The following is a 57,671-nucleotide window of genomic DNA, read 5'->3' as shown; positions in this document are numbered from 1 at the left end:
ACAGACGGCCAGCTCACCTTCTGGTCCGGCACCCAGATCCCTCACCTGGTCCGCAACATGCTGGCCGAACTCCTTGACATCCCGGAGTCCCGGGTGCGAGTCATCGCTGCCGACGTGGGCGGAGGCTTCGGCACCAAGGCCGTGCTCTATCCCGAAGACCTCGCGCTCTGCCTGATGGCCAGATCGTTGCCCGGTACGCCACTCAAGTGGGTCGAGGACCGCAGCGAACACCTCGCCTCGGCCACTGCTGCTCGCGACCACCGCTACGAACTCGAGGCGGGCTTCGACGCCGACGGTCGGCTTGTCGGTATCCGCGGCGACGCCTGGTGCAACGTCGGCGCGTACTCGGTGTATCCGTGGACCGCCGGCATCGAGGCACTGATGGCGGGCGGTCTGCTGTCGGGTCCCTACAAGCTCGAGCACTACCGCTGCACGGTGCGTGGCGTGGCCACCAACACTGCACCCTCGGGCCCGTACCGCGGGGTGGCACGACCGGCCACGGTCTACGCCATGGAGTGTCTGCTCGACTCCGGCGCACGAGCACTCGGGATCGACCCGATCGACATCCGACGCATCAACCTCATCGGCCCCGACGACGTGCCGTACCGCATGCCGACTCGCTTGATCGACGACACCGGGCACTATGCCGAGTGCCTCGACCAGTGCGTCGAACGGCTGGGGCTCGCCGACCTCCGGGCCGAGCAGCTTCGACGCCGGCTCCACGGTGGACGCCCGATCGGCATCGGGATCGCCTGCTACAACGAGCTCACCGGGCTGGGCCGCGCTGCCTCGGCCGGACCGCGCATGCCGTTCCGCACCGGGCACGAGGCCTGCACCGTGCGAGTCAATCCTGACGGCAAGGTCCTCGTGCTCTCCGGCGTCACGTCACAAGGTCAGGGGCTGGAGACCACCCTGGCGCAGGTCGTCGCCGACGCCGTCGGTGTCCCATACGAAGACGTCGAGGTGCGCTACGGCGACACCGACCAGTCGCTGTGGGGGTTCGGTGCCTTCTCGTCTCGCCAGGCCGTCATCGCCGGCGGGGCGGCGAGCCTGGCCGGTGAGGCGGTCAGGGATGCCTCGATCCGGCTTGCGGCCGAACTCTATGAGGCGTCGGTCACGGATCTGCGACTCGAGCGCGGCCAGTTCCACGTTGCCGGGTCGCCCGAACCGGTCGGCACGCTGGCCGATGTCGCCCGCGTCGCCTACCTCGAATCCAACCGGCTCCCCGCCGGGTTCGAACCCGGCCTCGATGCCACCCGCTTCTTCGACCCGGTGATGGGTGCGTTCGCCGCCGGGGTCCAGCTTGCTGCCGTCGAGATCGAGCCAGCGACCGGCGAGCTGACGATCCTTCGTTGGATCTGTGTCGAGGACGCCGGTCGTGCCGTGCATCCTCAGATCGTCGAGGGACAGATCGCCGGCTCGATCGCCCAAGGCATCGGTGGCGCCCAGTACGAGCACCTGGTCTACGACGACGACGGCAACCTCCGCACCGGCACCCTGCTCGACTACCTGATGCCGACCTCGGCCGAGATCCCCGAGCTCGAGATCGGCCACATCGAGCGACCCGCCGACAACCCGACCGGAGTGCGAGGCGTCGGCGAAGGCGGCACGCTCGGGCCAGCGGCCGTCCTCGCCAGCGCCGTGGCCGACGCCGTCGGCGTCGAGATCGATCACCTCCCGCTCACCCCGGAGCGACTCTGGAATGCGCTGCGAACGGTCCCGGCGACGACCGGAGGCCCGTCATGAAGCCGGCACCGTTCGACTACCACCGGGCCGCGTCGATCGACGACGCCGTCGCCGTCCTCGCTGCTTCCGACGGCGAGGGCAAGTTGCTCGCCGGGGGGCAGAGCCTCGTGCCGTTGCTGTCGATGCGCCTCGCCCAGCCCACGGTCCTCATCGACCTCAACGGGCTCGCCGATCTGCGGACGGCCGAGGCGCTCGACGACGGCCGACCCATCGCTCGGTTCGGCGCCATGACCCGTCATGCCCACCTGCAGCGGCAATCCCTTCACCCGATGGCGGCGCATCTGGCCGGGTGGGTCGGTCACACCGCCATCCGGACGCGGGGCACACTCGGCGGCAGCATTGCCCACGCCGACCCGAACGCCGAGTGTCCGGCGCTCGCGCTGGCCTCCGACGCCACGATCCACACCAGCGGGCCCGGTGGTACTCGGCGACTCGCCGTCGACGACTTCTTCGAAGGCATGCTCGAGACGGCCGTCGCCGACGACGAGGTGCTCACCCATGTCGACCTCGAGGTTCCCCATCGCTGGGGCTTCGGCGAGCTGGCCCGCCGCAGCGGCGACTTCGCGTTGGTGCTCGCCTGCGTCAGCGAGCTCAGCAGCGGCTGGCGCGTCGTGATCGGCGGCGTCGACTCGACACCGGTGCGGGTGACCGACGCCGAGCAGGCCCTGGCCGCCGGCGTCGATCCTGTCGAGGTTGCTGCGATCGTCGGCAGCAGGCTCACGGCGTACGACGACCTTCATGCCGGGGTCGACTATCGCATCGCCATGGCCGCGGAACTCACCCGACGAGCGGCCGAGCAGGCGCTCGCCGGTCTGAACGACGACGATCGGAGCGACGCATGATCGACAACGACCGCCCGACCGCCGTGCCGGTCACGATCGAGGTCAATGGCCGCCGGCGCACGACGCTCGTGGAGCCGAGGCACACCCTCGGCGACGTCCTGCGGGAGCAGCTTGGTCTCACCGGCACCCACCTGGGATGTGAACATGGCGTCTGCGGTGCCTGCACTGTGCTGCTCGACGGCGAGCCGGTTCGTTCCTGTCTCGTGTTCGCCATGCAACTCGACGGTGCTGCGATCACCACCATCGAGGGCCTCGCCGACTCCGACGGCACGCTGCACCCGGTGCAAGAAGCGTTCACCGCCTGCCACGGTCTACAGTGCGGCTTCTGCACGCCGGGGTTCGTCCTCACCGCCGTCCACCTCCTGCAGCAACGGCCCAACCCGGACCGCGCGACGATCCGTCACGAGCTGTCCGGCAATCTCTGCCGCTGCACCGGCTACATCGGCATCGTCGACGCCGTCGAGCTGGCAGCGAAGCACCTGGCCGGAGGCTCGCCGCCCGCAGGCACTGCTCAGTGATGCCACCCTACGCCCACACGGCTCCGCCGAGAAACCCAACCCGTAGCTCCGGGCCTGCGTCCAATTCCTGACAACCTCCGGGTTTCCGCGCCGCTGAGCGTACGCAGCCCCGGAGGTTTGGTGAGTTTGGACGGAGCCCCGGAGGTTGGTGGGTTGGTGCTCAGGCGGCGATCAACGACGCCACGTGGGCGAGGCCCTGCCGGATCTCGGCGAGGTCGGGTGTGGCGGTGCCGACGATCAGTTGATCGGCACCGGCGTCGGCCCACGCTTGCACCGACGCCCGATCGGGCACGTCGGTGGTGAGGATCCTGGGTGCCACCGTGATGTCGTCTCGGCTCCGGCCCTCCGCTTCGAGCGCCGCAACCAGTTTCGGCATCCGACGAGCCAGACCGGTGACCGAACACATCGGGTGCCAGCCGTGTCCATGACGAGCAGCTCGGCGACGAGCCGGTCCGCCCGCACCGCCGATCCAGATCGGCAGAGGCTGTTGCTGGGGCTTGGGTGACGCCTTGATCCCGTCGAGCGTGAAGTACTCACCGGGGAAGCTCGCTTCGCGTTGCGTCCACAACGCCGACATCACCTCGATGCTCTCGTCGGCGTATCGACCACGATCCTCGTAGATCACACCGAGCGCTTCGTTCTCCTCGGGCAAGCTGCCAACCCCGAGACCGGCGATCACCCGCCCGCCGCTGAGCTGGTCGATGGTGGCCAGCGTCTTCGCCAGCGCCATCGGGTGGAGATAGGGCAGCACCAACACCGAAGTGCCGAGCTTCACCCGCTCGGTGCGCACGGCGGCAGCGGCCAACACCGTGAGCGCATCGTGGTACGGCCGGTCGTCGAGGCGATCCTCGATGTAGCCGACGTTGAGGATGTGGTGGTTCACCCACACCGAGTCCAGCCCGAGCGCTTCCGCCTCGGCGGCGATGTCGACCACGTCGTTGACGTTGTCGAGCCCCCAGTTGTTGGGCAACACGAATCCGAACTTCATCACGCCTCCAACAATCGTGAAGCCGTCCGCATGAGGGCCGGAATGCTGTCGGCGATGGTGGCCATACGTTCGTCGGTCGAGTCGCCCACCTTCCATCGGTGATGGAGCTGCTGGACCACGACGGCGGTCTTCCACTGGGCGAAGGCCTCGTACCATCCGATGCCCGAGACATCGAGGCCCGTCTTCTCGCCGTAGCGTTGCGCCACCTCGGCTCGACTGGGCAGGCTCATTCGTGTCATGCCGTCGTGGCTCGATCGCCGGACGTCGTCGCTGTCGTCAGGGTCGGGCCAGTAGTTGAGGAGCGTGCCGATGTCGATCATCGGGTCGCCCAGGGTGGTCATGTCCCAATCGAAGAACGCGACCACCCGATCGGGGTTGCCGGTCTCGAACATGGCGTTGTCGAGCTTGAGATCGTTGTGGACGAACGACACCCGCTGGCTCGCCGGCATCGTGGCCTCGAGTCGGGCGTGGATGGCGGTCATCTCGGGATCGTGCACCGGATCGGCAACGAGGTCCCAGCGCTTCTTCCAACCGCCAACCTGGCGCTCGACGAATCCGTCGGGACGCCCCAGGTCGCCGAGCCCGCAGGTGTCGGGATCGAGCAGGTGGAACGCGGCGATGGCGTCGACCAGGGCGAGGCCCAAACGGTGCCCGACATCGGGAAGGTGACGCATCGACTCGGGCAGCACGCCACGAATGACCTCGCCACGACGCCGCTCCATCACGAAGAAGTCGGCGCCGGCGATGTCATGGTCATCGCAGAACACGTACGCCCGTGGAGCGGCGTCGAAGTGTTCCCACAGGCGCGAGAGCACCTTGTACTCGCGCTTCATGTCGTGGGCGCCGGGTGCCAGCGTGCCGAAGGGTGGACGGCGCAGCACCAGTTCAGTCGCACCGAAGCGGATCATGTAGGTGAGGTTGGCTGCGCCGTTGGGGAACTGGAGCACCTCGAACGGCCCGCTCAGATCGAGGTCGCGGGGCAGCTCTGCTCGGAGGTACGCCTCGATCCGACCCCAGTCGAGCCCCTCCCCCGGCCGCACGACGGCCGTCTCGGGCGGGGCCTCGTCGGCGAATGGGTCGACCGGTGGCACGTCCTGCGTCGTCATGTCCGGAACGTAGCAGCGTCGGTGTGATCGATGCCGCCTGCTCAGCCGCGCACTCGCTGCATGCGCAGCCATGGCCACGGGCTCGGCAGGTCGCCGGTCGAAAGCACGACCATCGACGGCCCGTCGTGAGCGACGGCCTGGGCAAGCGCGTCGCGCAACTCGTCGGCCGTCTCGACGCCCCGGCTCCGCACACCGAACGCCTCACCCATGGCCACGAAGTCCGGGTTCTCGAGGGTGGAGGCGATCAGGCGGTCCTCGCCGAAGCGACTCGTTTGGATGCCCTTGACGTTGCCGTACGACCGGTTGTCGTGCAGCAGGATCGTGACCGGGATGTCGAACTGCTTGGCGGTCGCCAGCTCGGTTGCACTGAACAAGAAGCCGCCGTCGCCCACGAGATTCAGGACTCGGCGATCACCAGCTGCCGACTGGACGCCGATGGCGTGGGCCACTCCCGCACCGAGGGTGCCCGCTGGCCCCGACGTGAGGAACGACTTCGGCGAGTGGAAGTCGTAGGCGATGTGGGCGGCGAACCCGAGCTGCGTGACGTCTTCGACGATGATTGCGTCGGTGGGCATGGCGTCGGCGATCGCCGCCAGGAACGCCCGCTGCGGCGCCAACACGGCTGAGTCGCTCTCGAAGCGACGACGCCGCACCGCCACCTCGTCCCGACGATCGGCGATCGAGCTGACTCGGCCATCGAGTGCCTCGATCAGCGAGCGGACCGTCGTTGCCGCGTCGCCGTGGAGTCCGATGGCGCCGAGCCCATGGCGATCGAGCTCGTCGGCGTCGAGGTTGATCTGCACGATGCTCATGGCGTCGTCGACGCCCCAGTGCATGATCGGGAACTCCATTCGGGTCCCGATGCCGACAACGACGTCGGCGTCCCGCCAGAACTCACGCCCGACCGGCATCGGCGCCCACAGCGGATGCTGAGCGTCGATCACCCCATGGCCCTGGCGGCGGGTCGTCACCGGTGCGTTCAACAACTCGGCGAGCTGCTGCACCTCGGCTGAAGCGCCGTGTGCGCCGCCGCCCACCACGATCAGCGGGCGCTCGGCCGCGCCAACGGCGGCAACGGCGGCGACCAGTGCGTCGGCATCGGGCGTCGGTGCCGGCTCGAGCTCGGGGAGTCGATCGATCAGCGTGTCGACCTCGTGGCTCCAGACGTCGACCGGCACCTCGACGCTGACCGGTCGGGGCTCACCGGACAGGAGGGCAACCAGCGCTCGGTTGACCTGCTCGACCGCCGTCTCGCCTGACTCGATGTACTCGTTGTGCTTGGTCACCTGCTCGAGCACCGCGCTCTGATTCGGCAGCTCGTGCAGGAGGCCGATGCCCTTGCCCTTGGCTCCGGCCGGGATGGCGCCCACGATGGCGAGGGTCCGGCCGCCGGCCCAATAGGCAGAGGTGAGGGCCGCTCCGGCGTTGAGGATGCCCGGGCCCGGCACGACGGCGAAGGCCGACGGCTTGTCGGTGAGCTGAGATGCGCCAAACGCCATGTAGCCGGCGCCCTGCTCGTGGCGAGTGACGATTGGGCGGATGTCGGGCGCGTCGACCAGCGCATCGAAGAAGTCGTCGTTCTGCACGCCGGGCAGGCAGAAGAAGTTCTCGATCTCGAGGGCGCGCAGCGCCGACACCATGAGTTGGGCAACAGTGGGCATCTGGTGGTCTCCGATCCGGCCCGGAGCCGAGCCGGGTGCCAACGTAGCAGTCACGGCCCAATCGACGAGTCTGCGTCCGATGCACGAACCCTCCGCCAAACGACCCAACACCGCACCGGTCGGCGAGTCGACGCCGACCCAGCGATCGTGGTGGCCGAGAGTGGTCACGCCGATCGTGATCGCTGCGCTGCTCTCGCCGGCCGTCCGCAATACCGACAGCCTCCCGCTGTCGACGTATCCGATGTACTCGGGCACTCGAAGCAACGTCAGTTCGTTCGTGACGGCGTCGGGCATCGACCGTGAAGGAAGCCGCCGAACGCTGTCGGCACTGGCCATCGCCGAGAGCCGCGATCGCCTGATTGCGCAGTCGTTTCTCAACGATGCGGTCCGCCGTGGCGACGCAGGACGGGTCTGTGAAGACATCGCGAATCGAGTGAACGCCGACCTGGCGGCCATCGAGATCGCCACCGAACGCCACGACACCATTGCCCGCCTGCGAGGCGAGGAATCGCTGCTCGAGCGTGACGTTCACGCCAGCTGCGAGACAGCGTCATGAGGTCCGTCGCTCGCCGCCTTCAGCCAGCGCAGTGGCCGCGCCGTCTTGACGACTGGCTCCAGGAACCGGCGCCACCCGAACGTCTGGCAACGCTTCGTCTCGCCATCGGTGGCTACGCCCTCGTCAACCTGTTCGTCAGCTTCGGCGAGTTCGACCGACTCGCCCGCCGCCCAGCCGACGAGTTCGAGCCGGTCGGACTGGCAAGTCTCCTCAGCGGACCGGTCGCACCCGAGTGGCTCTGGACCCTGTTCGCTCTCTCAGCGCTCAGCGGCGCCGGCTTCGTTGCGGGTGTCTGGTACCGGGTCTCGGGGCCGGTCTTCGCGCTGGGCACGCTCGCCTGGGCGACCTACCACGCCTCGTGGGGCCAGATGCTCCACTTCGAGCACCTCGTCACGCTGCACCTCCTGGTCCTTGGATGGTCGCCCGCGGCGGATGCCCTCTCGCTGCGATCGGGACGGCGCGCTTCGGTGGAAGGTCGGACGGCGCACCACGGCTGGCCTGTCCGACTGATGGCCATCATCACGGTGATCACCTACGCCCTGGCCGGCATCGCCAAGCTCCGCAACGGAGGTTTGGCCTGGGCCGATGGCACGACGCTTGCCAACCACATCGCCTATTCGGCGACTCGTCTCGACCTGCTCGGTGAACCTCGGCCGCCGCTCGCGACGTTCGTGATCGGCCGAGCGCAACTCCTCGGCCCGATGGCCCTCGCCGGCTTGGCCGTCGAACTCCTGGCGCCATTGGCCTTGTTCGGGGGCCGGTTCCGCCGGATCTGGGTACCGAGCATCGTCGCGTTCCATCTCGGCACCCTGCTCACGATGTTCGTCTTCTTCTCCTACAACGGGCTCGGCTTCGCCCTGCTCCCGCTCTATCGAGTGGAGCGCGTCGCGGCGTTTCTCGACCGGTCGGCACGTCGCATCGCTGGACGGTGATGCGCTGGTTGGCACTCGACTTCTCATGCGTTAGGGTAACTTAACATCTGAGAAAAGGACTGGTTTATGATCTGGCGAGTTGCCCGTTACCCCCTGTTGCTGCTGGCCGCAGCGCTGATCGCCGCCTCGTGCGGCAGCACCGACGCCGTCGACGAAACGGCCGCTCCTGCGGTCTCCACGACCGAGGCAGCGTCGGCATCGCCCGATGCGGATCATTCCGAGTCGCCGATCACCGAGGCATCCGACGACGCCACCACCGCCGGCGAAGCGGGCAGCTCCTTCCCCATCACCATCGAGCACGTCTATGGCGAGACCGTCATCGAGGCTGCGCCGAAGCGTGTGGCCACGGTCGCTTGGGCCAACCACGAGGTGCCCCTTGCCCTCGGCGTGGTGCCGGTCGGCATGGCCAAGGCCACCTGGGGTGATGATGACGGCGACGGCATCATGCCCTGGGTCGAGGCCCGGCTCGACGAGCTCGGCGCCGAGACACCCGTGCTGTTCGACGAGACCGACGGCATCGACTTCGAAGCCGTCGCCAACACCGGGCCGGATGTCATCTTGGCCTCGTACTCCGGGTTGACCCAGGAGGACTTCGACACCTTGAGCCAGATCGCTCCCACCATTCCGTACCCCGAGGTCGCTTGGGGCACGTCGGTACACGACATGATCGCGATCAACGCCGAGGCGATGGGGATGGCCGACGAGGGCGCAGCCTTGATCGCCGAGCTCGAGGCCATCGTGGCCGAGGCGTTCAGCGGCCACGCCGAGTTGGAAGGCAAGAAGGTCGTCTTCTCCTACATCGACCCGGCCGACACGAGCCAGATCGGCTTCTACACCACCCACGACACCCGCCCCGGGTTCCTGATGGAACTCGGCATCCAGACACCGGATGTCGTCGCCGAGCGCTCAGCCGGCACCGAAGCGTTCTACGACACGATCAGCGCCGAGCAGGCCGATCTGTTCGCCGACGCCGATGTGTTCGTCGCCTACGGCGACGAGTCCACCCTTGCTGCGCTCCAGGCCGACCCATTGATCGGATCGATCCCGGCGATCGCAAACGGCGCCGTCGCCGTCCTCGAGAACTCCACCCCACTCGCTGCGTCGGCCAACCCGTCACCGCTGTCCATTCCTTGGAACATCGACGACTACTTCTCGTTGCTCGCAGCCGCCGCGGCGAACGCCGGTTGATCGTCGCTGCGATGGCATCGACGATCACCTCCAACACCAGCAGGGACCGGTCAGCGAGCGAACGCACGGCGCCGGAACGACTCCGGCTCACATCGAGCCGGACGATCACCCTCGCCGCCTCCACGTTGGTCGTGCTGACGCTTGCGCTCTTCGCTTCGGTGGCGCTCGGGGCGCGGGTCGTCTCCCTCGACGACGTCGTGTCGGCGCTCGGTGGCAGCGAGGACAACCTCTCGCAGATCGCCGTCCGCCAGCGTCTCCCGCGAACGGTGCTCGCCGTCCTCGTTGGCGCCGCCAATGCGATCGGCGGAGCCGCCCTCCAGGGCGTCACCCGGAATCCGTTGGCCGACCCCGGCATCCTCGGGATCTCCTCGGGCGCGTCGCTTGCGGTCGTGATCGGCATCGCGTTCTTCGGTCTGTCGAGCCCCCTCGGGTATCTGTGGGTGGCCATCGCCGGTAGCGCCGGTGCCGCACTCTTCGTCTGGGTCCTCGGGTCGACCGGCTTCGGCGGACCCACCCCGATCAAGCTGGCGCTGGCCGGCGCCGCCACCTGGGCGGCCTTCAGCTCATTGATCAGCGCGATCCTTCTCCCGCGGGTCGACGTCATGGACCAGTTCCGCTTCTGGCAGATTGGCGGGGTCGGCGGAGCCGAATGGGACAGGATCGCTCTGGTCTCGCCGTTCTTCGCCGCCGGGGCCCTCGTCTGCCTCGGGTCGGCTCGCGGGATCAACGCGCTTGCGCTCGGTGACGACGTTGCCGCCGGACTGGGGGCGAGGGTTGCTCGAACCAGGCTGGTTGCCTCGCTCGGGGCGGTCACGCTGGTGGGGGCGGCCACGGCGGTGGCCGGACCCATCGCCTTCGTCGGTCTCGTCGTTCCTCATCTGATGCGAGCCGTCGTCGGGGTGGATCACCGGCACCTGCTTCCGTTCTGCGCACTTGGCGGGGCCGTTCTGCTCGTGTGCTCGGATGTGGTGGGTCGAGTGGTGACCCGACCGTCGGAGCTCGACGTGGGAATCGTCACTGCCTTTGTCGGTGCCCCCGTCTTCATCGGCGTCATCCGCAGTGATCGCGTGAGGTTGCGTTGACGACCACCACGACACTCATCGCGACGATCGAGTCCGGTCGCCGGCAGCGCGTTCGGCGTTGCGCCGTCGCAACGGGCGTGCTCGCGACGGTCGTCGTTGCGTTGTTCGCCGCGTCGTTGATGTACGGGCACACCACCTACTCCCCTCGCGAGGTGCTCGAGGTCATCGCGGGGCGAGACGTCGAGGGCGCCTCCTTCACCGTGGGCCAGCTTCGTCTACCCCGCGCCGTGCTGGCCGTCGTGGTCGGTGCGTGCTTCGGAATGGCCGGAGCAGCATTCCAGTCGATGCTGCGCAACCCGCTGGCGTCACCCGACATCATCGGCATCAGCGCCGGGGCGAGTGCGGCCGGCGTCGTCGGCATCGTGTGGCTGGGCTGGAACGAGTCTCGGGTCTCAGCCCTCGCGGTCACCGCCGCACTCACCGTCGCTGCCGTGATCGCGCTGTTGGCCTACGCCGACGGACTCGTCGGCACCCGCCTGATCCTGATCGGCATTGCGGTCTCGGCCATGCTCGACAGCGTGGTTGCCTACGTGATCGTTCGCTCGGCGTCGTGGGACATCCAGACGGCACTGCGGTGGCTGACCGGCAGCCTCAATGCCACCACGTGGGAGCAGGTCATTCCTGCCCTCGCCGCCCTCGTAGTGTTCGGTCCGGTGCTCTGGAGCACCCAACGAGGCCTCGACCTTCTTCGCCTCGGCGACGACGCTGCGGCTGCCCTCGGCGTAGCGGTCGAGCGCACGCGCCTGACCGTGATCCTCTCCGCCGTGGCACTGATCGCCTTCGCGACCGCAGCGTCGGGTCCCATTGCCTTCGTCGCCTTCCTCGCCGGGCCGATCGCCGCCCGCATCGTCGGCACCTCGCAATCGCTGCTGATCTCGGCGGCGCTCGTCGGCGCCGCCGTCGTGCTCGGGGCCGACCTCGTCGGCCAGTGGTCGTTCGGCACCCGCTACCCGGTCGGCGTGATCACCGGCGCCCTCGGCGCGCCGTACCTGGTGTACGTCCTCATCACCACCCAACGACGAGTCGGCTCATGAAGCGGGTGTCCCGGCCGGAGGAACAGATGAACTGCGACCACCAGTTGAGCGCCGAGAGCGTCACGCTCGCGTATGGCGACCGAACGGTCGTCGAGGCCCTCGACCTCGCTGTTCCGACCGGCAGGATCACGGCGATCGTGGGCGCCAATGCTTGCGGGAAGTCGACGTTGCTGCGAGCGCTGGTCCGCCTACTCGAGCCGAGCGAGGGACGGGTCGTTCTCGACGGGAAAGACCTTCGGCAGCGGGCGACGAAAGACGTCGCCCGGACGCTCGGATTGTTGCCACAGTCTCCACTCGCCCCCGAAGGCATCGCCGTAGCCGACCTCGTCGCCCGTGGGCGACATCCGCACCAGAACTGGATGGGTCGGTGGAGCACCGACGATGCCGAGGCTGTCACCGAGGCACTCGCCATGACCGGCACCGCCGATCTCGCCGACCGCCTCGTCGACGAACTCTCCGGCGGCCAGCGTCAGCGAGTGTGGATCGCCATGGCCTTGGCCCAACGCACCGACATCCTGCTGTTGGACGAACCCACCACCTATCTCGACGTCAGCCATCAGGTCGAGGTGTTGGATCTGCTCGTCGATCTCAACCGGCGCCGAGGGACGACGGTGGTGATGGTGCTCCATGAACTCAACCTCGCAGCCCGCTACGCCGACTTCTTGGTGGCCATGGCGAATGGCCGGATCGCAGCGCTCGGACCTCCCGAGCAGGTCGTGTCCGAGGCCCTCGTGGATGAGGTGTTCGGCCTGGCGTCGCACGTGATGACCGATCCGGTCGCCGGCCGACCGATGGTCGTCCCCATCGGTCGACACCATGTCGTCGCTCGACATCAGAGCCGAGCGGATCCTCGTCCGGTCCACCGTGATTGAACATGCGAATCAACCGACACCGGAGCCGTGACGACGCGGCGACTCAGTGGTGATGGTGATGGTGGTGCGGGTCGTCGAGGAGTAGCCGGTCGCCAACTCGCACGAAGTGTCCGCCGAACGCACGAGCCAGGTGGGCCTCGGTGAGCACTTCGGCCGGCGTTCCGTAGGCGACCGGCGTCGTCCGCAGGAGCAGCACGAACTGGCATCGACGCGCATCGTCGAGATCATGCGTCGTCATCAGCACGGTGCGGCCGGCGGCCCGTTCCTCACTCATGACGTCGAGGATGATGGCTCGCGACCCGATGTCGAGTGCGGTGATCGGCTCGTCGAGGAGCAGGATCGGACTCTCCTGGGCGAGGCCCTGCGCGACCAGCACCCGTTGCCGTTGGCCGCCCGACAGCTCGTGGATCTGACGGTCGGCCAGATCGGCGATGTCGAGACGTTCGAGGGCATCGGCCACCGCCTGGCGATCACGAGCGCCGAACCGACGCAGCAGACCCAGGCTCGGGTATCGAGCGAGACCGACGGTGTCGCGGACCGTGATCGGCAGACTTCGGTCGACCTCGGTCGACTGCAGCACGAAGGCGGGGGACACACCGAAGGTCGACACCGCACCCCGAGACGGCTTCGCGAGGCCGGCGATGGCGGCGAGGAGCGTGGACTTCCCCGACCCGTTGGGCCCGATGATCGCCAGCGACGATCCGGCATCGAGGGACATGGTGACATCGCCGAGGGCGACGCGATCGTCATAGCGAACTTCCAGCTTGTCGACCTCGATCGCCAACGACATCGCGACAGGCTAGCCAGCGAAACCGGGAATGGTTCTCGCTTTGGGTTGTGGGGCGACCAGGGCCGACCTTACGCTTCGGGAGTGATTCTCAATCCTGGAGGTGGCATCGTGGCCCGGCAGCGAACACGGTGGCTGGCCGCGCTCCTCGGGGCGACCGCACTCGTCGGCGCCTGTGGCCAGACCGACAGCTCGGGCGACGGAGCGCAGACGTCCGATGCGGACCGCCCGACCGTGGTGGTGACCACCAACATCCTCGGCGACGTGGTTGGCGAGCTGGTGGGCGCTACGGCCGAGGTCGTCACCATCATGCCGATCGGCGCCGATCCCCACGACTTCCAAGCATCTGCGCAGGAGGTCAACCAGATCCAGAGTGCCGACGTGCTGATCGTGAACGGCGCCGACTTCGAAGAGACCCTGCTCGACGTGATCGAGAGCGCCGAGGCCGATGGCATTCCGACCTTCGAGGCGATCGCTGCCGTCGAGAAGCTCGAGTTCACCGAGCAGGGCCACGACGAAGACCATGCCGACGAAGAAGACCATGCCGACGACGAGCATGATCACGAGGGTGCGGATCCCCACTTCTTCACCGACGTCGCTCGCATGGCGCAGGCCGCCGACGCCATCGGCGAGTTCCTTCTTGCCAATCTCGACGGCGTCGATACGGCGGCGCTCCAGGCCAACATCGACGCCTACGTCACCGAGCTCACCGCCCTCGACACCGAGGTCGCGGCGATCCTCGACGCCGTTCCGTCCGATCGCCGTGTACTGATCACCAACCACGAGGTCTTCGGCTACTTCGCCGAACGCTACGGTTTCGACGTGGTCGGTGCGGTCATCCCCTCGGGTTCGACGGCAGACGGGGCCAGTGCTCAGGATCTGGCCGCTCTCGCCGAGGAGATCGAGCACGAGGGCGTCGCTGCGATCTTTGCCGACACGTCCTCGTCCAACGAGCTCGCACAGACCCTTGCCGCCGAGGTCGGCGGCGACGTCCACGTGGTCGAACTGTTCTCGGAGTCGCTCGGCGAGCCAGGCTCGGGCGGGTCGACCTACGTGGAGATGATGCGCACGAACGCAGAACGAATCGTCGAGGCACTCGGATGACCAAGGATTGCCGCCGATGACGCTCCTGCTCGATGCCTTCGAACCGGCCTTCATGCAGCGCGCCCTGATCGGCAGCCTCATCGCCGTCATCGCCACCTCACTGGTCGGCACGTGGGTCGTGCTGCGCGGACTGGCCTTTCTCGGCGATGCTCTGGCTCACGGCGTGATCCCGGGCATCGCTCTGGCGGTGCTGTGGGGGTTCAGTCCACTCATCGGCGCCTTTGTCGCCGCCCTCGTGATGAGCGGGCTCGTCAGCCTGGTCTCGTCGCGCACCTCGGTGCGAGAGGAGACCGCGGTCGGCCTGCTGTTCGTCGGGATGCTCTCGATCGGCATCGTGATCGTGTCGCGAGCTCGCTCGTTCGCGACCGAGGTCACGACGCTGCTCTTCGGCGACGTGCTGGGAGTGACCGACAGCGACATTCGCTCACAGGCAATCGCCACCCTCGTCGTCGCCGTGGCCAGCCTCGTCCTCTACCGCCCGTTTCTCGCCCTCACCTTCAACCGAGCCAAAGCCGAGACGCTCGGGATGTATCCCCGACTCGCACAGACCGTGCTGCTTGCCCTGCTGGCCCTCAGCATCGTGGCCAGCTTTCAGGCGATCGGCACGCTGCTGGTCTTCGGTCTCCTGGTCGGGCCGCCGGCGACCGCGTCGCTCCTCGTCCATCGCATCCCCGCCATCATGGGCCTCTCGATCCTCATCGGTTCCCTCGCGGTGATCGTCGGCCTGACGGTGAGCTTCCACTATGGAACGGCCGGTGGTGCGACCATCGCTGCGCTGTGCGTCACGGAGTTCTTCGTCGTGCTCGCGGTGCGGGAGACCCGTGACTCACTGAGACGGCGAGCGGCGTCAGCGCTCGCGTGAACGGGGAGGCGCCGCAACGACGCCTCCCCTGATCCACCTCGAACGTCAGTCAGGCACGGAGGCCACGAAGTAGCGCGTCCCCGGCTGCGCCGCCGAGCCATCGCTGTCCGGCGTCACGATCGCGACCACCGACTGCTCCCCGACGGCGATCATCGGCCAACCGTCGACACCGAAGGCGTCGGTCACGGTCTGCCAACCCCAGGCGGTCCCGTCGGCGGAGTAGCCGACGATCGTGCCCGATGGAGCGTCGCTGCCGTCGTCGTAGCCGGCACGATTCAGGTCGTCTTCGTCGACCGTCACGAGTTCTTCGCCCGTCTCCGGATCGAGGAACGTCAGGGTCCACGGTGGGCCCTCGTTCTCGATCACCTCGGGCGGCATCTCGTCGCCCGACGTCACCTCGGGCCCGAACTCGAGCACCGTGTCACCGGAGGCGATCTCGACCACACGCACGGTCTCGCCAAGCGTGACCCAATAGCCGTCTTTTTTGATCACCAGCTCCTGGACGGCGTCAGCCACGCCCGACATCCCCGTCGCAACGAACCCTGCCGGTCCGCCGACCAGGTCTGACACCTCGGATGGGAGGCCGTCGATGGGCTGCCAGGTCCGACCTCCGTCGTCACTCGATGCCCGCACCATTCCCTGCTCGCCGTAGCCGGTGACCACCAGCCGATTCCCGACGTTGACGAGCTGGTTGACCTCGGCGTCGCCGAGTGGCCGCTCCTGCGTCCACGTACGACCATCGGTCGATGCCAGCACGGCCGATCCCGATTCGCTCCAGAGCTGGGTGAGAACCCGATCGGCCGAGACGGCCAGTTGGCCCGGCCAGCCCTGGACCGGAGCTTCGACCAACTCGAAGTCGCCACCGTCCTCGGCGACGGCGAAGGACGTCTGTCCTCCCGATCCGATCGTGTCGGCCAATGATGCCTCGCCCGGTGTCAGCCCGAGCTCGTCGGCCGACAGTCGGATCTCGTCGGGACAGCTTCCGTCGCTGACGCTGGCGCCGCTGCTCGGGCAGTAGACCACGGTCACCACGCCGTTTTGATCGGTCTCGGTGCCATACACGGCACCAGCGCCCGAACCGTCGTCGCTGAGGTCGTACCCGAGATCCCCCAAGATGGTGGGGATGTCGAGCTCGGCCGACGTGCCGACCGACAGCACCACCCGATCGCCGAGCGCGGCGGCCCCCGTCACATATCGGACCACCGTGGCCCGATCGGTCGGATCGGCGTCAGCCTCGTTCAGCGCGAGTTCGCCCGCCGACCGCCAGGTGCTCCCACCGTCGTCAGATCGGTAGAGCACCGTCGACGTTGGGCCGGCCGACGTGGCCGAACCATCGGTCGACCAGATGTCTCCCCAGACGAGGGCGGTGGTGTTGCTCGCCCACAGGCCCGAGATCGCCACACCCTCCGGCAGCGGCGAGGCCAGTTCAGTCCACGTCGCACCGTCGGCGGACGTGAACAGCAGGGACTGCTCCATGCCTGACACCATGGCGAGGAACCCACTGCCGGTCCAGACCGCCTGGCTGAAGCCGTCGGCCATGGCGGGCGCCAGCTCCACCTCGGTCCACGCCAGGGCCGGGCCGGTACTGGTCGGAAGATCGGTCTGCTGATCACCGGTCGTGCTGCCGACCGCGTCCGAGCCGACCTGACTGGTCGAAGTCGTGGAGTCGCCGCCATCAGCCGCGATCTCGACCTGGTCGGAATCCCGCAACGCCGAAGCAGTCACCCCCGCACCGAGCAGTGCGACGGCGGCGAGTCCGGCCCCGGCGCCACGCCGACGACGTCGACGTCGACGTGCCAGCTCATGGGGTCGGGCGGGATTCATCGGGGCGGGCGTGATCGACTCGGCACCGGCGCTCAGCACCTCGGCCAGTCGTTCTTCGAGATCGATGCTCATCGGAGGGGTCCTTCGTCGTCGAGATTCGTGAGGTGATGCTGCAGCTGGTCGAGGGCGCGGCTCAGACGGCTCTTGACCGTCCCCGGCGCGATGTCGAGCGCGTCCGCGGTTTCCTCCACGGACCAGTCGCGGTAGAAGCGGAGCACGACCACCGCACGGTGATCGTCGGACAGTCGGGTGATCGCGCGGGCGAGGTCGGTGTCGACCGGCCGATCGAAGGTGGTGGCCGGCAACGCGACGAGAAGGTCCTTCTCGTGTCCTCGGCGACGCCGTCGCAGCCACGACCGCGACCAGTTGAGGCCGGTGCGGTACACCCAGCCTTCGGGATTGTCGTAGGCCGAGACCGTCGACCAACGCTCGAGCGCTCGCGACATCGCCTCGTCTGCAGCCTCCTGGCCGAGGCCCTCGTCGCCGAGGGTCAGGGCCAGGGTGCGAGCCACGATGTGTCGATGCGAGCGGTAGAACTCGTCGAATGACCGGATCGCGGTCTGCGATCCGGTGTCGGCATCGGCGTCGAAGCCGACCTGGGTCGCATCAGCGATTGCCATCGTCGGCTCCGCCTCGGGGGTGTGCTCGTTCATGGATCATGCCCCTAGACGCCGAGGGGTGGTTTCAGGTTCCCTCCGTTGCGCGAACTTCTTTCCGGCGCCTCCGACCGCCGGCGCGCCGGCTACTGGGTTTCGAGGTGGCGCTCGAGGACGTCGGCGTACTTGGCCTCGGCCGCGGCACGCCGTTTGGGGATGTGTGACGACGGGAAGAGGTCGTCACACGGCACATAGTCGTCGAGGACGCGGCGAGCGACCTGCACCTTGTGCACCTCGGTGGGACCGTCGGCGAGACCCATGTGGAACGACTCGATCACTTCCTTGGCGAACGGCATCTCCCACGAGGCGCCGAGCGACCCGTGGATCTGCAACGCCCGACTCGCCACATTGCGGTACACCCCCGGCATGGCGGCCTTCACCGCCGAGATGTCACGGCGCACCTTCTTGTAGTCCTGGTACTTGTCGATCCGCCACGCCGTGCGCAGCACGAGCAAGCGGAACATCTCCATCTCGATCCACGAGTCGGCGATCATCTCCTGGATCATCTGCTTGCGTGACAACAGCTCGCCCTGCGTGGTGCGACTGATCGAGCGCTCGCACATCATGTCGAACAGGCGCTGCACCCGACCGCTGGTCCGCATCGCGTGATGGATGCGGCCGCCGCCGAGGCGAGTCTGGGCGACGATGAAGCCGCCGCCTCGTTCGCCCAGCAGGTTCTCGGCCGGCACTCGGACGTTGTCGTAGCGGACGTACGCGTGCGAGCCCTCGTCCTCGCTCTCGGCTTCGTAGCCGAGGCCGACGTTGCGGACGATCTCGAGTCCCGGCGCGTCGGACGGGACCAGGAACATCGAGAACCGTTGCAGCGGTGGATTGTCGGGATCGGTCACCACCATGGCGATGAGGAACGACGCGTAGCGAGCGTTCGACGAGAACCACTTCTCACCGTTGATGACCCATTCGTCGCCGTCTTGCACGGCGGTGGTGGTGAACACCTTCGGATCGGCACCGCCCTGCACCTCGGTCATCGAGTAGCACGAGACGATCTCGTTGCGCAGGAGTGGTTCCAGGAACTGCTCCTTCTGGGTCGGCGTGCCGTAGTGGGCGAGGATCTCGGAGTTGCCGGTGTCGGGGGCCTGGCAGCCGAAGATGGTCGGCGCCGATCGAGCCCGACCGAGGATCTCGTTCATCAACGCCAGCTTCACCTGCCCGTAGCCGAGCCCTCCGAGTTCGGGACCGAGGTGGCAGGCCCACAACCCACGCTCCTGTACCTGCTTCTGCAACGGCGGGATCACCTCGGCGCGGATCGGGTCGTTGATGTCGTACGGGCTCTTGACGATGAAGTCGAGCGGCTCGATCTCCTCCCGCACGAAGTCGTCGATCCAGTCCAGCTCTGTCTGGAACTCGGCATCGGTTTCGAAGTCCCACCCCATGTTCGATCCTCCTCGTCGTCGATGGCGACGAGCCTGCCAGACCGTCCGTCGTCGTGTCGACATCGACCATCGGCTCCAGTCCGACATCACCACCATTGACAAGATGCATCATATTGGCAATAGTAATCACCTAGCGAAAGAGGTACCGATGACCCGCCGGGAGTACACGAGTCCGCGACGAGCCGCTCAGGCTGCGGCGACGAGGGAGGCCATCCTCGACGCCACCATCGTGGTGATGGGCGAAGGGGTCGAGTCCTTCTCCATCCCCGCTGTCGCCGCTCGGGCGGGCGTGTCGGTGCCGACCGTGTATCGATACTTCCCAGACAAGGAAGCGCTGCTCGACGCCGCTGCCGAGCGGGTACGTGACGGACTCGGCGTCAGCGCCGATCAGCCGAGCCCGACCGACGTCGAGGACTATCTCGATTCGCATCGACAGATCTTCCGTCGCTTCTCTGCCGCCGACCCCACCACCATCGGGGCCGTCGTGGCCACGTTCGGACGAGGACGAGGCGCCCTCGATCTCGACGCACGCCGGGTGTGGCTGGCGCCTGCCTTCGATGGCGCTCTCGAGTCGTGGTCCGACGAAGACCGCGAGCGTCTCCTGGGCATCGCATCGATTCTCAACAGCTCGGTCGGGGCAACGGCGTTCGCTCAGTTCGGGTTGCACGGCGATGACGCCGCCGATCTCTTCGAGTGGACCATCCGCCGACTCCTCTCATCGTCCGCACCGGATCCATCGCCCAAACTCACGGAGACCAACCGATGACCAGCTCACCCGAAAAATCGCCCCTCGAATGGGAACCGCCAGGACCCGGCAGTTGGGAGTTCGATGCCGCCCACCAACTGCACCCATATCCCGCAGCGATGCTCGATTGGGCTCTCGGTGCCGCCGAAGACGGTTTCCGTGCCGGCTTCGCCCTGATCGGCATGCCACTCGACCGGATGGCGATGCGCGCCGTCCACGGCTGGGTCTACATGCACGCCGTACCCGCCGGAGCGCCCGACACCGGCGGATCGCCGCCGCCCAAGCTCGTGCTCGCCCTCCTCTTCCGCTTGCTGCCGGAACTCCGCCGCCGACATGCGACGGCGCGGTCGGTGTTCGTCGAGCGTCCTTGGAACGACATCGTCGATGCCTGGGAGTCGTCGGGCCGAGCAACCGCCCTGGCTCGCTACGACCAAATGTGTGCCCACGTCCCGGCCGACGGCACCGACGGCGAACTCGCAACGCTGCTCGTCGACGTTCATCGGGCCGCGGCCGATGCCTACCGGACCCACTTCACTCATGCCGCCCCGGCGGCCGCTGCCACCGGCCGTTTCGCCATCAGGCATGCGGAGCTGACGGGCGACACGGTCGATGACGCCTTCGAGTTGCTCGCCGGCTACTCACCCGCCACATCGGAGCCGCTGAAGCTTCTCGATCAGATCGTTGCTGCGCTGCCGCCCGACTTCGACCTCGACGACGACCCCGAAGCTGCGGTCGCTGCGATCGGGCAATGCCCCACCGATGCTCCCCTGCTGCTCTCGGACTACCTGCGACGATACGGCGACACCATCGTTGCCGGCGAGAGCCCGCTCGATCCCACCCTCCGTGAGCTCCCCATCGTCATCGTGTCCTCGCTGCAGGCCCGACGTCGGCGGTCGCCGCAACCCGAGTCGGACCTTGAGGATGCGGGGCACCGCAGAACCGAGGCGGCTCGCTTGCGTGTGCCGAGCGAGCACCGCGCTGAGTGGGACCAGCTGTTGGGGGATGCGAGACGCGTCACCTCGCTGCGCGACGACGACGCGGGCATTGCGCTGCGATGGGTCGGCCGGTCCCGTCGTGTCCTGCAGGAGGTCGGTCATCGACTTCATCGCCGAGGCATCCTCGAGCATCCGGAGTCCGCCTTCGATCTCGACGCCGCCGAGCTCGTCGAGCTTCTCGTCGGTCGCAGCGACTCGACCAACGCCGACGACCGCCGTCGCGCTCGCCTCGTCGCCGATCAGCTGACGCCGCCTCCCAACCTTGGTCCGCTCGAGGATGCGCCGGATTTCGACCTCTTCCCTCCGGCGGTGGCTGCCATCGCGAAGAGCGTCTTCGCATACATCGAACGACTCGGTGCGCCGCGGACGGGCGAGGGCCTCACCGGCTTGGGCATCGGCCGGGAGGCGGTGACCGGCACGGCACGAATCATCGCCGACCTGACCGACCTTGCCCGGGTCGGCGAGGGCGATGTGATCGTGACCGCGATGACCACACCGGTCTTCAATGCCACGATCGCCAGCGCAGCCGCGCTCGTCTGCGACCACGGAGGCGTGACGAGCCACGCGGCGATCATGGCACGTGAGTTCGCCGTGCCGGCGGTTGTCGGCACCCGCACCGCAACGATCGACCTCGTCGATGGTGAACTGGTCACGGTCGATCCCCGGGCCGGCACGGTCACCCGCGTCGAAACGCACCAGACACTCGCTGCGACGGAGTGACCAGTGCCTCGCCGTTGCGGCCGCTCACCATGAGGACGCTGCGCTGCATGTTCTGCAACACTGCGGCATGGCTGAAGACGCAACTGCATCAACGATCGATCTCGGAACGAACGAGGCGCGGCGTGTCATCGTGACCGGCGCAGGCAACGGCATCGGTCGGGCGACGGTCGAGCGGTTCCTCGCCGAGGGGGCGAGGGTGGTGGCGGTCGATCGTGACCAGCATGCCCTCGCCTGGTGTGACGGGGTCGACGGTGTCGTCGCGCTGGCGGGCGACATCACCACCGAGGAAGCCAACGCCGCCATGGTTGCCGCTGCCGTCGAGCACTTCGGTGGCCTCGACGCCATCGCTCTGAACGCCGGCATCGTCGTGCAGGGCGACATCGAGCGGGGTTCGATGGCCGACTACGACCGGGTGATGGACGTCAATGTACGAGGCGTCGTGCTCGGGCTGAAGGCGGCACTCACCGCGCTGGGTGACGGTGGCTCGATCGTCATCACCGGGTCGGTGTCGGGCATCGGCGGCGACAGCGGACTGTTCGCCTACAACGCATCCAAGGGCGCCGTCGTGAATCTGACCCGATCGGCCGCCCTCGACCTCGGACATCGCAACATCCGAGTCAACGCCGTCTGCCCCGGCCCAACTCGCACCGCCATGACGGCGGGCTTGCTGGACGCGGAGATCGGCCAGTCGATGCAAGCCCGTCTCCCGCTCCAACGATTCGGCGATCCGAGCGAGGTCGCAGCGGCCGTCTGTTTCCTGGCCTCGCCCGCCTCCTCCTTCATCACCGGCGTTGCACTTCCCGTCGACGGCGGCGTCACCTGTGGCACCGGCCAGTGGTCGACCTACGGCGGCCGCAAGGCCGGCTACCTCTGACAGCTCGCACGCACGGAGCTGCCGAAGGTCACAAATCTCGCGTTGCCATGGCAGCGCCCGCTCGGTGGTGGAAAACTTTCGGCCGAGGTGAGCAGTCATGACCGAGTACCCCGAGTCCGAGTCCCGAGCCCTCCAGTCCGCCGCAGCCAAGAGGGTCGAGCTGAAGCAGGCACTGTCCCAGGTGGAGATGGCAGCGGCATCTCCCTACCGTGAAGAACGCTGGCGCCCTCGCTTGATCGAGGAACTCGAGAAGCTCCGAGTGGCCATGCAGGACCACATCGACGACGTCGAGGGCGCGGACGGCCTGCTCGACGAGATGCTCGTCCAGGCGCCCCGCTTGGCCAACCAGATCTCGAGCGTGCGCGACGAGCACCCCGACCTGTGCAACCAGATCGAGAAGACGATCATCGACGTGCGCGACAAGGTCGATGTCGTCGATGTCCGGGCCGAGGTGCTCGACACACTCACGGCGATCGCCCGCCACCGCCAGCGAGGTTCCGACCTCGTCTACGACGCCTACAACGTCGACATCGGCGGCGGCAGCTGAGCGTGGCGCCGCGGGGCACATCGCTCCGCCGGGAGTCGTTCGCCCCTGGAGTCAACCTGTGGACGCTCCTACCGTCATCGCATGGCGTAGGAGGCCACGATGACCACGACACCACGATCAGGCACGATCAGCTGGGTCGACCTCTCGACCCCCGACGTCGACGACGCCTGCCGCTTCTACCGAGATCTGCTCGGTTGGGAGCTGGCACTGAGTTCGACGCCGATGGGCGACTACTGGGTCGCGACGGTCGACGGACGGGACGTCGCGGGGCTGATGGCGCAATCAGCCGAGAGCATCGGGCAGCCCGCCACATGGACGGTGTTCGTGTGGTGCGAGCAACTCGACGCCACGCTCGAGCAGATTGGATCGGCGGGTGGGCAGACGCTGGTCCCACCGTTCGAGATTCCTGGTGGTGCACGTGTGGCCGTCGTCGCCGACCCGGGCGGCGCCATGTTCGCGCTGATCAGCGGAGGGCCCGAGCCCGGCGAGTACTTCTCGTCGGATGTGGGCGGCGTTGCGTGGGCCGAGCTGATGACGAGACAGATCGACGTCTCGGTCACGTTCTACCGGGAGGTCTTCGGTTGGTCCGTGGCCACGTCCGACAGCGGAGGGACGCCCTACAACGTCTTCTCGCTCGACGGGGTCGAGGTTGCTGGGATGATCGAGACGCCTCGGGACCTTCCGTCCGACCTACCGGCGTCGTGGTCGATGTACTTCGTCGTCGACACATGTCGGGCTGCCGAGGAGCGTGTGCACGAGCTCGGCGGCCAGGTGCTGCTCTCCTCGACACCGACACCGATGGGCCCGTTCGCCGTTGTCAGCGATCGCCAAGGTGCGGTGTTCCAACTGATGGAGTTGCAGGGCGAGTAGCGGTACTCGGTTCGTCGATCTCGCCGAGGAGCACCTCGGCGATGTCTTCGATCGTCACGATGCCGAGATCAGCGCCGGACACGTCGGTGACGATCGCCAAGTGGCAACGATGCTGCTGCATCGAACGCAGCGCCCCGATGAGCAGCGTCGACCGGTCCAAGAACAGCGCCGGCCGGGCGAGGGGGCCGGTCGGTGCCTGCTCGTCGAACGACGCTTGGTGAGCGAGATCTCGCAACCGAACGAATCCATCGACGTTTCCCGGCAGGGCGTGATGCACCACGAGCCGTCGATGTCCGGCAGCGATCGCGATGCGGAGCGCATTGGCGACCGACGTGTCGGCGTCGACGGCAACGACCTCGGCAGCCGGGATGCAGTGATCGCCGACGGTCAGATCGCCCAGCGAGAACGATTTGCGGATCAGCTCGGCATCGGAGAGATCGATTTCCCCTGCAGCTGCGGCTTCGCCCGTGAGGTGCAGGAGTTCACGCTCACTCACGGCGCCCGCCGTGTCGATGCGGCCGATGCCGGGCGACTGCAAGCTCGCAATCTTCACGAGCACGGCGACCACGGGCTGGAGTGCTCGGTACAGGACGACCGTCAACCGGCTGAACCGTCGGGCGTGTCGAAGTGGGTCGGCGATGGCGATCGTCTTCGGGATGGCCTCGCCGTAGACGAACAGCACGACGGCGACGCCAAGCGTGGCGACGGTGGCCGCCGATCCGCCGAGCCAACGACGGGCGAGCAGGCCGGCGACCGTCGTCGCCGTCACCTGGGCCAGCAACACCGCCAGCAACACCGAGTTCATCACGGCGGGCAATGCGTCGAGGAGTCGGAGCAACCGGAGCGTCGCCGGATCGTCGGCGCGGTCGTGGGAGGCGACCGCCGATCGCCGGACGTGGAGCAGCGAGGCCTCGATGGCGGCCAGGACGAACAACAGGCCAACGAGGACGACGAGCACCCCGACCAGCACGACCGTTCCGAGCGTCACGATGCGCCGCCTCGGCCTTCACCACCCAGACGGTCGATCGGGAGCAGACGCTGTGGCCGTACCCATCGCAGCACCGCCTCGAGAAACACCACGCTCCCGACGAAGATGGCCGCCGACACCCCGACGCCGATCGGTGGCGGCCAGTCGAGGGCGTAGAAATCGCGCGTCACACGAAGGCTGATCGTGAGGCCGAAGACGGTGAGGAATCCACCGAGCAGCAGCAGATCGAACCGGTCGATCGGGCGGATGAGCCGGTAGAGGACCCAGAATGCCGTGCCGGTCAGCACCAACGTCGAAGCCGTCCGCGCCTCTTCGAGCGTGGAGGTCATGGGCGGCACCCGCTGGATCCAGTAGGCGGACAGGGTGACCGCGGCAGTCACCACGCCGGCCGGAACCGAGAAACGCAGCACCCGTCGGAGGTAGCCCGCTCGGCACGGCTGGTCGGCTGCGCGGAAGCTGAGGAGGAACGCCGGCGCACCGATGGTGAGTTCGGAGACGAGGCTCATGTGGCGCGGCAGGAACGGGAACACCGACCCGGACAACCCGATCGCCAGGACGAAGATCGAGGCGTAGACGGTCTTGGTGACGAACAGCGCCGAGACCCGCTCCATGTTCGCAACGACCCGCCGCCCTTCCGCGACGACGCCGGGAAGTCGGTCGAAGCGACCGTCCAGCAAGACCAGCTGGGCCACCGCCTTGGTAGCGGGTGTCGCCGTGTCGACGGCGATCCCGACGTCGGCCTTCTTCAACGCGGGAATGTCGTTGACACCATCGCCCGTCATGGCGACCGTGTGACCCTGGCGTTGCAGCGCCGCCACGAGCTCCCGCTTCTGCTCGGGCAACACGCGTCCAAAAACGGTCGACGACTCGACGATCGAATCGAAGTCCGCGGTCGAGCACCCCCGGAGATCGACACTGTCGGTGGCGCCGGCGATGCCGAGCCGGCAGCCGACGGCGGACACCGTCGCCGCGCTGTCGCCCGAGATGATCTTGACGGCGACGTGCTGCCGAGCGAAGTACTCCATGATCTCGGCCGCGTCGGAACGAAGTTGCTCGGACAACACGACGATTGCCACCGGCTCGATCCCGGGTGGCAGCTCCGCCGCGTCACCGATCGGCGACGACGAGATGGCGACCATGAGTACTCGCTTGGCGTCGCCACTGAGGGCAGCAACCTTCGCTCGCACCTCACGATGCTCCGGTCCTTCGGCTGCGTCGAGCAACACGTCAGGCGCACCGAGCAACCAGGTGCCATGCCGCTCGAACGAGGCCCCGCTCCACTTGCGGGCCGAGGAAAACGGCACTCGGCCGACGACGGGCCACCCGGCGCCGTTGCCCAACGCCTCGCCGATGACGCGCGACGAGGAGGTGGGGCTCACTTCGGCGGCAACGAGCGTCGCCAGGCCCGTGCGGATGTCGATGTCGCCGGCCAGCGGCATGATCTCCTCGAGCTCGAACGCACCCGTGGTGAGCGTGCCGGTCTTGTCGACACAGAGGACATCGATGCGGGCGAGACCTTCGACGGCATGGAGTTCCTGGACGACCACCTCGTTCCGAGCCAACCGGATGATCGCCACGGCCATCGCCATGCTGACCAACAGCACCAGTCCCTGCGGAACGAGGCCGACGACGCCCGCGACCGCCGACACCAGCCCCGCTGCCAGCGTTTCGGTGGCCCGGAGCTGGCTCCAGAGCAGCAAGGCAGCCAGCGGGGCGATCATCCAGCTGACGACCTGAAGGAGTCGGTCGACCCCGGCTCGGATCTCCGATGTTGCCAGCACGAACTCCTTCGCCTCGGCAACCAACTGGTGGACCCAGGCCTCGCGCCCCACCCGCGTCGCCACGGCGACGGCCGTTCCCGCGACGACCGCGCTGCCGGAGCGGACGTCATCGCCGGCTCGCTTGACGATCGGCTCGGACTCACCCGTCAGCGCCGACTCGTCGACCTCGAGCGCCACCGACTCGACGACCTCACCGTCGACCGGAATCTGATCACCCGCCCGGAGTCGCAACACATCACCACGGACCACCTCCCCCGGGCCGATGTCGACGTCGACGCCGTCGCGCAGCACCGTCACTCTCGGCGCAATGATCACCCGGAGTCGGTCGAGTGTCCGCTTGGCCCGCAGTTCCTGAATGATCCCGATCGCCGCATTGAGCACCATCACGAACGCAAACAGGGCATCGATCGGATCGCCGAACACGAGGATCACGGCCGTCAGCACCGAGATGATCGCGTTGAACCGCGTGAAGACGTTCCCGCGCACGATGTCGGCGGTGCTGCGCGAGGTTCGGTCGGGCACCTCGTTGACGTTCCCGGCGCGGCGCTGCGCTTCGACCTCGACAGCACTCAGCCCGCGCCGCGCACTCCCGAGGGTCGAGGTCCCGGTCATGTCGAGGGATCGGTCGGCTCGTCCGGGCTGAGCGGCGGGACGATCACGACCGGGCACGGCGCCTTGGTGACCACCTGTCGGAGGACGTGGGGAATGACCCGGTCGAGACCGGGGAGCGTGTTCCGGCCGATCACGACCAGCGCCGCCATCTGGCTGGCCTCGACGAGATGCGCCCCCGCCCGACCGAGCTGTGAGGTCCAACCGATTTGGAGATCCTGTTCGGTCGCTCCCTGGAGTTCGTCGGCCAAGGCCGTCAACTCCTGGACCGCCCACTCCCCCAGTACGTCCGGGTCGATGTACAGAGCGAGAGCGTCGAGGAGCCCGTCGGGGCTGAAGATCGGCTGGTTGGGCCGGGAATGCACAAGCTCGAGCGCCGAGCCGTGCGCATCGGCGAACCCGGCAGCCCAACGCACGGCCGCATCCGTTGCCTTTCCGCTCGCCGTGTCGACCACGATCGTCGCGCCTGGCACATCGACGCGCTGCGGTCCGTCGACGACGACCACGGGTCGGTCGGCGTTGCGGATCAGGTCGGCCGTGACGTGTCCGATCGTGCGGGGAGCGAGTCGAAGCTTCGGGTGGACGCCGACCACCACCAGATCGGCATCCACCTCGTCCGCCACGGCGAGGAGCACCTCAGCGGGCTCCCCCTCGGTCGCCCGACATTGGACCGTTGCCCGACCCGCTCGTCCCTTGGTCCACTCGTGCTCGAGCCGAGTTCGGTCGGCATCGTTCCCGACGCCAACGGCAACGATCGTGCCGTCGGCCTCGATGACGCCGGCGAGCCATTCCAGCGCAGCCAAGGACTCGGGCGAACCGTCGACACCGACAACCGCTCGCGAGATCGACACATGCAGCTTCGCCGAATCGGACCTGCTCATCACACCTCCAGCGTGAGCCGACCTCGGGTTTTGGGCCAGAGAACAAAGGCCTTGACGCCGACTGCGAGGTCGACGTCGTCGCACTAGGGTCCGGCAAATGAGGACCGCCATCCGCAACGCAACCGTGCTCGACACCGCAACCATGACCTTCGACGAAGGAAAGACGGTGGTGGTCGACGATGGGCTGATCGTCGACGTCGACGCCAGCAGCGTCGGTGACGTCGACATCGACATCGACGCCGCCGGCCGATACCTCGTGCCGGGACTCATCGACGCCCACGTCCACTTCCGGCTGACCACCCTCGACTTCCGATCGCTCACCGGATGGACCGAGGTCGAGTTCGGTATCGCCATGGCCCGGCTCGCCCGGGAGACGGTCGAGCGGGGGTTCACCACCGTGCGCGATCTCGGTGGCGACGTCAACGGTCTCAAGCGGGCGATCGAGCGAGGGGCTGCCGTCGGTCCACGGATCGTTCGCGCCGGGCTGATGATGAGTCAGACCGGCGGTCACGGCGACGCGCAGGGCGGTCATCGTGGCGTCCCCGACTGTGCATGTTCGCTTCGGTCCGACTGGGCGTCCATCGTCGCCGACGGCCCCGATGCGGTGCTCAAGGCGTCACGCCACCTCTTGCGAGACGGCAGTGACTTCCTGAAGATCCACGTGTCCGGTGGGGTGGCGACCCCGTCGGATCCGATCGACAGCTTGCAGTACACCCCGGCCGAAGTGCGCGCTGCGGTCACCGAGGCGACGAACCGTGGCACCTACGTCGCCGCCCACGCCTACCTTCCCGACGCCATCGCCATGGCCGTCCGAGAAGGCGTCCGCTCCATCGAGCACGGCAACCTGATCGACGACGAGACGGCTCGCCTCGTTGCCGAGTCCGACGCCGTCATGGTGCCGACGCTCGTCACCTACAAGGCGATGCACGACTTCGGGGTGAAGTACCGACTCCCGAAGACGAACCTCGACAAGAACACCGTCGTGTATGAGTCCGGCCTGGCGTCGCTCGAGAAGGCCAGAGCCGCAGGCATCACGCTCGGCTTCGGAACCGACCTCATCGGCGAAACCCAGATCATGCAGAACCAGGAACTGGCCATCCGCGCCACTGTCGAACCTGCGGCGTCGGTGCTCCATTCGATGTGGGTGGTCAACGCCCGGCTCTGCCGATTGGAAGGGCGCATCGGGGTCGTGGCCCCCGGCGCCCACGGCGACCTGGTGTTGTCGAAGGTCAACCCGCTCGAGGACCTTGCGGCGTTCGCCGATCACGGGCAGGCGTTCACCCACGTCCTCCAGGCGGGGGTGCCGGTGGTCGACCGCAGCTGATCGGCCGCGAGCCTCAGCGTGCGACGTTGGGATAGAGCTCGGTGAGCGGCCCGGCGAGCGCAGCGCGTACCCGGCGGCTGGACTCGTCGGCCAACACCTCGAGCTCGCCGGCCTCGAGCCCGTCCATCACCTGCGCCGCCACGTCGACCGGCGACGACTTGGGTGCGTTCATGCCGGCGGTCATGTCGGTGTCCATCAGCCCGACATGGAGCGCCATCACGTGGGTGCCCTGGGCGAAGAGGTCCTGCGCGTTGCGTTGGTGAGTGACCATGCGGCGGCCTTCGACGCGCAGTACAGCGCAGATCCCGGAGTGCTGAACCACGACAACACCGACAAGACGTTCACGATCGCGCCGCCACCGTTGGCCGCCAGGATCGGCGCGAACGCGCGAGTGACGGCAAGCGGCCCGAAGACGTTCGTGTCGAACTCGGCTCGCCCCTTCCCCTCGGGATCGTCGGCCATCGCGGCGGTGCCGGTGAGGATGCCGGCGTTGTTGATCAGCAGCGTGACGTCGCCACATCGCTCGACTGCGGCGGCGATGTCGGCGTCGGAGGTGACATCGAGTCGAACCGGGACGACGCCGTCCATGGTGACGCTCGCCGGTTCTCTCGCCCCGGCGTAGACCTTGGCGGCGCCTCGTTCGAGCAGTGCCGCACACAACGCAGCGCCAAGCCCTCGATTGCCTCCGGTGACGAGGGCGACGGCCCCTTCGATCTTCACGGCTTCTCCTTCTGGGTGCACCGGCACGCTCAGTCCGGCAGGTCGAGTGGTGATGTTGTCATCCCGACAGGCGGGTCTGGCGAACGGTCGCGAGCAGCCGGCCGTCGGGATGCTGGATCACTCCGTCCTCGACGGCGAATCCGTCGTGGGAGTGGAAGGCATGCATCGTGGCCGCCAGGTACGTATCAGGAGCGAGTGTCCAGGTCGGCGAGGCATCGTGGATCTGGATGGAGTACTCGACCGTGACGGCCAGGGCAGGCTGGTCGAGTCGGGCGAAGACGGTGGGCGGGAAGTAGTCGCCGAACATGGTCAGCCAGGACGCATCGAAGGTGTCGCCATGGAGCGGTCGGCACCATGCCCGCCACTCCGAGCGGGCTCCCCCGCCGAACGGTTGGGTGTCGGGATGGAGGTAGGTCTCGACATTCAGGAGGTGGGGCGGTCGAGCAGGGAGAAACCGTTCGGCGTCATCGGGTTTCGGCGGCAGCGGCTCGACGTCGGAGTAGTCGAGTCCGGCCCGAGGAGCAGAGTGGTGGAGCTGCGCGACCGTGGTCGTCGTTCCGCTCTGGGTGACGGTGGCATGCGAGGAGATCATCGAGCGCCCTCGACGCACGATGTCGACGTCGATCGCCGACTCGCCCACCTGGTTGCCCGTGACGTAGGCGAAGGTGGCGGCCCGCAGCACGGTGTCGTCAGCCACTCCCTCGTGTCGCAGTTCCTCGCCGACGGCGTCGACGATCAGCGATGCGACGATGCCGCCATGCGCTCCGTTGAGCGAGAGCCAGCGGTCGCCAACCGACGCGGTGTAGCGGCCACTCCCCTCTGACGTGAGCAATGCCTGGTCGTCGAACATCACGCGGTCCTCTCCGATGCGGTCACTGACGGTGCAGCGGTGCGAGCCGTCCGTAGTAGTGCCGACAGCGCAGTGACGCCAACACCGCCGATCACCACGATCCACCAGATCGTGTCGAAGGCGCCGAGCGTTGCTTCCGGGCTCCCGGGCGCGGTCAGGAGTGCGATCGTGATGGCGACGCCGAACGTGCCCCCGAACTGGCGCACTGCCTGGAGCGCAGCGCCGCCGACGCCGATCCGATTCGGCGGTAGGGCCTGGGCAACGACGCTCGACAACTGCGGGATACAGCACGCCACGCCGATGCCGGTGAGGGCCATCGACGGGAAGTAGTCGATCCAGTAGTCGACCTGCGGACCGAGCACGAGCACTCGCCACAGGCCGCCGGCGGCGTAGAAGAGTCCACCGACAGCGATGATCGGCCGCTGCCCGATGGTTCCCGCCAACCTGCCCATGCGAGGCGAAAGTACAGCGACCATTGCGGGCCCGGGTGCGATGCCGAAGCCGGCACGAAGGATCGACCAGCCCCACACGTTGGTGAGGAAGATGATCGAGCCGAAGAACATCGACGAGAACGCCCAACCGAAGATCAGCATCGACAGCACACCCCACCGAAAGTTGCCGATGCGAAACAGTTCGAGGTCGAGCACCGGTGCCGACACTCGCTGCTGATGCACCACGAACGCTCCGAGGGCGACCAGCCCGATGGCCAGGAGACCGAGCGTCTGCGCCGACAACCAACCCTCGTCGTTCGAACCCACGAAGCCATAGGAGAGAGCGCCGGCTGCGAGCACGATCAGCCCGACGCCGGCCATGGCGGGGATGCGGGTCGACGGGTCCGACGACTCACGCAGGTGCTTGAGCCCGGCGCCGACCGTGAACAGACCGATCGGCAGGTTGATGAAGAAGGCCCATCGCCAGTTCAGGTGTTCGACGATGGCGGCCCCGAGCGTGGGTCCGAGTGCCCCGGCGATGCCACCGGTGGCTCCCCATATCGCCACGGCATGCGGGATCCGGTCGGCGGGGAACGCCCGCATCACCAGCGCAAGCGATGCCGGGATCAGCATGGCGGCGCCGGCCGCCTGCACGACGCGGAACACGATCAGCAGTTCGAGCGTGGGAGCCAGGCCGCACGCCATCGATGCGGCGGTGAACGCCGCCGAGCCGGCCAGGAAGACCCGCCGGTGCCCCTGGCGGTCGGCGATCTTGCCAGCGGGAATCAGCAGGGCAGCGAACACGATCGTGTAGGCGTTGAGGACCCACGACAGTGCCGACGGCGACGAGGACTCGTACGTCGCCGAGATGTCGGGAAAGGCCACGAACAGGATCGTGGTGTCGAGGAAGGTCGCCAGCGTGGCGAGCGAGGCGATCGCCAGGGTCAGCCGGCCGTGCTGCTCGACTGCCGGACGGTCGACGTCGAGTTGAGGTGTCTCCAGAGATGTCACGTCGACATCATGGCGAACTCCGTTCCATGATGCAACTTAGCTTTTTGGTCGCCGCCAGACCGGGGTCAGTAGATGGTTCTCGCCATGTGTTCCGGGTAGCCGGCGTCGTAGGTCGCGCCGTCGAACCCTTCGACGATCTGCGCCATCATCTGCCCGACCGTCGGCACGTCCTCGTGCGTGCGGTGCTCGGTCGTCCACAGCTCGGACCGAACGAGGGCCTTGGGACACTGGGAGTACACCTCCTCGATCCCGATCTCGATGACCGACCTCGGCACCTTGCCCTCGAAGGTGAAGCTCTCGCACAACGACGACGAAGCGAGCAATCGGGCCCGACCGTTGACCCGTAGGGTGACGTTGATGCCCGGCACCAGGAACAGCAGCGCGATGCGACCATCGCGGACGATGTTGCGGAGCGTGTCGACACGATTGTTGCCCCGACGGTCGGGCATCTGGATCGTGCGTTCGTCGACGATCCGCACGAATCCCGGAGGATCACCACGCGGCGTGCAGTCCACGCCCTCGGGCCCGACCGTGGCGACGAGCACAAACGGCGACTCCTCGACATAGCGGGACTGGAGCGGCGTGAGCGCAGGCGTCACCTTGCGCTCCATGCCCTCGTTCCACGGATACAGCTCCTCGAGCTGTTCGATCGTCACAATGACGTCGTCTGACTTCTCGTCGGCAGCATCGCTCATGGACCGACGGTAGCCGCCCCAACCGGACCCCTCCGGCCGATTCCGTCAGTCTCGCTCGACCGGCTCGACCAACCCAGGTGGGACCCGACGCACCGCGACGATCAGGGCAACGACGGCCCACTGGACGGCCACAACGCTGGTGGTACGTCGCCAGCCGACAGGCGACCGTCACTCGGTTGGTATCAGATCTTGAGAACTCCTGTTAACAGGTCTTAACATATCGGGATGGGTTCCAGCCTTCTCATCACGCTGCGCGAAGGACTCGAGATTGCACTCGTCCTCGCCATCATCGTCGCCTACCTGCACAAGTCGGGACGCAGTGACCGACTCGGGTCGGTCTGGACCGGGAGCGCCGTCGCTGCGGTGGTCTGCATCGTCGCCGGCCTGCTGTTCCAGGCGGTGATCGGCTCGTTCGAAGGGAAGTGGGAGCAGTTCATCGAGGGCACGCTCGCCTTCGCTGCGGTCGCGGTCCTGACGTGGATGATCTTCTGGATGCGGGGGCACGCCCGCGGTATCAGCTCCGAGCTGCACGCCAAGATCGACGCTGCGCTCGATCGTTCGCCGCTTGCCCTGGCGGTCGTCGCCTTCGTCGCCGTCGCTCGGGAAGGGTTCGAAGCCGTGCTGTTCCTCCTGGGTGCCGAAACGGCCAGCGCCTCGGGATCATCGGTCGTGATCGGCGGCCTCATCGGGCTGGGCATCTCCGCCGTCCTCGGCTACCTCTTCTACCTGGGGAGCGACCGGATCGACCTCAAGAAGTTCTTCAACTGGACCGGCCTGCTGCTGATCCTGTTCGCCGCCGGTCTCTTCGCCAAGGGCGTCCACGAGTTCCGCGAGTACTTCGAGTTCGAAGCCGCCTGGTACAGCAACTCGCTGTGGACCGTCGCGAGCGGTCCCCTGGCCAGCGGCTGGGTGCACGACTTCATGAAGGGCCTCTTCGGCTGGAGCCCCGATCCCGAGCGCATCCGAGTGGTCGCCTACGTCGCGTTCCTGCTCCCGACCCTCTGGTTCTACTACCGCGGCTCCTCCACACCCGCCGCCGCCCAGTCCGCTCGCTCCGGCGAGCGGCGGACCTCAGCCGACTCGGCGGTCTCGTCCCACCCAGTGGGGCTCTCGTAGTTCTCGCTTGAGGATCTTCCCTGCGCCCGACTTCGGCAGGGGCTGGTCGGCCGGGCGGATGGCGACCGAACGAGGCAGCTTGTAGCCGGCGATCCGCTGTCGGCATGCCTCGACCAGTTCGTCCTCGGTGAGCGTGGAGCCCGGCTTCACGACGACCTCCACGTGGACCGTCTCACCCCAGTCGTCGTGCGGGATGCCGAACACCGCCGCCTCGGCAACCGCCGGGTGGGCGTAGACGGCGTTCTCGACCTCGCTCGTGTAGACGTTCTCGCCTCCCGAGATGATCATGTCCTTCGCCCGGTCGACCACGAACAGGTAGCCGGCGTCATCGACGTACGCCACATCGCCGGAGCGATACCAACCATCGACCAGCGCGTGGGCCGTCTCCTCCGGCCGGTTCCAGTACCCCCGCATGATGTTCGGACCTTGGATGTAGATCTCGCCCGCCTCACCTTGATCGACCAACGTGCCGTCGTCACGGCGCACCTCCACCCGCACACCGACCACCGGGTTCCCGGCCGAGCGGAGCCGAGTCGCGAACGGCTCCTCGCCAGCCCCGCCGCGGGCGTGGGTTTCCTCGTCGAGCCACGTGACGAGCGGCGACGCCTCGGTCATGCCGTACGCCTGTGCCATCCCGCAGCCGAAGTCGCTGGCAGCCTTCGCCTGCACGGCTGTCGGCATCGGCGATGCGCCGTAGAGCAGCAAGCGCAGTGCGGGGAGATCGACGTCGTCGAGCTTCCCGCCAGCGAGCACCATCGAGATCATCGTTGGTACGAGCAGCGTGACCGTGCACGCCTCACCGGCCAACGCATCGACCACTGCCGACGGCTCGAAGGCGGGAACGAAGACGTGCGTGCCTCCCATCCAGGTGAGGGCGTAGGCGAGCGCTCCGTCGGCCAGGTGGAACTGCGGTCCGGCGTGCAGATAGCGGTCGGCGGGGGTGAGCCGGGCGTGGGCGATCATCGCCAAGGCATTTGCCGTGAGGTTGCGATGCGTCAACATGGCCCCCTTGGGGAGCCCGGTGGTGCCGCCGGTGTAGAAGATGGCGGCGACGTCTTCGGAATCGACGGCGGGCAGCGGAGCCAACTCGGTCTCGGCCAAGGTGTCATAGACCAGGAGATCGTCGGGCACATCGGTACCGGCGCCCACCCAGACGAGCGTCTCGAGGCTCGGCACCTTCTCCCTCAGCTCCCGGGCGACGGCGAGGTAGTTCTCATCGACGAACAGCACCCGCACGCCCGAGTCGTCGCAAATGAACCGCAGCTCCTCGACCGCCAGCCGGTAGTTCAGGTCGTTCATCACCATCCCGGCTGCTGCAATCGCAAACCAGAGCTCGAAGTGACGAGCCGAGTTCAGCATCAAGACGCCGACCCGGTCACCGGACTCGAGGTCCATATTGACGAGGGCCGAGGCCACACCCTCGACCCTCTCCCGGGTCTCACCCCACGTGCGACGTTCACCGGTGTGGAGGTCGACCGTGGCCTCTCGATCACGGCTCGAGACCGCCGCTCGATCGAGTACCCAGGAGATCGTTGGATCGTTGGCCGGCATGGGGATGGCGCCTCCTCGCGTCGAGTTCGACCGCATTCTGACACCGTCCGCCCGCCGCCTGCAGGCCAACTGGTCCGAGTCCCACCGTCGAGCCGATCGTCTTGCTGGGCGGACCGCGTCAGGGGAGGATGCACACATGCGCGACTTCGACCAGATCCTGCAGGCCGGTATCGAGCGGGGGGCTGCTGCCGGCGTGAGTGCGGTGGTGGTGAACCGTGAGGGCACGATCTGGCAGGGGGCCGCCGGTGAACGGTCGCTCGGCGGTGGCGACCCGATGACCACCGACACCGTCGGCGCCATCTTCTCGATGACCAAGGCCATCACGAGCACGGCGGCCATGCAGTGCGTCGAGCGGGGGCAACTCGAGCTCGACACACCGGCGAGCAAGGTCCTTCCCGAACTCGGAGATCCCCACGTCCTCACTGGGTTCGACGACGACGGCCAACCCGTGACTCGGCCCGCGGCCGGCGAGGTCACGCTTCGTCAGCTCCTGACGCACACCAGCGGGTACACGTACCCCATGTGGGACGCCAATCTGCTCCGCTGGTACCAGGCCACGGAGACACCGTTCATCGGCACCGAGACGAGAGCCTCGCTGCAGACCCCGCTCGCGTTCGACCCCGGCACCCAGTGGGCCTACGGCATCGGAACCGACTGGGTCGGGCTCCTCGTGGAGGCAGCGAGCGGTCAGACGCTCGGTGAGTACTTCGCCGAGCACGTCACCGGTCCGCTCGGCATGACCAGCACCGTCTTCGAGGCAACGCCCGATATCGAGAGTCGTCTCGCCGCGATGCACCTCCGACTCGACGACGGCACCCTCAACCCGGTCGACCGTCCTCGCCCACAGGACCCGGAGTTCGAAGGTGGCGGTGGTGGGCTGCGTGCGTCGATGGAGGACTACGGGCGGTTCATCCGCATGTTCCTCAACGACGGCGAACTCGACGGGGCCCGGATCCTCTCCCCCGACACGGTCGCGCTGATGGTGACCAACAACATCGGCGACCTCCGGGTGAGCAAGCTCGAAACCGTGATGCCCAGTCTGTCGAACGACGCCGAGCTCTTCCCCGGCGACGAGAAGACGTGGGGCCTCGCCTTCCAGATCAACGAGGTGGCTGGCTTCACGGGCCGGCCGGCGGGCACCGTCATGTGGGCCGGCCTCGGCAACAGCTACTTCTGGATCGATCGCGAAAACGGGATCGGCGGCGCCTACCTGTCGCAGATCCTTCCCTTCGTTGATGAGGGGTCGATCGACCTGTTCTACGAGCTGGAGCGTGCGGTCTACGAATCGCTCTGACCGTGGAAGGCCCGCTGGCTCGGGCGCGGGCACGAACCGAGTGCTTGAATACTCGCCATGACGACGTTCGAGCCTCCCGGTGCCGGACAGTGGGACCTCGACCGGTCACACTACGAGGGCGGCATCACGCGCATCAGTGATCGCGTGATGGGTGACGGCGCCCGCAACGCCTATCGCACGTTGTTCACCGAGATGGGCATGCCAGCCGACACAATGGACATCCGGTCCGTCAACGGCTTCACCTACACCCGGGTCCGCCCGCTCGTCAGCGCCGATCGAGACACCGGACGGCCGCCACCGGCAATCGTGATCAAGCTACTGACCCGTCTCCACCCCGAGTTCCGGCGGAGGGCCAAGCGAGCCGAGGCCACCCTGGAAGATTCGGGTTTCCAGCAAGTGGTCGACGAATGGCGGACCATCATCAAGCCCCGGTTGATCGCCGAGAACCTCGAGCTGCAGTCGGTCGACCTCGGTGCCATGAGCGACACCGAACTTGCTGATCACCTCGAGCGGCTGGTCGCCCGGCTCGCCGCCCTCTACGAGGAACATCATCGGCTCCACGGCTACGACCTGGGCCCCATCGGCCAGTTCGTCGTGGCCAGCCGGCGCTGGAACCTTCCCGCCGACGACGTCCTCGCAGCATTGGCCGGCGCGTCGCCGTCCACCACGGAACCGCTCAGCACGCTGGCCGAGATCCGTGAGGCAATCGACGCCGCCGGTGCGAAGCCGACCTCGCTCGATCAGGTGCGGGCGGTCTCGCCGCACGCCGCATCGCTGCTCGACGCATACCTCGAACGCCACGGTTCCGTGCTCTACACCTCGTACGACCTGGACTCGCCCACGCTCGGCGAACGACCCGAGGTCATCCTGTCGTCGATTCTCACCGCCCGCCGACCTCCCGACCTCGCCGACCGGGCGGCCGGGATCGCCACCGGCCTTCGGGCCCGTGTGCCGGCCAACGAGCGGGCGAGCTTCGATGATTACCTCGCCGACGCGCGAGCGGCCATGGACATGCGCGACGACAACGGACCGGTGACGGTCGAATGGCCGGCCGGGTTGCTGCGCCTTGCGATGCTCGAGGCCGGTCAGCGACTCGTCGCATCGGGCTGCGCCAAGAGTGCGGACCACATCTTCGAACTCGATGGAGACGAGCTCCCTGCCCTCGTGCGCTCAGGGGTCGGGCCAACGCCCGATGAGCTCGAGCGACGAGCGAACGAGCGGGCGGCGCAAAAACTGCTCGACCCGCCACCCACGCTCGGCCCACTGCAGCCGCCACCGCCACTCGAAGCCCTGCCGACCGCGATGGCCACCCTCGTCGATCTCGTCAACACGATCATCGCCGAGCTCGGGATGTCAGCGGCGATGAGAACGACCGACGACGATTCGACAGTGCTGCACGGCACCGGCATCGGGAATGCACCGTTCACCGGGATCGCTCGGACCGCCGCCAACGCCGAGGAAGCCATCGATGCCATGGAGCCCGACGAAGTCCTCGTGACTCGCACGACGTCGCCCGCCTACAACCTCGTGCTCTCGATTGCCGGCGGGCTCGTCACGGCCGAGGGTGGACCGATGTGCCACGCGGCCGTCCTGTCCCGGGAACTGGCGCTGCCTGCAATGATCGGCGCTGCGTCGTGCCTGGAGCGCATCCGAACCGGAGACCGCATCGAGGTCGACCCAACCGCCGGCACCGTTCGTCTGCTCGACCGGGCCGACTGAGGCGGTCGACGCGCCCTCGAGGGAGCGCCCGACCACGCATCGACCCCACTAGCGTTGCGGCGTGAGCGTCGACGAAGACCAGGTCGCGAGCGCCGGCGTCGGCCGCCCGATGCGCACCGGACCGTTCTCACACTACGCATGGGTCATCCTGACAGTGGCCTTCGTCGGCCTGCTGGCCTCATAGGGCGTGCGCCTTGCGTTCGGTGCGTTCGTCGAACCGTGGGAGGAGAGCTTCGGCATCAGCCGCGGCACGGTGGGCGCCGTCTCGCTCGTCAGCTACCTCGTCTACGGCGCGGCGCAACCGATCGTCGGGCGTTACGTCGAACGCTTCGACATCCCAAGGTTGTTCGCCGGCGGGCTGGCCATCGTTGCGCTCGGCCTGTTCCTCACGAGCCAGATCACCAACTCGGCGCTGCTCTTCGTCTGCTTCGGGCTGATCGCCTCCGTGGGCTTCGGCGTGGCCGCCAGCGTCACGGCGTCCGTGCTCATCGCCCGTTGGTTCGTGGCCAAGCGTGGCATGGCCTTCGGCATCCTCGAAGCCGGATTCGGCGCCGGACAGCTGATCTTCACGCCCGCCGCTCTCTTCACGATTCGCCACTACGGCTGGCGACCGACGATGACCGGCTTCGCGCTGGTCATCGCGTTCGGCGCCATCCCCCTCGTCCTCACCTTCCTACGCAATCGACCGAGCGACGTCGGACTCACCCCGCTCGGCGGCGTCGACCCCTACGTCGCTCCGGAGATCCACGGCCACCCGCTGGCCATCCTCGCCCGCCGCGAGTTCTGGATGCTCGGGGTGCCGTTCTTCGTCTGTGGGATCACTACCACCGGGATGATCGACACGCACCTCATCCCGTTCGCCCACAGCCACGGCAACAGCGACGCCATCACCTCCGCTGCCGTCGGAACGCTCGCCGTCTTCAACATCATCGGCACCGCTGGTTCCGGCCTGTTGGTCGACCACTACGACCCGAGGCGCATGCTCGGTGTGCTCTACGCCGTGCGAGCGGTGTCGCTCGTGATGGTGTTGTCGCTCAACGAGGGCTTCTGGCTGGTCGAGTTCGGTGTCGTTTTCGGCATCGTCGACTTCGCCACGGTGGCACCAACCCAGACCCTCGTCGCCCGCTACTTCGGAGCGGAGACTCTCGGCTTCGTCTTCGGGCTCATCCTGGCCTCGCATCAAGTGGGCTCGGCGCTCGGCGCGTACGTCCCCGGCCGTCTGTTCGACGCCACCGGGGACTACCGCGCCGCATTCGTGGGCGCTGCGCTCCTCCTGGTCGCTGCCAGTGCCCTGTCGTTCACATTGCCCGCTCGGCAGGTCACTACTCGCTGAAGCTGCAGTACTGCACGAGACCGCCCTCGACGATGCAGCGCAGTGCCGACGTCGGCTGGTCGACCCAGGAGAACTCGTTGCCGCCGAAGCTTGCGCTCGCCACGCCGATGATCACATCGGGATCCGGGGACACCGTCAGATCGGCACCGTTCGAGGCGTTGTTGCGGTCGCCCGACAGTGAGGCCTGCGCTGCGGTGTCACCCCGCTGGTAGGCCTCGATGAACTTGGTCCCGATGCTCGCGACGTCGCCACCCGGTCCACGAGCCTGCAGTTCGGCGCAGGCCAACTGGTCGTTGGAGATCAAGCAGTCCTCGGCGAGGAAACCGGATGGGGCCATCGAGTAGCTGTTGCCCAGACCGTAGTTGTCGTCGGGACTGCCGATACCCGACACCGTGAGCAGATCGCACGACTGCTCGCCACCGTTGTAGATGCAGTCGATCTGCGCCAGGGTGACGTCGAAATCGTCCTCTCCCCCACCAGCCGCTCCACCCGCAGCGTTGCCGTCGCTCTCCTGGCCCATGTCGGTCTGGCCTGCGAGGTACCGAGAGTTCACATAGCCGCCGGTGGCCAGCAACGGCGTGTTGACGAACCACCACACGCTCCCGTCGCCCAGCACGACACAGTCGAGATCGTCGGCGAAGATGTCGACGATCGTGCCGTCGGGCAGCACGTCGATCCGCTGTTCGTCGGAGCCCGGCAGCAGGCGGGCGACGAGCCCACCGTCGGGATCGTTGGCCGGGATGTTCGACACCGAGTACACCTGTCCCGGCGTTGCCGCCTGTGCCGACGAGCAATTGCCGAACGGAATCTCCCCACTCGCCGCCGCAGCGGTGACCGCCGCGTCCTTGGCGGGCGCCGTGACATCGCCATCGGTGTCGGCGCTCGTGGTGGAGCTGGTGTCGGCCGCCACGGTGGTGCTCGATGAGGCGTCGGAGGCGAGCGTCTCATCGGAGGATGAGCCACTCCCGCCGCAACCGGCGATCAGCAGGGCCGATGCCGCCACGGCAAGCGCACGGGACCGCGTCGGCAGGCCTGGTCGTCGGACCGTTGGCAGGTTGATGGTCATGGCAGTCACTCCTCGGTGTCGGTGTTGTTGTCGCCCTCCTTCGGACCGTATGGGTCCGCCACCCCCGACTTCTGTGAGCAGGTTCACAGAGCGCGATCAAACGCCCCGCTCCACCCCGATCTGTGCGTCAAAGTTCCCGCTGCCGGTGACTTCGACGCACAGAACGGTGGGGGGCGGTGTGTTTGGCGCACAGAAGCAGACGGCAGGTGAACTCTCGTGCCCTCGCGACGGCAGCGGGTCGCACAACCGGTAGCGTTGCTCGTTCGGTCTCGCCGACGGTCGGCGTGCCCCTCACCGAGATGTTGAAAGGCCTTCGTTGGAAAACATCCTGATCATCGGCGCCGGTGGCGTCGGTCGAGTCGTAGCCCACAAGTGCGCCCAGCTGGAAGAGGTCTTCCCCCACATCACGCTGGCGTCACGAACCAAGTCCAAGTGCGATCAGATCGCCGCCGAAGTTCTCGAAAAGACCGGCCGCACGATCGACACCTCTGGCGTCGACGCCGACAGTGTCCCCGAATTGGTGGCACTGTTCGAACGAGTCAAACCGTTCATGGTCATCAACGTGGCCCTGCCGTATCAGGATCTGACGATCATGGATGCCTGTCTCGAAACCGGCGTCCACTACCTCGACACGGCGAACTACGAACCACTCGATGAGGCCAAGTTCGAGTACTCGTGGCAGTGGGCCTATCAGGATCGCTTCAAAGAGGCCGGGCTCATGGCCCTGCTCGGATCGGGATTCGATCCGGGTGTCACCAACGTGTTCTGTGCCCATACGGTCAAGCACCACTTCGACACGATCAACACGGTCGACATCCTCGACTGCAACGGCGGCGACCACGGCTACCCGTTCGCCACCAACTTCAACCCCGAGATCAACATCCGCGAGGTCACCGCCAACGGGCGCTATTTCGAGAACGGCGAGTGGGTCGAGACCGCCCCGATGCAGTTCAAGCGCACGTTCGACTTCGACGCCGTCGGTGAGAAGAACATGTACCTCCTCTACCACGAGGAGATGGAGTCGCTCTCACAGAACCTGCCCGGCGTTCAGCGCATGCGGTTCTGGATGACCTTCGGAGACGCCTACCTGCGCCACCTCGAAGTGTTCAACAACATCGGCCTCGACTCGATCGAACCCATCATGTTCGAGGGTCGTGAGATCGTGCCCCTCCAGTTCCTGAAGGCGCTCCTGCCCGACCCGGCCTCGCTCGGTCCCCGCACGGTGGGCAAGACCAACATCGGCTGCATCGTGACCGGCACCAAGGACGGCGGCGACCCGTTCACCCGCTACGTGTACCAGATCTGTGATCACCAGGAGGCGTACGCCGAAACCAACTCGCAGGCGGTCTCCTACACCACCGGCGTGCCGGCGATGATCGGGGCCAAGCAGATGATGACCGGGGTCTGGATGGAGCCCGGCGTCTGGAACGTCGAACAACTCGACCCAGACCCGTTCATGGCCGACCTCAACGCCTACGGTCTGCCGTGGACCGACATCGAGTTCCGTCCGCTCGACGAGGTCGCCCCGGCCGAGGAAGCGGTGCAGGCATGATCGCGTCGCTGAACCCCATCGCCCTCCGCACTGCCGAGGAAGCCCAGCACATCGCCGAGTGGATGCACGATGTCCCCTCGCCGTCGTTCGTGCTCGAGGAGAACAAGCTCCGCCAGAACCTCGAACTCATGGCTCGAGTCCAGGCCGAATCGGGCGCCAAGATCATCTTGGCCCTGAAGGGCTTCGCCCAGTGGTCGGTGTTCCCACTCGTCCGCCAGTTCCTGCCCGGAGCGACCGCCAGCTCGCTCTACGAGCTGCGCCTGTCGGCCGAGGAGTTCGGTGGCGAGAACCACATCTACTCCGCCGGCTACCGGGCCGACGAGTTCGACGAGATCGCCGGCCTCGCCGACCATCTCGTGTTCAACTCGGTCGGCCAACTCGACCGCTTCGGCGACACTGCTCGGGCCAACGGCGCATCCGTCGGGCTCCGGGTGAACCCCGGGGTGTCCGAGGTCGAGTTCGAGCTCTACAACCCGTGCCGGGCCGGATCTCGCCTCGGCACCCGTCCCGAGTTCATCGACGACGACGTGTTCGACCGGATCGACGGCATCCACGCCCATGCCCTTTGCGAGAGCGACGTCGACGCCACACTCCGGTTGATGGAGGCGCTCGAAGCCAACTTCTCCCACGTGCTGCACAAGATGCGTTGGGTCAACCTGGGCGGCGGCCACTTGATGACCCGTCCCGGGTACGACGTCGACACCCTGATCGACGGACTTCGGGCCTTCCGCGAGCGTTGGGATGTCGAGCTGTATCTCGAGCCGGGCAGCGCAGTTGCCCTCAATACCGGCGTCCTCGTCGCGACCGTGCTCGACATCGTCGACACCGAGCTCGACCCGGTGGCGATCCTCGACATCTCGGCAACTGCGCACATGCCCGACGTGCTCGAGCAGCCCTACCGTCCCGAGGTGGTCGGAGGTCTCATGCCCGGCATCGGCAACCACACGTACCGCCTCGGTGGCGGCTCGTGCCTGGCCGGCGACGCCATCGGCGAATACTCCTTCGTGTCGCCACTCGAGATCGGCGACCGTCTCGTCTTCGAAGACCAGATGCATTACACGATGGTGAAGACCACGATGTTCAACGGGGTCAACCATCCGGCGATCGTCGTGCAACGCGAATCCGGCGAGCTCGACGTCGTTCGTACATTCACCTACGAGGACTTCCGAGACCGGCTGTCCTGAGCGGGTTCGTACCGGTTGGACCGGTGGTGGGCGGCCTGCCGCTCGCCACCGGTCAGCCGAACGCGACGATCGAGTCGCGCAAGTGGACGAACACGACCTCGCCGGCGGTGGTCAGCTGGAAGCTGTAGTCGTCCTCGGCGCCGATCGTGCCGACGTTGCTCTGCCACAACGGCTCACCATTGCGGGCGTCGAAGGCGACCAGGTTCGATCCCTCATCGATCAGGTAGACCCGGTCGTCACCGGCTCGAATCAGATCGAGACCCCATCCGAGATTGGGAAGACGCTCCTCCCAACGCAGGCTTCCGTCCGTCAGGTCGACCGCGTAGAGCGCATCCGAATCTGACAGCAGGCCGTAGAGGTACTCCTCGTCGACGGTGAAGCCCAACGTCAACCCCTGGGCGACACTCCAGCGAGCCTCTCCGCTCTGGAGGTCGAATGCGTCGAAGTCCGTCCGTCCGGTCGCTCCGCCGATCACGATCACCCCGCCGGCGACCGCCTTCACTGCTTGGCCCGTGACATCGACGGTCGACCACAACCGCTCGCCACTGCGAAGGTCGCGCACGACCAGGAGACCGTCGCCGTAGACAACGAACACGCCGTGATCGCTCGCCGTCGACGGAGCGAACTCCGGCGCCGGGTCTCGCTGCTCCCAGAGCGGTTGGGCGGCGGCGAGATCGTACGCCGACGAGATCAGCTCGGTGCCATCGTGCCAGCTGGTGACCACGACATTGTCCTGCAGGACGGCCGACATCAGCGGGGTCATCCCCACGTCGACCGATGAAGAGGTGATGTCGAGCCGCGACTGCGGGTTGCCCGTCGTGAGATCGATCAACACCGCATCGAGTCTCAGCGGCTCGATCGCCTCAGCGTCGTGGACCAGCGGATCCACTTGGAACAACCCGACCACTGCACCGTCACCGACGAAATACGCGTGGAGGAAGTCGATCGTCTCATGACGCCAGACCTCGGCGCCGGTCGATGGGTCGATGGCCGTGAGCCGCGAGAGGTAGCGGTCGCCGACCTGTTCAGCTCCGGAGGCGACGAGCACGCCACCGGAGCCAACCGGTGTTTGGAACATGCCGGGGACCTGGTTCTGCCACAGTTGCTGGGGCAGGCGAGAGGGACCGCTGTCGGCCAGAGGTAGGCCGAAGGCACTCGATTGGTAGCCATTGCCGACGGGGTTCTCGATCTCGAACCCGGTCGATGGCACCTCGCCGGTTGCCTCACGCTGGTCGGTCTCGCCATCGTCGGATGCCTCGACGCCGCCGGTGGCCGATACGTCGTCACCGCCGGCGTCGCGATCGCCGATCAGCTGCCACACGCCAACGACGGCGAGCACGAGCACCGCCAGTGCGCCAACGAGGAGCAGACGGCTCGACCTCGTCGGTCCGCCCCCGGCCACGACGTCGACCGGCTCGACGACGGCAGCGCTGTCGCCGGCGGGTGGGAGCGACGGGGGCTCCGCCGCAGGTGGAGGCAGCTCGGCGGCCGTTGGTGCGTCCGCCGACGTCGCCGCAGCGGCCACCACGAGGGACCGATCGTCGACCAAGGATGGCGACTCTTCGTCGAGGTCGGCGCTGGAAGGTTCCGGCGGGGAGGAGGCCACGACGGCGCCGAGGGCCACGGCGTGTCGAGGATTGGTCGCCGAGGCGATCGGGATACCGAGACGGGAGGACAGCCGCTCGGCGACGAGCGGGACGCGTGAGGTTCCTCCGACGGGAACGATCACATCGACCTGGCCACGGGCGATCCCTGCGGTGTCGATCGCCTCCTCGAGGCTGTCGACCGCGCGATCGATGAACGGCCGGGCGAGGGTCTCGAACTCCGAGCGAGTGAGACGGACCTGCGTCTGGCGCCCCTCCAGCATCACGGGCACGACGGTCGAGGAGTCGAACGAGAGCTGTTCCTTGGCCCCGATCACGTCGTCCCGCAGTTGCACGACGGCCGCGAGCGTGGTCGGCGTATCGGGCAGCTCGGCGAGATCCAGATCGAGCGTGTCGACCACGTGATCGAACAGGGCCTGATCGAGATCGACTCCGCCCAATCGCTCCAGCCCGATGGCCCGGCCTTCCACTTCGTAGGACGACGGATCGGTCCGCCGGACCAGTGCCGTGTCGAAGGTGCCCCCTCCCAGATCGAACACGGCAGCCAGCTGCCCGACATCGAGTCGCCCGGTGCTCGCGGCGAAGCGCGCCGCGGCCTCGGGCTCGGGAAGCAACTCGACGGAGTCGAGGCCGGCGAACGCCGCCACCTCACGCATTCGATCGAGCCGGTAGTCACCCCACGTGGCCGGGTAGGTGAGCGTGACACCATCCGGGTCGGTGCCTCGCTGCTCCCGGGCACTGGCGATTACGTGTCCGAGGACCTGCGCAGTCAACCACTCCGGCGTGACCGACCGGCCACCGACCAGCATGGGAGTCGTGTCGCCCATGCGCCGTTTGAACTCTCGGGCGACCGTTCCCGGCTCGATCCTGGCCCGGCGGTGTGCTGCCTCGCCGACGAGCACACCGTCGTCGGTGATCGCCACCACCGACGGCATGTCATGCCCATCACGGCCGAGCGACACCATGGTGGTCGAGGTCGAATCACGAGTGGCGGCCGTGGTCGTGCACGTCCCGAGATCGACGCCCAACCAATACCCGTCCCCCTCCATTTCCCCTCCTCGCCGGACCCAAACTAGAACAGGGGCCGATCGACGGCAACGAGAGGCGAACGGCATGGACAGCACCGAACTGCGCTCGGCAACGACACCCAACGGCGGCGATGCCCACCTCTATCGCTACGACGAGTCCCGCACCGTGCACCGCACACCCGAGCATCCGGTGCGCGACGGTGTCGAGGTCCTCAGCCTCGCCTTCAACGCCGATCCCTTCGAGCACATGCGCTGGATGCGGTCCAACGCCCCGATCTACTGGGACGACATCTCAGGCCTGTGGGCCGTCACCACCCACAAGCTGATCAGCCACATCGAGGCCGACTGGGAAACCTACTGCAGCTCACTCGGCTCCCGACCGACCAGCTCGGTCCCCTCGATGATCAATGCCGATCCACCCGATCACACTCGGCGCCGCAGCATCGTCAGCTCGGGCTTCACCCCTCGCCGGGTCGCCGACCACGAAGCCTTTCTCCGGGAGACCGTGACCGAACTGATCGACAACGTCATCGACAACGGCACCTGTGACTTCGTCGAGGACATCGCCAAGCCGATCCCACTGCGCATGATCGCCAAGCTCATGGGCCTCCCGATGGCCGACGAGAAGAAGCTCCTCCATTGGTCCGATCTGTTCGCCACCGGCGGCGAAGAGATCCGCTCCGAGGTCGAGGTCGCGGTATTCGAGTGGATCGAGTACATCGTCGAGAAGATGGCGACCCGAACCGACCCGGCGGCCGAAGACCTCATCAGTCTTCTCATTCACGTCGACGGTGAGCCGCTGTCGACCGAGGACCTCATCTACGAGACCATGCTCATCCTCGTCGGCGGCGACGAGACGACACGCCATGTGATGTCCGGAGGCCTCGAAGCACTCCTCCTCCATCCCGAGCAGATGGCGGCGCTACGGGCCGACCGCTCGCTCCTCCCCAACGCCATCGAGGAGATGCTGCGTTGGGTCACACCCGTGCGCAACATGAACCGAACCGCCACTCGCGACGTCGTGCTCGGCGATCAGCAGGTCCTCGAGGGCGACCGGCTCCGCCTGCTCTATCTGTCCGGCAACCGCGACGAGGCCATGTTCGACCGCCCCGACGAGTTCGACATCACCCGCGAAGCCAACCGGCACATGGCCTTCGGCGGCAACGGTCGGCACTTCTGCCTCGGCGCCCAGCTCGCTCGCCTCGAACTCCGCGTTCTGTTCGAGGAGGTCCTCGACCGCCTGCCCGACCTCGAGCTCGTCACCCCGGGCGTTGCCCAGCCCGAGCGAGCCGGCAACTTCGTGCTCGGGATCGAGCACCTCCCGGTCCGCTGGGGCTGAGTGGTTGGAGGCTCAGAGCAGGGCGCCGTACACCAATGCCTTGAGCTGGTCGGGGAAGTTGAAGGTGCCCGATGGCAGGAGCTGGGTCATGAACACCACGGCCAGCTCCTCGACGGGATCGACCCAGAAGGTGGTCGAGGCGGCGCCACCCCACATGAACTCGCCGGCCGTCCCGGCGACGCCGGAGGCAGCTGGGCCCTTCGACACGGCGACCGTGAGTCCGAAGCCGGTGCCGGTGAAGCCGACCTCGCCGTAGCCCATCGGCAGGGCGAAGTCGGCCATCTCCCCGTCACCCTGCAGGTGATTGCAGGTCATCAGCTCGAGCGTCTTGCGACCGAGGATGCGTTCGCCATCGAGCTCGCCGCCGTTGGCGAGCATGGCGATGAACCGCAGGTAGTCGGCGGTGGTGCCGACGAGCCCTCCGCCGCCATTGAGCAGCTTGGGCTTGCGGAGGTAGGTGCTCGCCTCCGGATCATCGGTGAGCACCAACTCCTTGCGAGCGTTGCGTCCGTAGCAGGCGGCGAATCGGCCGACCTTGTCGGCGGGAACCCAGAAGTCGGTGTCGACCATGCCGAGGGGCTCGAAGATCGCCGTACGGAGATAGTCGTCGTACGCCATGCCCGACATGATCTCGACCAGGCGAGCGCCAATGTCCATCCCGTGGGAGTACAGCCAACGAGTCCCGGGCTGGAAGCGCAGCGGCCAGTTGCCGAACTCCTTCGACATCGACTCGAGGTCGTGGTCGGCAAGCCAGTTGCGATCGCCGATCACGAGGTCTTGATTGCCCGGGCCGTACCCGATGCCCGAGGTGTGCGACAGGATGTGGCGGATCGTCGGCGGCCGGTCGGCCGGCACCACTCGGGTGCCACCCTCGCCGTCGGGTTCGGCCACCGTCATGTTCTTCCACTCGGGAATCCAGCGATCAACGGCGTCGTCGAGCTGGAAGTGGCCCTGTTCGTAGAGCGTCATCATGGCCACACCGGTGATCGGCTTGGTCATGGAATACAGCCGCCAGATCGCGTCGTCACCCACCGGCACCGAGCGCTCACGATCCTGGAGACCGAAGCTCTCGAAGTAGCCGACGGTGCCACCGCGCACGATCGCCATCTGCGCGCCGGCGATCTTGCCGGGATCGAGATACCGGCTACGCAGATGCGCCCCGATCCGCCCGAGGCGCCCTTCGTCAAGACCTGCCCCCGCTGCGTCCACCTTCACCCTGATCCCCCGATCGTCGGTCACCCCGATATGGGGTCACCGACCGACCCTAGAGTGCGGTGGACGCAACGTCGATTCGGCGCCGATCCGTCGCTCGACGTCAGCCGGCGGCGACGAACTCGAACGCTTCGGCGGCCGGCGAGGTGATGTCGGGCGCCAGAGCAGCCAGCGCGAACGGCTTGCTCACATCCACCGCGAAGATGGTCGAATACCGTGGCGGGTTCCGGTCCTCGGGAGCGCCGTAGCCATAGCTGGGGGCGAGGTCACCAAACTCGAGTGCACTCATCCCGTTCATGGCGCTGATGACCCCCTCACGGCTGAGGTCGCCGTTCGCCACCGCCTCCTCGAGCAGCTGATGGGCCGCCCACGCCTGGAGGTAGCCGAAGGTGAAGTAGTAGCTGGGTGTCTGGTCCGGCTTGTACTTGGCGACACGCTCGACCATGGCGGTCATCTCGGTCGAGTCCGCCGCTCCCCACTCCTGACCCATCGATGCCACCCAGACGTAGGCCTGGAGGTAGTCGGCCAGCGGTGTGGCCGCCAGCGCGTCGATCCATGCCGGCGACTGGGCGATCCAGCGGGGGGTGAAGCCCGACTGCGCGGCCGTGCCGAGGATGCCGCCGAACTCGGTGGGCAGCGCGGTGGCCCACACCATGTCGCACTCGGCGTTCACCAGTTCGGTCACCTGCGCGGTGAACGACTGATCGCCGCTGCCGTAGCGGGTCACGGTGGACACTTCGAACCCCAGCTGATCAGCAGCGAACTCGAGGCCCTCGAGCCCGGCCTCACCGTAGAGGTCGTTCTGGATCACGGCGCAGATCGTGTCGTCGACCGAACCACCACCGTCGCCGAGGTAGTACGACATCGCGTTGATCACATCGATCTGATACGGCTCGATCACCGGCATCAAGTGCTGCTCACGTACCCACGGGGCGTCCTGGCTGGCGGGCGAGGCCACCATGTTGTCCTCGGCGAGCATCGGCAGGGTGGCGAACACCGACGCCGTACCCATGATCTGTGAGAACATCACGACGTCGTCTTTCACCTTGCCGTACTTCTGCACGGTGGCGGCGGTGTCGTATTGGTGGTCCTCGAGCACGATCTCGACCGGGTACATCCCACCGATCCCGCCGAGTTCGGCGTTGAGATAGTCGAAGTACACCTGCTGCCCGGCGGCAAGCTGGGTGCCGATCACGGCCGCCGGCCCGCTCAGAGCCGAGAGCACCCCGACCTTGATGGTGGAGCCGTCGAACCCCGGGCCGGCGGTCAGCTCGCCGCCCGACGCTCCGCCGTCGCTTCCGCTGTCACCGCCGTCGCCACCGGCGGTCGTTGCACTGTCGCCACTGCTGTCTCCGCCACTCGAAGCGTCGCTGCCACTGCCGCCACACGAGGCTGCGAGCAGCCCCAGTGCGAATAGCGCAGCTGCGATCCGCCAGAGCGGCCCTCGCGCGTGTCCAGTCATGTCCGTTGTCCTTTTCTGCTGGATGTCTCCTGAGATCAATATGAAAACGGCCAGGCTTGGAAGTAGATGCGTATTCGCATCCACAGCGCAGCGAGGCCACGGGGCTCGATCACGAGGAAGCCGATGATCAGGGCGCCGAAGAGTGCTTGGTTGAGGGCGAAGACCGTGATGCCCGATTCCCCGGCCTGGGTGGCCACGCCGGGAATCCGGTCGCTCCACTCCTCGATGAGGAACGGCACGGTGGTGATGAACAAGGCGCCGAGGATGGGCCCGTAGACCGTTGCCGCCCCGCCGATCACGATCATGGCCACGTACTCGATCGAGAGGAAGAGCCCGAACTCCTCGGGATTGACGAATCGTTGGAACGATCCGTAGAGCGCGCCGGCGAGTGCGGCGAGCGAGCTGGAGATCATGAACGACATCACCTTGGTGCGAGCGAGTCGGACACCAATCACTTCGGCGGCGGCGTCACGGTCGCGCACCGCCTGGAACGCCCGTCCGAGGCGGGTACGCATCAGGTTCTTGATGAGTAGCGCGACCAACGCCACGACCGCCCAGATCAGGTAGAAGTAGCCGCCTTCCCGACTGAAGTCGTGGCCGGCGATCGTGAGCGATGCGAAGTCCAACGGTCCGAGTGACGCCGGCGCAGAGACGTTGATGCCGTTGAGCCCACCGGTCACGCTGTCCCAATTCTCGAAGATGTGCTGGCCGATGAAGACGGTGCCCAACGTGATGATGGCGAGATAACTACCGCGCAGCCGCAAGGCGAACGGACCGATGAGCAGGCCAACCGCGGCGCCGAGCAGTGCGGCGGCAACCAGCCACACCGGCAGCGGTAGCTCGAGTTCGCCGCCGACGTAGGCCGCGGTGTAGGCACCGGCGCCGAGGAAGAAGCCGTGGCCGAGCGAGATCTGGCCCGTGTAGCCGGTGAGGACGTTGAGCCCGAGCGCACCGATGGCGGCGATGCCTGCGTAGTCGACCACCGACAGCTGGAAGTCCGACAGCAGCATTGGCGCGAGGAGGTACACCCCGATGCCGAGGACCAGCGCCGCCTTGCGCCACCCCGATCGCCAGATGGCCACGCTGTCGAGCTGATCCCGCAGCATGCCCGAGTTCGCCGATTCACGGCGTCGAAGGATCGCGGTCACAGTCGTTCCACCTCCTTCGTTCCGAAGAGTCCATAGGGCCGGACCATCAGGATCAGGATCATCACCACGTAGGGCGTGACGGACTGGAAGTCCTGTCCGAGCCAGCTGGCATGCTCGGGCTGGTAGCCGGCCGTGAGGGTTTGGGTGAGTCCGATGATGAAGCCACCGAGCACGGCGCCGAGCGGCGAGTCGAGGCCGCCGAGGATCATGGCGGGGAAGGCAGCCAGAGCGATCAGGCCGATCGAGGGGCGGAGCGCCGCGGGACCGGAGGCGAGCGTGAGACCGGCAACGGCCGCGACGCCACCCGAGATCGCCCAGGCGATGGCGACCACCCGACGCACCGAGATCCCGCGAGCCATCGCTGCCTCCTCGTCGATGGCGACCGCCCGCATTGCCAGTCCGGTACCGCTGTAGTGGAAGAAGACGAAGAACAATGCGACCACCACGAGCGCCAGGCCGATCGCCCAGAGGTCGACCACCGCCATCACGATGTCGCCGACCACCACGGTGTCGATCCCCCACGGATCGCCGAGGTTCTGCGCATCCTGGCCCCAGACCATCGTGATGATCTGATCGACGACGAACAGCAGGCCGATGGTGATCATGATCACCGAGAAGACCGGTTGCCCCGACATCCTTCGGAGCAGCACGCGCTCGACGATGAGCCCAACGGCTGCTGTCGCCACGATGCCGATGGCCGCTGCGACGACGAAGGGCAGACCCCACGTCTGGTGTGCGTTGAACGTGAAGTACGCGCCAAGCGCAACGATCGAACCCTGGGCGAAGTTGATGACACCGGTCGCTCGGTGGATGACCACGAACCCGAGAGCTACGAGTGCGTAGCGTGCGCCGAGCGCCAGACCGGCGAAGCACAGCTGGAGGAAGTCGGTCATCGATACATCTCCTCGATCAACTCGGCGAACTCGGTTTCGATCGAACGCCGCTTGACCTTCTGCGTGGCGGTCAGCTCGCCACCCTCGTGATCGAGCTCGCGGGCGAGGAGGCGGAACGCCTTGATCTGCTCGACCCGAGCGAGGTCCCGGTTGACGTGCTCGACCACCTCGTTGACGAGGCCGACCACCTCATGCTTCGAGGACAGGTCGCCATAGGTGGTGTAGGCGATGCCGCGACGGGCCGCCCAGTCGCCGACCGTGTCGAGCTCGATCCCGATGAGGGCGACGAGGTACCGGCGCTGGTCGCCGATGACGATCGCCTCTCGCACGTAGGGCGACACCTTGAGCTGGTTCTCGATCTCGCTCGGCGAGATGTTCTTGCCGCCGGCCGTGATGATCAGGTCCTTCACCCGGTCGGTGATCGTCAGGAATCCGGCGGCGTCGAGCTCGCCGACATCACCGGTGTGCAGCCAGCCATCGGCGTCGAGCGTTTCTGCTGTCGCCTCCGGATTCTTCAGGTACCCCACGAAGTTGCAGGCCGAGCGAGTCAGGATCTCGCCGTTGTCGTCGATGCGAATCTCGACGCCGGGCAGGGCCTTGCCCACCTTGCCCAGCCGAACGTCGTCGTCGGGGGTGTAGGTGGCGACCGCCGTGTTCTCGGTCTGGCCATACCCCTCGCGCACCCGCACCCCAATGGCCCAGAAGAACTCGAGGAGCTGAGGTGCGATGGGTGCAGCGCCCGACAGCGCCACCCGGGTCCGACGCAAACCGAGCTTGTCGCGCAACGACCGGAACACGACCAGCCAGAGCACCCACATCACGGCTCGTTGCGCCACGCTCGATCGCCCATCCATCAGATCACGCGCGTGACGCCGGCCGTGTCGCACGGCGAGGTGGTAGAGCGACCGCTTGAGGCGCGACGCATCGTTCATCCGGATCTCGACGGTGGCCGCCATCTTCTCCCACACGCGAGGAACCCCGAGAAAGATGGTGGGTTGGACGTCACGCAACTCCCGAGCAAAGAACTCTCCGCCCCGACCGAAGTTGACCACGTAGCCGACCCGCAACGCGTTGATCGCCGAACTCAGCCGTTCGGCGATGTGGCAGAGCGGAAGATACGACAGGACCTCGTCGTTGCTGCTGGACTCGAACGCCTGGTTGAACGTGTTTGCCGCCGCCACGAGGTTCCGGTGACTGAGCATCGCCCCTTTCGGCGGACCGGTGGTCCCCGACGTGTAGACGATCAGCGCCACGCCATCGGGATCGAGCCGGCCCACGTGCTCACGCCAACGGCTCTCGGCGCCCTCCCCCATCGCCTCGAGTTCGGCGAAGGTCATGATCTGCGAATCGCCGAGATGGTGCATGGTCGTGCGTTCGTCGATCACGACGATGTGGCGCAGATGAGGCAGCTCGTGACGCACCTCGAGCGCCTTGTCGAGCTGCTCTTCGTCTTCGACGATCAGCACCGACGCCTCGCTGTGTGACATCAGGTACTGGACCTCCGATGCCGGAGAGGTCGGGTAGATGCCGACCGGCACCGCCCCGATCCCCTGGCCCCCGATGTCGGCGAACAACCACTCCGGTCGGTTCTCGCTGTGGATGGCGATCCGATCGCCGACGCCGACGCCGAGCTGCTCGAGTGCCATCCCCACACGAGCAGCTCGCACGGCGTAGTCCCGCCACGAGATCGACTCCCAGATCCCGAGGTGGTGGTGACGTATCGCCGTGGTGTCGGTCATGTCGCCAGCGCGGGCCAGCAGCATCGCAGGGAGCGATGATGGCCCGGTCGCCAACGAAGGGGTGCTCAGCGTGGTGGCGGTCATGACGCCTCGCTTCCGAGATAGACCTCGTGGACCTTCGCGTTGCGCTGGATCTCGTCAGGGGTCCCGATCGCGACGACCGACCCGAAGTTGAGGACCATCACCCGATCGGCGAGGTCCATCACCAGATCCATCTGGTGCTCAACGAGCATGGTGGCAATACCGAGCTCACGACGGATCTGGAGAATGTGGCGTGCGGTGTCCTCGGTCTCCTCCTGATTCATGCCGGCCACGGGTTCATCGAGCAGTAGCAACCGCGGCTCCATCGCCACGGCCCGTCCGAGCTCGATGCGCTTCTGCACGCCGTAGGGCAGCGCCCCCACCGGCATGCTGCCGTAGTCGGCGAGATCGAGGAGGTCGGCGATCTCGGCGCAACGTTGCCGCTGGATGCGCTCCTCTCGGCGGGCCTTGCCCCACCACAGCGGGCCGGAGATCGGGCCCGAGCGCAAGCGGTGGTGACGACCCAGCATCAGGTTGTCGATCACCGACAGGTTCGTGAACAAGGCCAGGTTCTGGAAGGTGCGAGCGACACCGAGTTCGGCCGTATCGACCGGCCGCAGCTGGAGGAGGTCGACGCCGTCGAGCAACGCCGCGCCGGTCTGGGGCCGATAGACCGCGTTGAGGCAGTTGAAGATCGAGGTCTTGCCTGCACCGTTCGGCCCGATCACGGCGAACAGCTCACCGTCGTCGACTTGGTAGCTCACATCGGTGAGCGCATGGACGCCACCGAACGACAGCGAGACGTTTCGCACGTCGAGGAGCGGCTTGGCGGTAGCGGTGGTGGAGGTGGTCGAGGCGGAGCCAGCGGGGTCGATGGTCATCACGAACTCCAACTCCGGTGACGGCGGTAGCTCTTCACCTGATCGAGCCGCGTGCGACCGCCCTCTCCCATTCCCAGGTAGAACTCCTGGATGTCGCGGTCATCACGCAGCTCGTCGGCCGGCCCGTCCTTCGCCACCTTGCCGTTCTCCAAGATGTAGGCGTGGTCGGCGATCGACAGCGCCATCTGTGCGTTCTGCTCGATGAGCAGCACGGCAGTGCCACTCCGGTTGATGTCGCTGATGACGTCTCGGATCTGATCGATCACCCGAGGAGCCAGACCGAGCGACGGCTCGTCCAGCAGCAGGATGCGAGGTCTCGACATCAGCGCCTGTCCGATGGCGAGCATCTGCTGTTCCCCGCCGGAGAGGTAGCCGGCGGAACTCTCCCACCGATCTTTCAGCACGGGGAACAGCCCGAGGACGTGGGCGTACGCGGCGTCCAGTTCGTCGCGACCGGGCCGGCGCACCAGCGCACCGGCCCGAAGGTTCTCCTGCACCGTGAGGTCGGCGAAGATCCGCCGTCCTTCCATCACCTGCGCCAGGCCGTGACCCACGATGCTCGCCGTCGACCGAGCGGTGATGTCGAGGCCGCCGAGGGTGATCGAGCCCTTGGTGATCCGGCCCCGGTGGTTGCCGAGCAGACCGCTGATCGCGCGGAGCACGGTGGTCTTGCCGGCGCCATTGGCGCCGAGGAGCGCAACGATGGCGCCACTCGGCACGTCGAGGCTGACCCCGCGCACCGCCAGGATCACATCGCTGTAGACCACCTCGAGGTTCTGGATCGTCAGCACCCCGTCATTCGGTTCGCTCAAGAGAATCACCCTCCCCTTGACCTCGGGTCGGTGGTCTCCTGCCTGCGATCGCCGACCTTTACAACGTAAGGTCGACGCAAGGCGCGCTCCAGGGACCTAGGTCCCGAGCGCTCGAATCAGTGGGCTGTGATCAGGTGTGCGTGCTCAGGTGTGGCGGATGCTCATGCCGCCGTCGACCGGCACGATCGCCCCGTTGAGGTAGCTGGCGGCCGGCATGCACATGCTGACCGTGATGTGCGCCACCTCCTCCGGATCGCCGTAGCGACGCAGCGGCACCTTGCGCTTGGCGTAGATCTGCTTCGTCTCGTCGTCGATACCGGCGGTCATGCCGGTGTTGATCGGTCCGGGGCAGATGCAGTTCACCGTGATGCCGAGCCGACCGAGTTCGACCGCAAGGCTCTTGGTGAGGCCGACCACGCCCGACTTGCTGGCGGTGTAGGCGGTCATGCCGGCCGTGGTGACGATGGCTTCGGTGGAGGCGATGTTGACCACACGCCCACCGTCGGGCGCCGACTGGAGGTGTGGCAAGCATGCTCGCACCAGCCAGGAGTGGGCCGTGAGGTTGACCGTCAGGGTCTTGGCCCAGTTCTCCTCGTAGCTTTTCTCTTCCTGGAGGGCCGACGTGGGCAGCGCCACACCGGCATTGTTGATCAAGGCGTCGACGCCGCCGAACCGTTCGACGACATCGGCGACGAGCTGCTTGATCGCTGCGTGATCGCTCACATCGCAGGGGAACTCCGCCGCTGCATCGGGACCGTGCGCGTCGCGGATCTCGTCGGCGACGGCCAGCACGCGCTCGGGATCGAGGTCGACGATCGCAACCTGGGCTCCCTCGTCGGCGAAGAGGTGGGCGGTGGCGCGGCCCATGCCCGACGCAGCACCGGTGACGATCACCCGCTTGCCGGCGACGGAACGAGAACGAGAGGTCAATCGAGTCATGATCCGGACCCTAATCGGGTCTCGAGAGCGCCGTCACGCTCGCCCGATCGGTCAGGCGCCCAGGTCCAGATCGAGGAGTTCTCCGAGGTCGCGCAGGAGCTGGGCTTCGTCGAGCACCTTGATGGTGGTCATGCCCATCTCGCGGGCCGGTTTGAGGTTCATGCCGAGATCGTCGAGGAAGATCACCTCGGCCGGTTGGACGCCCGCCAACTCGCACGAACGCTCGAAGAACTCGGGCTCGGGTTTGCGGGTACCGACGGCGTTGGAGTCGATCACGAAGTCGAACATGGCTTTGACGGCAAGGACCTCCTCGCGGTGGTCCGTACCGGTGCTGTTCGTGAGGCACGCCACGATGTAGCCGTTGTTCTTGATCGTCGCGACGGCCTCGACCACCGCCGGGCGAATCTCGCCTTCGAGCAGGCCGATCAGTTCCGCTCCTGGGATTCGGTGGCCGGCCGCTTCGGACTCGGCGGCGAAGGCGGCATCGAACTCCTCGACGCTGATCTCGCGCCGCTCGAATCGGGCCCAGGCGTTGTCGTTGGTGTTCTTGGCGTTGAGCTGACGGATGAAGTCGAGCGGGATGCCATG

At 67.0% G+C, this 57,671-nt stretch carries 52 protein-coding genes (2 of these 52 cut by a window edge); 25 read left to right on the top strand and 27 right to left on the bottom strand.

The window, feature by feature from the left end; all coding sequences use genetic code 11:
* The 3 genes in view from R2733_18835 to R2733_18825 are tightly spaced (each overlapping or abutting the next) and all read left to right on the top strand, a layout consistent with a single transcriptional unit that may run on beyond the window.
* Positions 1–1,746, top strand: the 3' portion of a protein-coding gene (locus R2733_18835; protein MEZ5378568.1) for a xanthine dehydrogenase family protein molybdopterin-binding subunit. It extends 618 nt beyond the left edge of the window; 1,746 of the gene's 2,364 nt are visible here — the last part of the coding sequence; the start codon falls outside the window, past its left edge; it ends in the stop codon at positions 1,744–1,746.
* Complete coding sequence (locus R2733_18830) at positions 1,743–2,588, top strand: FAD binding domain-containing protein (protein ID MEZ5378567.1); 846 nt, start codon at positions 1,743–1,745, stop codon at positions 2,586–2,588. Before R2733_18835 ends, R2733_18830 begins: the two co-directional genes overlap by 4 nt.
* On the top strand, positions 2,585–3,106 hold the full coding sequence (locus R2733_18825) for a (2Fe-2S)-binding protein (GenBank protein ID MEZ5378566.1): 522 nt from the start codon (positions 2,585–2,587) through the stop codon (positions 3,104–3,106). The genes R2733_18830 and R2733_18825 overlap by 4 nt, the downstream gene beginning before the upstream one ends.
* Positions 3,107–3,266: 160 nt before the next feature.
* On the opposite strand, the gene R2733_18820 is transcribed toward R2733_18825, so the two are convergent.
* The 3 genes from R2733_18820 to R2733_18810 are packed head-to-tail and all read right to left on the bottom strand — an operon-like array spanning position 3,267 to position 6,861.
* On the bottom strand, positions 3,267–4,094 hold the full coding sequence (locus tag R2733_18820; GenBank protein MEZ5378565.1) for a TIGR03619 family F420-dependent LLM class oxidoreductase: 828 nt from the start codon (positions 4,092–4,094) through the stop codon (positions 3,267–3,269).
* Complete coding sequence (locus tag R2733_18815) at positions 4,094–5,200, bottom strand: phosphotransferase family protein (protein MEZ5378564.1); 1,107 nt, start codon at positions 5,198–5,200, stop codon at positions 4,094–4,096. The genes R2733_18820 and R2733_18815 overlap by 1 nt, the downstream gene beginning before the upstream one ends.
* 41 nt (positions 5,201–5,241) lie before the next feature.
* The gene (locus tag R2733_18810) at positions 5,242–6,861 is read right to left on the bottom strand and encodes a thiamine pyrophosphate-binding protein (protein ID MEZ5378563.1); all 1,620 of its coding nucleotides are present in this window, start codon (positions 6,859–6,861) and stop codon (positions 5,242–5,244) included.
* 79 nt (positions 6,862–6,940) lie between these two features.
* On the opposite strand from R2733_18810, the gene R2733_18805 reads away from it, so the two are divergent.
* The 6 genes from R2733_18805 (at position 6,941) to R2733_18780 (ending at position 12,525) form a co-directional block, all read left to right on the top strand.
* Positions 6,941–7,417: a hypothetical protein gene (locus tag R2733_18805; protein ID MEZ5378562.1), complete on the top strand. Its 477-nt coding sequence runs from the start codon at positions 6,941–6,943 to the stop codon at positions 7,415–7,417.
* A complete protein-coding gene (locus tag R2733_18800; protein MEZ5378561.1) occupies positions 7,414–8,349 on the top strand; it encodes an HTTM domain-containing protein in 936 nt (311 codons plus the stop codon). Before R2733_18805 ends, R2733_18800 begins: the two co-directional genes overlap by 4 nt.
* A 66-nt stretch (positions 8,350–8,415) precedes the next feature.
* Positions 8,416–9,537: an iron-siderophore ABC transporter substrate-binding protein gene (locus tag R2733_18795; GenBank protein MEZ5378560.1), complete on the top strand. Its 1,122-nt coding sequence runs from the start codon at positions 8,416–8,418 to the stop codon at positions 9,535–9,537.
* Between the two features lie 11 nt (positions 9,538–9,548).
* Positions 9,549–10,619: an iron ABC transporter permease gene (locus R2733_18790; GenBank protein ID MEZ5378559.1), complete on the top strand. Its 1,071-nt coding sequence runs from the start codon at positions 9,549–9,551 to the stop codon at positions 10,617–10,619.
* Positions 10,616–11,653: an iron chelate uptake ABC transporter family permease subunit gene (locus R2733_18785; protein MEZ5378558.1), complete on the top strand. Its 1,038-nt coding sequence runs from the start codon at positions 10,616–10,618 to the stop codon at positions 11,651–11,653. Before R2733_18790 ends, R2733_18785 begins: the two co-directional genes overlap by 4 nt.
* Positions 11,650–12,525, top strand: coding sequence for an ABC transporter ATP-binding protein (locus R2733_18780; protein MEZ5378557.1), 876 nt, complete (start codon positions 11,650–11,652; stop codon positions 12,523–12,525). Before R2733_18785 ends, R2733_18780 begins: the two co-directional genes overlap by 4 nt.
* A 43-nt stretch (positions 12,526–12,568) precedes the next feature.
* Here R2733_18780 and aztA read toward each other — a convergent pair whose 3' ends face one another.
* Positions 12,569–13,315, bottom strand: a complete 747-nt coding sequence (gene aztA / locus R2733_18775; protein ID MEZ5378556.1) for a zinc ABC transporter ATP-binding protein AztA — start codon at positions 13,313–13,315, stop codon at positions 12,569–12,571.
* An 81-nt stretch (positions 13,316–13,396) separates the two neighbouring features.
* Here aztA and R2733_18770 point away from each other — a divergent pair, with 81 nt between their 5' ends.
* Together R2733_18770 and aztB are read left to right on the top strand one after the other, a co-directional pair.
* The gene (locus R2733_18770; protein ID MEZ5378555.1) at positions 13,397–14,416 is read left to right on the top strand and encodes a metal ABC transporter substrate-binding protein; all 1,020 of its coding nucleotides are present in this window, start codon (positions 13,397–13,399) and stop codon (positions 14,414–14,416) included.
* 16 nt (positions 14,417–14,432) lie between these two features.
* Entirely contained in the window at positions 14,433–15,278 is an 846-nt protein-coding gene (gene aztB / locus R2733_18765) for a zinc ABC transporter permease AztB (GenBank protein ID MEZ5378554.1), read from the top strand.
* A 45-nt stretch (positions 15,279–15,323) separates the two neighbouring features.
* On the opposite strand, the gene R2733_18760 is transcribed toward aztB, so the two are convergent.
* From R2733_18760 to R2733_18750, 3 genes are all read right to left on the bottom strand, one after another.
* Complete coding sequence (locus R2733_18760; GenBank protein ID MEZ5378553.1) at positions 15,324–17,174, bottom strand: hypothetical protein; 1,851 nt, start codon at positions 17,172–17,174, stop codon at positions 15,324–15,326.
* Complete coding sequence (locus R2733_18755) at positions 17,171–17,755, bottom strand: sigma-70 family RNA polymerase sigma factor (protein ID MEZ5378552.1); 585 nt, start codon at positions 17,753–17,755, stop codon at positions 17,171–17,173. The genes R2733_18760 and R2733_18755 overlap by 4 nt, the downstream gene beginning before the upstream one ends.
* 89 nt (positions 17,756–17,844) lie before the next feature.
* Positions 17,845–19,149 (bottom strand): acyl-CoA dehydrogenase family protein, encoded by a 1,305-nt coding sequence (locus tag R2733_18750; protein ID MEZ5378551.1) that lies wholly within the window; start codon positions 19,147–19,149, stop codon positions 17,845–17,847.
* A gap of 148 nt (positions 19,150–19,297) precedes the next feature.
* Between R2733_18750 and R2733_18745 the strand changes: the two genes are divergently transcribed.
* The 5 genes from R2733_18745 (at position 19,298) to R2733_18725 (ending at position 23,900) form a co-directional block, all read left to right on the top strand.
* Positions 19,298–19,915: a TetR/AcrR family transcriptional regulator gene (locus R2733_18745; protein ID MEZ5378550.1), complete on the top strand. Its 618-nt coding sequence runs from the start codon at positions 19,298–19,300 to the stop codon at positions 19,913–19,915.
* Positions 19,912–21,609, top strand: coding sequence for a PEP-utilizing enzyme (locus R2733_18740; protein MEZ5378549.1), 1,698 nt, complete (start codon positions 19,912–19,914; stop codon positions 21,607–21,609). The genes R2733_18745 and R2733_18740 overlap by 4 nt, the downstream gene beginning before the upstream one ends.
* 67 nt (positions 21,610–21,676) lie before the next feature.
* Positions 21,677–22,483: an SDR family oxidoreductase gene (locus R2733_18735; protein MEZ5378548.1), complete on the top strand. Its 807-nt coding sequence runs from the start codon at positions 21,677–21,679 to the stop codon at positions 22,481–22,483.
* Positions 22,484–22,580: 97 nt separating this feature from the next.
* Positions 22,581–23,030, top strand: coding sequence for a hypothetical protein (locus tag R2733_18730; protein MEZ5378547.1), 450 nt, complete (start codon positions 22,581–22,583; stop codon positions 23,028–23,030).
* A 99-nt stretch (positions 23,031–23,129) separates the two neighbouring features.
* The gene (locus tag R2733_18725) at positions 23,130–23,900 is read left to right on the top strand and encodes a VOC family protein (GenBank protein ID MEZ5378546.1); all 771 of its coding nucleotides are present in this window, start codon (positions 23,130–23,132) and stop codon (positions 23,898–23,900) included.
* Here R2733_18725 and R2733_18720 read toward each other — a convergent pair.
* From R2733_18720 to R2733_18710, 3 genes are read right to left on the bottom strand one after another with little or no spacing between them, the layout of a single operon-like run.
* A complete protein-coding gene (locus R2733_18720; protein MEZ5378545.1) occupies positions 23,848–24,888 on the bottom strand; it encodes a CNNM domain-containing protein in 1,041 nt (346 codons plus the stop codon). The two genes, R2733_18725 and R2733_18720, sit on opposite strands and share 53 nt — an antisense overlap.
* Positions 24,885–27,281 carry an HAD-IC family P-type ATPase gene (locus R2733_18715; protein MEZ5378544.1) on the bottom strand — a complete coding sequence of 799 codons (2,397 nt, stop codon included), beginning with the start codon at positions 27,279–27,281 and terminating at the stop codon, positions 24,885–24,887. Before R2733_18715 ends, R2733_18720 begins: the two co-directional genes overlap by 4 nt.
* Entirely contained in the window at positions 27,278–28,159 is an 882-nt protein-coding gene (locus R2733_18710) for a universal stress protein (protein ID MEZ5378543.1), read from the bottom strand. The genes R2733_18715 and R2733_18710 overlap by 4 nt, the downstream gene beginning before the upstream one ends.
* 97 nt (positions 28,160–28,256) lie before the next feature.
* Between R2733_18710 and R2733_18705 the strand changes: the two genes are divergently transcribed.
* The gene (locus tag R2733_18705; GenBank protein ID MEZ5378542.1) at positions 28,257–29,483 is read left to right on the top strand and encodes an amidohydrolase family protein; all 1,227 of its coding nucleotides are present in this window, start codon (positions 28,257–28,259) and stop codon (positions 29,481–29,483) included.
* A gap of 13 nt (positions 29,484–29,496) precedes the next feature.
* On the opposite strand, the gene R2733_18700 is transcribed toward R2733_18705, so the two are convergent.
* The 5 genes from R2733_18700 to R2733_18680 all read right to left on the bottom strand — a co-directional run bounded on the left by R2733_18700 (position 29,497) and on the right by R2733_18680 (position 33,190).
* On the bottom strand, positions 29,497–29,754 hold the full coding sequence (locus R2733_18700; GenBank protein MEZ5378541.1) for a hypothetical protein: 258 nt from the start codon (positions 29,752–29,754) through the stop codon (positions 29,497–29,499).
* Positions 29,700–30,203 (bottom strand): SDR family NAD(P)-dependent oxidoreductase, encoded by a 504-nt coding sequence (locus tag R2733_18695; protein ID MEZ5378540.1) that lies wholly within the window; start codon positions 30,201–30,203, stop codon positions 29,700–29,702. Before R2733_18695 ends, R2733_18700 begins: the two co-directional genes overlap by 55 nt.
* A 58-nt stretch (positions 30,204–30,261) precedes the next feature.
* Positions 30,262–31,053: a thioesterase family protein gene (locus tag R2733_18690; GenBank protein ID MEZ5378539.1), complete on the bottom strand. Its 792-nt coding sequence runs from the start codon at positions 31,051–31,053 to the stop codon at positions 30,262–30,264.
* Positions 31,053–32,495 carry a DHA2 family efflux MFS transporter permease subunit gene (locus R2733_18685; protein MEZ5378538.1) on the bottom strand — a complete coding sequence of 481 codons (1,443 nt, stop codon included), beginning with the start codon at positions 32,493–32,495 and terminating at the stop codon, positions 31,053–31,055. The genes R2733_18690 and R2733_18685 overlap by 1 nt, the downstream gene beginning before the upstream one ends.
* Positions 32,496–32,560: 65 nt before the next feature.
* The gene (locus R2733_18680; protein ID MEZ5378537.1) at positions 32,561–33,190 is read right to left on the bottom strand and encodes a pyridoxamine 5'-phosphate oxidase family protein; all 630 of its coding nucleotides are present in this window, start codon (positions 33,188–33,190) and stop codon (positions 32,561–32,563) included.
* 225 nt (positions 33,191–33,415) lie between these two features.
* On the opposite strand from R2733_18680, the gene R2733_18675 reads away from it, so the two are divergent.
* Positions 33,416–34,306 carry an FTR1 family protein gene (locus tag R2733_18675; protein ID MEZ5378536.1) on the top strand — a complete coding sequence of 297 codons (891 nt, stop codon included), beginning with the start codon at positions 33,416–33,418 and terminating at the stop codon, positions 34,304–34,306.
* Here the strand turns inward: R2733_18675 and R2733_18670 are convergent.
* Complete coding sequence (locus tag R2733_18670; GenBank protein MEZ5378535.1) at positions 34,262–35,857, bottom strand: long-chain-fatty-acid--CoA ligase; 1,596 nt, start codon at positions 35,855–35,857, stop codon at positions 34,262–34,264. The two genes, R2733_18675 and R2733_18670, sit on opposite strands and share 45 nt — an antisense overlap.
* Before the next feature lie 136 nt (positions 35,858–35,993).
* Between R2733_18670 and R2733_18665 the strand changes: the two genes are divergently transcribed.
* The 4 genes from R2733_18665 (at position 35,994) to R2733_18650 (ending at position 40,203) form a co-directional block, all read left to right on the top strand.
* Positions 35,994–37,151, top strand: coding sequence for a serine hydrolase domain-containing protein (locus R2733_18665; GenBank protein ID MEZ5378534.1), 1,158 nt, complete (start codon positions 35,994–35,996; stop codon positions 37,149–37,151).
* A 57-nt stretch (positions 37,152–37,208) separates the two neighbouring features.
* Positions 37,209–38,870 (top strand): PEP-utilizing enzyme, encoded by a 1,662-nt coding sequence (locus tag R2733_18660; GenBank protein ID MEZ5378533.1) that lies wholly within the window; start codon positions 37,209–37,211, stop codon positions 38,868–38,870.
* A gap of 61 nt (positions 38,871–38,931) precedes the next feature.
* Positions 38,932–39,054: a hypothetical protein gene (locus tag R2733_18655; protein ID MEZ5378532.1), complete on the top strand. Its 123-nt coding sequence runs from the start codon at positions 38,932–38,934 to the stop codon at positions 39,052–39,054.
* Between the two features lie 3 nt (positions 39,055–39,057).
* Complete coding sequence (locus tag R2733_18650; GenBank protein ID MEZ5378531.1) at positions 39,058–40,203, top strand: MFS transporter; 1,146 nt, start codon at positions 39,058–39,060, stop codon at positions 40,201–40,203.
* On the opposite strand, the gene R2733_18645 is transcribed toward R2733_18650, so the two are convergent.
* Positions 40,193–41,269 (bottom strand): hypothetical protein, encoded by a 1,077-nt coding sequence (locus R2733_18645; protein MEZ5378530.1) that lies wholly within the window; start codon positions 41,267–41,269, stop codon positions 40,193–40,195. The genes R2733_18650 and R2733_18645 overlap by 11 nt on opposite strands.
* A gap of 316 nt (positions 41,270–41,585) precedes the next feature.
* On the opposite strand from R2733_18645, the gene R2733_18640 reads away from it, so the two are divergent.
* Complete coding sequence (locus tag R2733_18640; protein ID MEZ5378529.1) at positions 41,586–42,821, top strand: saccharopine dehydrogenase family protein; 1,236 nt, start codon at positions 41,586–41,588, stop codon at positions 42,819–42,821.
* Complete coding sequence (gene nspC / locus R2733_18635; protein MEZ5378528.1) at positions 42,818–44,005, top strand: carboxynorspermidine decarboxylase; 1,188 nt, start codon at positions 42,818–42,820, stop codon at positions 44,003–44,005. Before R2733_18640 ends, nspC begins: the two co-directional genes overlap by 4 nt.
* Positions 44,006–44,057: 52 nt before the next feature.
* On the opposite strand, the gene R2733_18630 is transcribed toward nspC, so the two are convergent.
* A complete protein-coding gene (locus tag R2733_18630; GenBank protein ID MEZ5378527.1) occupies positions 44,058–46,658 on the bottom strand; it encodes an Hsp70 family protein in 2,601 nt (866 codons plus the stop codon).
* A 64-nt stretch (positions 46,659–46,722) separates the two neighbouring features.
* Between R2733_18630 and R2733_18625 the strand changes: the two genes are divergently transcribed.
* Complete coding sequence (locus tag R2733_18625; GenBank protein MEZ5378526.1) at positions 46,723–47,976, top strand: cytochrome P450; 1,254 nt, start codon at positions 46,723–46,725, stop codon at positions 47,974–47,976.
* Positions 47,977–47,988: 12 nt separating this feature from the next.
* Here the strand turns inward: R2733_18625 and R2733_18620 are convergent, their stop codons facing one another.
* The 9 genes from R2733_18620 to R2733_18580 all read right to left on the bottom strand — a co-directional run.
* Positions 47,989–49,215: a serine hydrolase domain-containing protein gene (locus R2733_18620; protein ID MEZ5378525.1), complete on the bottom strand. Its 1,227-nt coding sequence runs from the start codon at positions 49,213–49,215 to the stop codon at positions 47,989–47,991.
* A gap of 76 nt (positions 49,216–49,291) precedes the next feature.
* Complete coding sequence (locus tag R2733_18615; protein MEZ5378524.1) at positions 49,292–50,650, bottom strand: ABC transporter substrate-binding protein; 1,359 nt, start codon at positions 50,648–50,650, stop codon at positions 49,292–49,294.
* 35 nt (positions 50,651–50,685) lie between these two features.
* Entirely contained in the window at positions 50,686–51,798 is a 1,113-nt protein-coding gene (locus R2733_18610) for a branched-chain amino acid ABC transporter permease (GenBank protein MEZ5378523.1), read from the bottom strand.
* Entirely contained in the window at positions 51,795–52,691 is an 897-nt protein-coding gene (locus tag R2733_18605) for a branched-chain amino acid ABC transporter permease (protein MEZ5378522.1), read from the bottom strand. The genes R2733_18610 and R2733_18605 overlap by 4 nt, the downstream gene beginning before the upstream one ends.
* A complete protein-coding gene (locus tag R2733_18600; protein ID MEZ5378521.1) occupies positions 52,688–54,514 on the bottom strand; it encodes an AMP-binding protein in 1,827 nt (608 codons plus the stop codon). Before R2733_18600 ends, R2733_18605 begins: the two co-directional genes overlap by 4 nt.
* Positions 54,511–55,332 (bottom strand): ABC transporter ATP-binding protein, encoded by an 822-nt coding sequence (locus R2733_18595; protein ID MEZ5378520.1) that lies wholly within the window; start codon positions 55,330–55,332, stop codon positions 54,511–54,513. Before R2733_18595 ends, R2733_18600 begins: the two co-directional genes overlap by 4 nt.
* Positions 55,332–56,144 (bottom strand): ABC transporter ATP-binding protein, encoded by an 813-nt coding sequence (locus tag R2733_18590; protein ID MEZ5378519.1) that lies wholly within the window; start codon positions 56,142–56,144, stop codon positions 55,332–55,334. The genes R2733_18595 and R2733_18590 overlap by 1 nt, the downstream gene beginning before the upstream one ends.
* Before the next feature lie 144 nt (positions 56,145–56,288).
* Positions 56,289–57,083, bottom strand: coding sequence for an SDR family NAD(P)-dependent oxidoreductase (locus R2733_18585; protein MEZ5378518.1), 795 nt, complete (start codon positions 57,081–57,083; stop codon positions 56,289–56,291).
* A 51-nt stretch (positions 57,084–57,134) separates the two neighbouring features.
* On the bottom strand, positions 57,135–57,671 hold the 3' portion of the coding sequence (locus tag R2733_18580; GenBank protein ID MEZ5378517.1) for an HAD-IA family hydrolase. The gene runs 111 nt beyond the window's last position; only the last 537 of its 648 coding nucleotides appear in the window; its start codon lies beyond the right edge, outside the window — the gene reads right to left on this strand; its stop codon occupies positions 57,135–57,137.

The organism is Acidimicrobiales bacterium (assembly GCA_041394265.1).
GTDB lineage: Bacteria > Actinomycetota > Acidimicrobiia > Acidimicrobiales > SZUA-35 > JBBQUN01.
This window is presented reverse-complemented; position numbering and strand designations above follow the sequence as displayed.

What these genes read in the sequence shown, in the direction of transcription:
- R2733_18830 (MEZ5378567.1), top strand. Translation starts at nt 1,743, where the DNA reads ATGAAGCCGGCACCGTTCGACTACCACCGGGCCGCGTCGATCGACGAC.
- R2733_18825 (MEZ5378566.1), top strand. Translation starts at nt 2,585, where the DNA reads ATGATCGACAACGACCGCCCGACCGCCGTGCCGGTCACGATCGAGGTC.
- R2733_18820 (MEZ5378565.1), bottom strand. Translation starts at nt 4,094, where the DNA reads ATGAAGTTCGGATTCGTGTTGCCCAACAACTGGGGGCTCGACAACGTC.
- R2733_18815 (MEZ5378564.1), bottom strand. Translation starts at nt 5,200, where the DNA reads ATGACGACGCAGGACGTGCCACCGGTCGACCCATTCGCCGACGAGGCC.
- R2733_18810 (MEZ5378563.1), bottom strand. Translation starts at nt 6,861, where the DNA reads ATGCCCACTGTTGCCCAACTCATGGTGTCGGCGCTGCGCGCCCTCGAG.
- R2733_18805 (MEZ5378562.1), top strand. Translation starts at nt 6,941, where the DNA reads ATGCACGAACCCTCCGCCAAACGACCCAACACCGCACCGGTCGGCGAG.
- R2733_18800 (MEZ5378561.1), top strand. Translation starts at nt 7,414, where the DNA reads ATGAGGTCCGTCGCTCGCCGCCTTCAGCCAGCGCAGTGGCCGCGCCGT.
- R2733_18795 (MEZ5378560.1), top strand. Translation starts at nt 8,416, where the DNA reads ATGATCTGGCGAGTTGCCCGTTACCCCCTGTTGCTGCTGGCCGCAGCG.
- R2733_18790 (MEZ5378559.1), top strand. Translation starts at nt 9,549, where the DNA reads ATGGCATCGACGATCACCTCCAACACCAGCAGGGACCGGTCAGCGAGC.
- R2733_18780 (MEZ5378557.1), top strand. Translation starts at nt 11,650, where the DNA reads ATGAAGCGGGTGTCCCGGCCGGAGGAACAGATGAACTGCGACCACCAG.
- aztA (MEZ5378556.1), bottom strand. Translation starts at nt 13,315, where the DNA reads ATGTCGTTGGCGATCGAGGTCGACAAGCTGGAAGTTCGCTATGACGAT.
- aztB (MEZ5378554.1), top strand. Translation starts at nt 14,433, where the DNA reads ATGACGCTCCTGCTCGATGCCTTCGAACCGGCCTTCATGCAGCGCGCC.
- R2733_18760 (MEZ5378553.1), bottom strand. Translation starts at nt 17,174, where the DNA reads ATGAGCATCGATCTCGAAGAACGACTGGCCGAGGTGCTGAGCGCCGGT.
- R2733_18755 (MEZ5378552.1), bottom strand. Translation starts at nt 17,755, where the DNA reads ATGAACGAGCACACCCCCGAGGCGGAGCCGACGATGGCAATCGCTGAT.
- R2733_18750 (MEZ5378551.1), bottom strand. Translation starts at nt 19,149, where the DNA reads ATGGGGTGGGACTTCGAAACCGATGCCGAGTTCCAGACAGAGCTGGAC.
- R2733_18745 (MEZ5378550.1), top strand. Translation starts at nt 19,298, where the DNA reads ATGACCCGCCGGGAGTACACGAGTCCGCGACGAGCCGCTCAGGCTGCG.
- R2733_18740 (MEZ5378549.1), top strand. Translation starts at nt 19,912, where the DNA reads ATGACCAGCTCACCCGAAAAATCGCCCCTCGAATGGGAACCGCCAGGA.
- R2733_18735 (MEZ5378548.1), top strand. Translation starts at nt 21,677, where the DNA reads ATGGCTGAAGACGCAACTGCATCAACGATCGATCTCGGAACGAACGAG.
- R2733_18730 (MEZ5378547.1), top strand. Translation starts at nt 22,581, where the DNA reads ATGACCGAGTACCCCGAGTCCGAGTCCCGAGCCCTCCAGTCCGCCGCA.
- R2733_18725 (MEZ5378546.1), top strand. Translation starts at nt 23,130, where the DNA reads ATGACCACGACACCACGATCAGGCACGATCAGCTGGGTCGACCTCTCG.
- R2733_18715 (MEZ5378544.1), bottom strand. Translation starts at nt 27,281, where the DNA reads ATGACCGGGACCTCGACCCTCGGGAGTGCGCGGCGCGGGCTGAGTGCT.
- R2733_18710 (MEZ5378543.1), bottom strand. Translation starts at nt 28,159, where the DNA reads ATGAGCAGGTCCGATTCGGCGAAGCTGCATGTGTCGATCTCGCGAGCG.
- R2733_18705 (MEZ5378542.1), top strand. Translation starts at nt 28,257, where the DNA reads ATGAGGACCGCCATCCGCAACGCAACCGTGCTCGACACCGCAACCATG.
- R2733_18700 (MEZ5378541.1), bottom strand. Translation starts at nt 29,754, where the DNA reads ATGGTCACTCACCAACGCAACGCGCAGGACCTCTTCGCCCAGGGCACC.
- R2733_18690 (MEZ5378539.1), bottom strand. Translation starts at nt 31,053, where the DNA reads ATGTTCGACGACCAGGCATTGCTCACGTCAGAGGGGAGTGGCCGCTAC.
- R2733_18680 (MEZ5378537.1), bottom strand. Translation starts at nt 33,190, where the DNA reads ATGAGCGATGCTGCCGACGAGAAGTCAGACGACGTCATTGTGACGATC.
- R2733_18675 (MEZ5378536.1), top strand. Translation starts at nt 33,416, where the DNA reads ATGGGTTCCAGCCTTCTCATCACGCTGCGCGAAGGACTCGAGATTGCA.
- R2733_18670 (MEZ5378535.1), bottom strand. Translation starts at nt 35,857, where the DNA reads ATGCCGGCCAACGATCCAACGATCTCCTGGGTACTCGATCGAGCGGCG.
- R2733_18665 (MEZ5378534.1), top strand. Translation starts at nt 35,994, where the DNA reads ATGCGCGACTTCGACCAGATCCTGCAGGCCGGTATCGAGCGGGGGGCT.
- R2733_18660 (MEZ5378533.1), top strand. Translation starts at nt 37,209, where the DNA reads ATGACGACGTTCGAGCCTCCCGGTGCCGGACAGTGGGACCTCGACCGG.
- R2733_18645 (MEZ5378530.1), bottom strand. Translation starts at nt 41,269, where the DNA reads ATGACCATCAACCTGCCAACGGTCCGACGACCAGGCCTGCCGACGCGG.
- nspC (MEZ5378528.1), top strand. Translation starts at nt 42,818, where the DNA reads ATGATCGCGTCGCTGAACCCCATCGCCCTCCGCACTGCCGAGGAAGCC.
- R2733_18630 (MEZ5378527.1), bottom strand. Translation starts at nt 46,658, where the DNA reads ATGGAGGGGGACGGGTATTGGTTGGGCGTCGATCTCGGGACGTGCACG.
- R2733_18625 (MEZ5378526.1), top strand. Translation starts at nt 46,723, where the DNA reads ATGGACAGCACCGAACTGCGCTCGGCAACGACACCCAACGGCGGCGAT.
- R2733_18615 (MEZ5378524.1), bottom strand. Translation starts at nt 50,650, where the DNA reads ATGACTGGACACGCGCGAGGGCCGCTCTGGCGGATCGCAGCTGCGCTA.
- R2733_18605 (MEZ5378522.1), bottom strand. Translation starts at nt 52,691, where the DNA reads ATGACCGACTTCCTCCAGCTGTGCTTCGCCGGTCTGGCGCTCGGCGCA.
- R2733_18600 (MEZ5378521.1), bottom strand. Translation starts at nt 54,514, where the DNA reads ATGACCGCCACCACGCTGAGCACCCCTTCGTTGGCGACCGGGCCATCA.
- R2733_18595 (MEZ5378520.1), bottom strand. Translation starts at nt 55,332, where the DNA reads ATGACCATCGACCCCGCTGGCTCCGCCTCGACCACCTCCACCACCGCT.
- R2733_18585 (MEZ5378518.1), bottom strand. Translation starts at nt 57,083, where the DNA reads ATGACTCGATTGACCTCTCGTTCTCGTTCCGTCGCCGGCAAGCGGGTG.